Genomic DNA, 54,681 nt, shown 5'->3' with positions numbered 1-54,681 from the left:
CCGCGGTCGTAGGTGAGGATGTCGGCGTCGTGCACGGCAACGACGCGGGCGCGGTCGCCGGCGAGCAGCGCGCCGAAGCAGAGCCAGAGGTTGCGGCCCTTGCCGGGCTCGCCGGGTGCAAGGCCGCCGGCCTGGAGCCGGGCGATGAGTTTTTTCAGCCGAGGGCCGTCGTTCCAGAGGATACGGACGGGAATCTCGAAATCACGGAAGGCGCGGCGGGCCTGGCGGAAGCCGGCGGCGTCCGCGCCGTCGAGGCCGACGACGATCTCGGCGAGGTAGGGGACTTCGCGCAGGTGGCGGAGGATGTTCTCCAATGCCGGGGTGCCGATCTCGCGGACGTGGCAGGGCAGGGCGAGCGCGATGGGCCGCTCGGCGGAGAAGGCGGTGAGCTCGCGCTCGAGCCGCGCGACATCCGGCTCGCCGAGGCGGTGGAGCGTGGCGACGGAGCCGGTCTGGAAGAAGTCGGACATGCGCTCGCCATGGGATACGGCTTTGCCTGCGGAAGCTCAATCCGCAAGGATCACCGCCGATGAATCCCGCCTTCCGCCGCATCGGCTTCGTATCCACGCGCTTCGCGGGCACGGATGGCGTGAGTTTCGAGGCGGGCAAATGGGCGCGGATGTTCGCGGAGCGCGGCGCGGAGTGCTTCTGGTCCGCGGGCCAGCTCGAGACGCCGCCGGCCATCAGCCATCTCGCGCCGGAGGCGTTTTTCAATCACCCCGCGGTGCTGGAAATTCAGGCCGAGCTCTTCGGAGTGACGACGCGGACCCCGGAAACGACGCGTCGCGTCGAGGAAATGCGCGGCCGCCTCGCGGCGGAGCTTCGCGCGTTCGTCGAGCGATTCGGAGTCGATCTGCTCGTCATTCAGAACGCGCTCGCGATTCCGATGCACGTGCCGCTCGGCCTCGCGATCGCCGACCTGATCGCGGAGACCGGCCTGCCGACGATCGCGCACCATCACGATTTTCATTGGGAACGCGAGCGGTTCGCGGTGAATGCCTGCGCGGACTGGCTCGATGAGGCGTTTCCCGCGCGCCTGCCCGGCATGGCGCACGTGGTCATTAATTCGCGGCAACGCGATGCGTTCGCCGAGCGGTTCGGAATCGCTGCGACGATCGTGCCCAACGTGCTCGATTTCGACGTGCCGCTACCGGAGCCGGATGACTACGCGCGGGGCTTTCGCGCGGATATCGGAGTCGCCGCCGACGAGACGCTGGTGCTGCAGCCCACGCGGATCATTGCGCGCAAGGGCATCGAGCACAGCATCGAGCTGGTGCGGCGACTGGCGGATCGCCGCGCCGTGCTCGTGCTCACCCATCCGGCCGGCGACGAAGGACTGGAGGCGCTGCGCGAGGTCGAGGCGGGCATCGCCGCCGCGGGCATTCGGGCGATTTTCCTCTCGGGGCGGATCGGGCAGACGCGCGGAGTGGCTGCGGATGGTCGCCGGATCTACACGCTGGCCGACGTCTACCCGCACGCGGATTTCGTGACGTATCCGTCGTCGTGGGAGGGCTTCGGCAATGCGCTGCTCGAGGCGGTGTATTTCGGCCGTCCGGTGCTGGTGAACCGCTATCCGGTCTATGACAGCGACATTGCACCGACCGGGCTGAAGGCCATTGAAATGGAGGGAAAGATCACTGACGAGGTCGTGGCGCGCGTGCGGCAGGTGCTCGATAGTCCGTCGCTACAGGCGGCGTGGGCGTGGGAAAATTTCGAGATCGGGCACCGGCATTTCTCGACGGAAATCGCTCGCAGCCGGCTGGGGAGCATCATCGCGGAGCTTCGGGCGCGCCTTGCCACTCTCGCAGCGGATCACTAGCTTCCGCCTTTTCCCGGAATGCTGGAAGTCTGCCGCCGTCTTGCTCTTGGTCTCGCGCTCATTCTGGGCGCGGCGGCCTTGCTGCTTGTCTCTGATCTCGGATCGAGAAAAAGCGCCGCAAAGAAAGCTCAGGACCGCGATCGACCGGTGAAGATCTCGCTCACGCAGCCTGCCTCGCAGGCCGTGCTCGACGATGCGGTGCGCGGGGTGGTCGATGCGCTGGGCGACCGCGGGTTCGTGGATGGACAGACGATGCAGTTGAAGAAGTCCAACGCCGAAGGCGACACCGCCACGGGCGCCGCGATTGCCCGCGACATGGCGAATGGCGACGCCGACCTGCTGATCACGGTCAGCACGCTGGCGCTGCAATCGGTGGCGAATGCCAACAAGACCACGCAAAAGCGGCATGTCTTCGGCGTGGTGAGTGATCCGTGGGCGGCGGGCGTGGGACTTTCCCGCGAGAACCCGCTCGATCATCCCGCCTGGATGGCCGGCTTCGGCACGATGCAACCGGTCGAGCCGGCCTTCAAGATCGCCCGCGCGATGAAGCCCGATCTCAAGCGGGTCGGCGTGGTGTGGAATGCGGCGGAGGCCAATTCCGAAGCGCAGATCGAAATCGCGCGCAAGGTGTGCGCCAGTCTCGGCATCGAGCTCATGGAGGCGACGATCGATTCCTCCGCCGGCGTGGGCGAGGCGGCCGCGGCGCTGGTGGCGCGCGGTGTCGAGGCGATCTTCCTGCCCGGCGACGTGATGGTGATGGTCGGCGCCGACCAGCTCATCGCCGCGGCGAACAAGAATGGCGTCGCCGTGTTCAGCGTGATCCCGCCGAATGCGCGCAAGGGGGCGCTGTTCGACATTGGCGCCGATTATTACGAGGTCGGCCGGCACGCGGGCGAGCTCGCGGCGGACGTCCTCGACGGCCTCGATCCGGCGAAGGTCGAGATCGTCAATTATCTGCCCGAGTCCGTGATCATCAACGAGCAGGCGCTCGCCGAACTCGCAAAGAACGGCTGGAGGCTGCCCGAAAGCGTGCGCCAGCGGGCCAAGCTCATCATCGCGCCCGACGGAAAAGAGCGGCCCGGCCTGGCGGCCAAAGCCGTCGCCGAACCGGCGCCGAAGCTGCGCCGCGATCATCCGTGGAAGCTTTACGCGATCATGTATACCGAGTCGCCCCCGGCCGAAGAGGCTGTTGCCGGATTGCGCGAGGGCATGGCGAAATGGCCGCTCGTCGAGGGTCGCGACTACACGTTCAAGCTGCTCAATGCCCAGGGCGACGTGGGCACGCTCAACAGCCTCGTCGATGCCGCGCTCACCGATGGTGCTGACATCATCATTCCCATCTCGACGCCGTCGCTCCAGGCGGCCATCCGCAAGGTGAAGGATCGCCCGGTGATTTTTACGCTCATCGCGAATCCCGTCATCGTCGGCGCTGGAAAATCCTTCGACGATCACCTCCCGAATGTCACCGGCGTGTCCGTGCTCGCGCCCACCGACGAGATGCTCGACTTGCTGCGCAAGCACTTCCCGCAATACCGCCGCCTCGGCACGCTCTTCTGCCCCGCCGAGGCGAACTCCGTCGATCTCAAGGATACCTTCGTCGCGCATGCGCGCGACCGGGGCTTCGAGGTCGAGACCGTGGCCGTGAGCACGCCCACCGAGCTGCCCGACGCCGCGATGTCGCTGGCAGGGAGGCCCATCGACGCGATCGTCCAGATTTCCGACAACATCACCAGCGCGGGCTTTACCGCCATCGCGCGCGCGGCGAACCAGACGCAAAAGCCGCTCTTCTCGCTCAACAGCACCACCACCGAGCTTGGTGCGCCGGTGTCCTTCGGCCGCGATTATCACGAGTGCGGCTTGCAGACCGCGAAGATGGTCCTGCGCGTGATGGACGGCGAGAGTCCCGCGAAAATCCCGTTCCTGCTCTCGCCGCACGTGGTCAAAAAAGCCAGCCTGCCGAATGCCGCGAAGAACGGCCTCGTGCTCCCGCAGGGCTACCTCGACGAAATGGAAACCGTGATCCGCCCCTAGTGATGGAAATTCACCGCGCTCACGAAAACGATTCGCTCGTGCTCACGCTCAACGGCCGCCTCGATGCGGCCTGGGCCGAGCCCGTGCAGGCCGCGCTGGAGTCGGCGATTCGCGGCGGCGAGCATAGCATCGTGATGGATTTCGCCGGCGTCGATTACATCAGCTCCGCGGGGCTGCGCGTCGTCATTTCCGGCTACAAGCAGTTGCTCGCAATCAAGGGAGCCTTCTCCCTGCGCAACGCCCAGCCCGGCGTGGCCAAGGTCATCGAATTGTCGGGTCTCGGCGTGCTGCTTGCCGCGCCGGCGCCGGTTGTCGGTGCGGCCAGGGAGGTGCGCAGTTTCGAGAGCGCGTCGGCAAAATGGCAAAGCCATGGATCGGCGGTGCCGGTGCGGCTTCGTGCCATTGGCGAGGGCGCGTTCGATGTTTCCGGCGGGGAGAAGATCGACTTTGTCCGCCCGCGCTTCGGTCTCGGCGTGGGCGCCCTGGCGGAGACGCGGGAGAAAGCGATGGCAAACCTCGGTGAAATGCTCTGCATGGCCGGTTGCGTGGCGCATCTGCCCACCAATGGCGCGCTTCGGCCCGACTTCCTGCTCGCCGAGCAGGCGTATGTGCCGTCGGGCTGGCTGGCGAGCGGGCTCGTAGCCGAGGGCGATCCGGGCTTGCTGCTGCGCTTCGAGGTGCGGCCGGAATGCCGCGGCGTGCCGTTGGCGGAAGTCTGCGCCGCGATGCTGGAAAACTCCGGCGCGCCGGCCGCGGCCTTCGTGCTGGCGGCGGAAGTCGCGGGACTCGTGGGCGCAGCGCTGCGGCAGCCGCCGTCGGGATTGGTGCGCGATCCGTTTGGCTTCCCGGAAATCCGCGACCGCTTGAATTTCACAAGCGAACGGTCCTTCCGAGACAGCGTGTGCCTGGCCGCCGGCGTCGTGGCCCGGCCGGGCACCGAATGGGATGCTCATCTGCGTTCGGTCGATTCCGACGGCACGGTGAAGGCCCATGTGCATGCCGCCGTCTTCCCCTACCGTCCCATCCGCAAAGGCTCCATCGTTCTCGACGAGACTGTGCGGGAGATCTTCGAGGCTGGCGGACTGCAGGCCGTGCTTCACCTCCTCAACGACACCCGCGACCCCGAGGGCAGCGGCGACAGCGAATTCCTGCGCGGCGCCTGCTGGGTCGCGCCTGTTTCCGGCACGCCATGACCCTTCTCCTCGGCGCCCTCACCATCGGCCTCATCCTGTCGCTCCTTGCGATGGGCGTGATGGTGTCGTTCCGCATCTTCTCGGTGCCGGACATCACCACCGACGGCTCGATCACGCTCGGCGCCGCCGTCGCGGCCACGCTCATCGTCATGGGTTGGCCGCCGTCGCTCGCCACGCTCGCCGCACTCGTCGCAGGCTTCCTCGCCGGGTCGCTCACGGGCGTGATCAACACGAAGTTCCGCATCGACGCACTGCTCTCCGGTATCCTCGTGATGACCGCGCTCTACTCGGTAAACCTGCGCATCATGGGCAAGAGCAACGTGCCGCTCATGGCTGATCGCACGCTCGCGAGCGAAGCCGGCGCGCTCGGCGAAAAGCTGCTCGGAGTCGAGCGGGTGAATCTTTTCGGATGGGCGGTGACGGCCGCGGACCTGAGCATGCTGGCCGGTGCGCTGCTGTGCGCGGTTCTGGCGGCGCTGGCGGTTTACTTTTTCTTCCGCACCGAAATTGGCACCGCGATGCGCGCGACCGGCGACAATGCGCAGATGGTCCGCGCGCTCGGCGCGAACGTGGAGGGCTATCGCATCTTCGGCCTCGCGCTGGCGAATGGACTCATCGCCCTCTCCGGCGCGCTGCTCGCCCAATATCAGGGCTTCGCCGACGCGCAGATGGGCATCGGCATGGTGGTGTGGGGACTCGCGAGCGTGATCATCGGCGAGGCGCTGACCGGAGGCACGCGCAGCCTCGGGCTGACGCTGACCGGCGCGATCTTCGGCTCGGTGCTCTTCCGCGAACTCGTCGCAATCGCCCTGCGCGCGGGCCTGAATCCGAACGACCTCAAGCTCATCACCGCGATCTTCGTCTTCGCCGCGCTCGTGCTGCCGGGATTGATCGCAAAAATGAAGCGGAGGACGGCATGAGTTTTACAGGAGGCAACGGAGAGAAGGGAGGAAAGGCATGCATCCGCTTTTTCTGAAGGCGAATTCGTTGACCGAAGATCTCATCGGCGCAGCGATAGAGGTTCATCGATTGAAAGGGCCGGGATTGATCGAATCGATTTACGAAAAATGCATGCAGCGCGAACTCGAACTCCGCAATCGAGCGGTGCTCAGTCAGCAAGCTGTTCGGGTCGAATACAAAGGCCTCGTATTTGAAGAAGCCCTGAGATTCGATCTTCTCGTTGAAGGATGTGTGCTGCTCGAATTGAAATCCGTCGAGGCGATCGCTCCCATCCATAAGGCGCAGCTTTTAAGCTACATGAAGTTGGTCGATGTGCCGATTGGGTTGTTGATCAACTTTCGAACGGCCAAGCTGGTCGACGGTGTTCACCGCATGATGTTACCCGGAGCGAATGAATAACCTTCTCCGTTTCCTCTGTTCCCTCCTGTAAAACTGATGCTTTCCCTCAAAAACATTCGCAAAACCTTCAACGCCGGCACCGTGAACGAAGTGCGCGCTTTGCAGGGCATCGATCTCGAGGTCGAGGAGGGCTCGTTCGTGCAGCTTCTTGGGATGAACGGTTCGGGCAAGTCCACGCTGCTCAATGCCGTGGCCGGCTCGTTCTACGTCGATTCCGGTTCGCTGCGACTCGCCGGCGTCGACATCACGCGGCTGCCCGAGCATCGGCGCGCCGCGCTGATTGGCCGAGTTTTCCAGAATCCTTTCAGCGGCACCGCGCCGAATCTCTCCATCGCGGAAAACTTCGCCCTCGCCTCGCGCCGCGGGCTCGGCCGCGGGCTGGGCTGGGCGTTGAATCGCCGGCTCATGGACGAGCTGCGGGCCCGCATCGCCACGTTGCGCATGGGGCTCGAGGACCGTCTCGACAACGCCATCGGTTCGCTCTCCGGCGGGCAGCGCCAGGCGCTCACGCTCCTCATGGCGACCTGGCTCAAGCCCAAGCTGCTGCTGCTCGACGAGCACACCGCCGCGCTCGATCCGAAAAGCGCGGACCAGGTGATCCAGCTTACCGAGGAAGTCGTGGGCCGCGAAAAGCTCACGACGCTCATGGTGACGCACTCGATGCAGCAGGCCGTGAATCTCGGCGGCCGCATCGTGATGCTGCACAAAGGACAGGTCGCCCACGACATTCGCGGCGCCGACAAGCGCCGCTTGCGCCCCGAGGACCTCGTGGACCGTTTCCACGAGATCCGCGCCCGAGAACTGCTCGACGAGCGCGCGGCGGAGCTACTGCGTGCCAGTTACATCTAGGCGTATTAGCCTAGTGACTACATTTGTGGTTGACATTGACTACATATGTAGTCATTTGTGCGGCGCTATGAAGAATCCACCGAAAATCTCGGAGTCCGAGTGGAGCGTGATGGAGATTGCATGGGAGTCGGCCCCGGTGGCCGCGGCGGAGATCATCGAACGCCTCGCGCAGCGCATGAAATGGAAGCACCAGACGATCCGCACCCTGCTCGCGCGGCTGGTCAAGAAGGGCGCCCTGGCCTCGAAGCCGGACGGGAATCGCTATCTCTACCATCCGCTCGTCCGGCGCGAGCAGTGCGTCCATAGCGAGAGCGAGTCGTTTCTGAATCGCGTGTTCGGTGGAGCCGGGAAGCCGCTGCTCGTGCACTTCGCGACGAAGGCGGATCTCACAAAGGAGGAGATTCGCGAGTTGAAGCGCATCCTGAGCGAGCGGGAAGGGCAGAAATGAACGCGCTCGTCTCTTGTTTCGACTGGATCATCGAGCGCTCCTGGCAGGCGTCCCTGCTGGTGGGGCTGATCCTGCTGGTGCAGCTGGCCTTGCTCCGATGGCTGCCGGCCGTCTGGCGGCACGCGCTCTGGCTGCCTTTGCTTGCTCTGCTGGTGCTGCCGGCGCTGCCGGAAAGCCGCCTCAGCGTCTTCAACTGGTTCACGCCGGCGCCGCCTGTTTCGATCCCGGAAATTCGGGTCGGTCCCGGCCCGTTCGAGACCTTTCACCCCGAGCCGGAACCCCCGGCGAAAATGGCCGAGGAGACAGGCGTCGTGCCGGTCGCAATCCATTGGAAGGAAGCCTTCGCAGTGATCTGGGGGCTGGTCGCAGTCGTCATGCTGGCCATCCTGGTGCGGGAAAATCGCGAGTTCCGCCGCCGTTTGAAGCGGCTGCGGGAGCCGGAAGACGAACGGCTGCGCGATATGCTGGAGGAGTGCCGCGCCAGGCTGGGAATACGAGCACGGGTAAGATTGGTGCAGATGCCGGGCCAGGAAGGGCCTGCTGTCGCCGGGATGTTCTGTCCACACATGCTGCTGCCGGAGGGGTTTACGCGTGCGTTCGACGACGAAGAAATCCGCCTTATTCTTCTTCATGAGCTGGGCCACTGGGTGCGCGGAGACGTGCATCTCAATATGCTGCTGGCCGTGCTGCGCGCCGTGCATTGGTTCAATCCCGTTCTTTGGTTCGCGTTTCGCCGCATCCGCGCGGACCGGGAGCTGGCCTGCGACGAATGGGTGCTCAAACGGTCGGGCGAAACGCAGCGTGGAACTTATGGCGAGGCCCTGCTGAGGCTGTCGACCGGCTTCACGCCCAGCGGCGCCGAGGCGCTCGGAATCTTCGAGAGCCGGAGCGAGCTGCGCCGCCGTATCCAATGGATCGCCGGATTCTCGACGGGCGCGCGCCGCTGGTGGCGCATCGGGGCGATTCCCGCCGCGGTGCTCGCGGTGACGTTTCTCACGCGCGCGGTCACGCCGGATATCCGGCCCGAGCCCGGCGTCGGCAGGATCGTTGATCGGAACGGCGTGCTGCTGGCGGAGTATTGGCCTCGGGAAAACCAGCGGCCTTTGGCGAGCTACCCGCTGGGGGCTTTTGCGGCGAGCCTGCTTTGGAATCTCGATCGGGATCGCCTGCCCAAGCCAGGGGAAGTGGTGGTGTTGACGATCGATGCGCGGGCGCAGATGGCGGCGGAGGAAGCGTTGCGCAAGGTGGCGCGCGGCGCGGCAGTGATCGTCGATCCCGCGAATGGCGACATTCTCGCAATGGCGTCCGTGCCGTCATTCGATCCGAATCGATTTTTTCCGGCAATCAAGGACGAGGAATGGAAGGCTCTCGTGAACGACGAAACGGCGCCACTGCTGAATCGCGCGGTGAATGGCTACACGCCCGGCTCCGCCTACAAGACGGTGACCGCCCTGGCGGGACTGCGCGCCGGTCTGGGAGACAAGCAATTCTCCTGCGACGGGGGTGTGAGCTATGGGAATGTGTTGATGAAATGCTGGGTCTACGGCAGCGGTCATACCCACGGCACGCTGGGCATGGAGGAGGCGTTGAAAGTTTCGTGCAACCTCTACTTCTACCAATATGGAAACGCGGCGGGGATCGAAACCATGACGGACACGGCCAGGCGGCTCGGCCTTGGCCAAAAGACCGGCGTGCCGATCAGTGGTGAGAATCCCGGCGTGGTTGGCAGTCCGGAATCGCTAGCGAAAATCAACCCCAGGGACAAATGGAGTGCGGGATACACGGCCAATGTCTCCATCGGAATGGGCAACACTCTCGCGTCGCCGCTGCAGCTAGCGATGGTCGCCGCGTCCCTCGCGAACGGCGGCAAGGTTTACCTGCCCCGCCTGATCGAGCGCAGGGAAGCGATGGATCGACCCGCGAAAGTGGAGCCGGCAAAGGTTCGCAACGATCTCGTGGCTGACGCAGGCATTGCGCCGAATGACATCGAGCGAGTGCGGCGCGGCATGTGGCGGGCGGTCAATGAATCGGGAGGCACCGCCATCAAGGCACGGCTGCCCGGGATGGATGTCGCGGGCAAGACCGGCTCCGCGCAGATTTGGCGGATGGATTCCGCCGGAAATCGAGTCGCCGATATCAACGGCTGGTTTACGGGTTTCGCGACCCGGCAAAAGGACCGATACGCCATTTGCGTGATCGTGCAGGGCGCGAAATCCGGAGGCGGCTCGGCGGCTCCCCTCGCGGCCTGGATGCTTTCCCGGATGGACGCGAGCGAACCGAAATCGCTGGCCCCAGCGAAGGGCAGCTTCGAGCCGGTGGTCAGCATCGCCCCGCCATCGGAGACGAATTAAGGGCGCCCGGAGCAGGGGGCGGGAAGACCTAGCTTTCGTTTTCGGGCACGAACGTGCCGGCGTAGCCGGGCTGATAGAGGCGCAGGCCGGTGATCTCGGCGATGCGGGAGAAATGACCGTCGAGCGTGTAGAGGCGGACGTTGTCGTGCAGGGCGAGCGCGGCGATGACGACATCGAGCCAGGGCACGGTGAGCCCTTGGTCGCGCAGCTTCCAGGCAAGGGAAATGGAACGGTCCCAGTCCGCCTCCGCGCAGGCGCGGTAGGGCACCACGGAAAAATGCCGGCCGAGCCGGGCCCGCTCCTCGCTTCGGGCCCCGCCGAGCACTTCGAGCCGCACCGGAGAGCACCACTGCGCCTCGTAGGCATCCAGCAGCCCCTCGATGGCGAGCTTCACTTCGAGTTGTCCCTTGCGGCGGAACGCCTCGATCCACGCCGACGAATCCACCAGCACCATGACGCTCTATTCCGGGCGCAGCGGCGGCACGGGATTGGCGGAGTCGCCGGGCTCGGGATCGGGGTAATCGAAAGCACCCTCCCGGATCAGCCGCCCGAACTCCCGCGCCCGGGCCCGCCGCACGAACTCCGTGAGAGCCTTGGCCATGGCGGGACTTTTGTTCTTCTCCCCGGTCAAGGCCATGACCTCCTCCAACGTCGAATCGTCGATGTCCACGCTGATTCTCATTCCTCAATAATAGAGGATAAATGATTCATTTCAAATTAAAAAATGAATCATTTTGACGGATCTCGAGGAGCTTAAAGCGCTTTCAATGCCGCTTCGATCTTCTCGAAGCTCGGCAGCTCCTTCGGCGTGGGCGTCTGCTCGCTGTAGACGATCGTGCCTTCCTTGTTGATCACGAAGGCGGCGCGGGCCGAGGTGTCGCCGATGCCGGCGAGATTCGGGAAAAGCACGTCGTAGGCGTTCGTCACCGTCTTGTTGAGATCGCTGGCGAGCGGGATGGTGATGTGTTCCTTCTTTGCCCAGGCGTCCTGCGCGAACGGCGTATCCACGCTGATGCCGATGACCTTGGCGTTGAGATCCGCGTATTTGCCGAGGCCGCCGGAGACTTCGCAGAGTTCGGCGGTGCAGACGCTCGTGAAGGCGGCAGGGACGAAGAGCAGCACGACGTTCGATTCCGCGAGACTGGCGCTCAGCGAAAGATCCGCGAGGCCGTCGGGGGTCATGGTCTTGAGGGTGAAATCCGGAGCCTTGGTGCCGATAGGAAGAGCCATGGACGCGACTTCAATCGGGAATGATTGGTCTCGCAAGGCGAATCTGGTTTGCTCGCCGGCATGAAGTGGATGCCCCTCGGCCCCCGGGCCGCGCTCATCGAGTTTGCGGAGGCGGACGCCGCCGCGACCAAGGCGCGGGGTCGAGCCATCCAACGCCGGCTGGAGCAGGGCGATCCGGCTGAGTTTGCGGATTTCTCCATCGCGTTCGACAAGGTGCTCCTCGAGTTCTCGAATGGCGACGATCCGGAAGAACTCGCAAGGCGCTGGGCGCGGGAGTTCGAGGCCCTGGAGCCGTTGCCTGCGCGGGAGGCGCGCCGGCACGAGATCCCCGTGCGCTACGACGGCGAGGACCTGGCCGAGCTGGCTGCGCGGTGCGAACTGAGCGTGGAGGAGGTCGTCGAGCGGCATGCAACGCCGGTTTACGATGTCGCGCTGCTCGGGTTTGCGCCCGGGTTTCCCTATCTGGACGGACTCGATCCCCGGTTGCACACGCCACGCCGCGCAAATCCCCGGCCGCGCGTGCCTGTGGGATCGGTGGCGATCGGCGGCAGTCACACCGGCATCTACAGCATCGAAAGCCCGGGCGGCTGGCACCTGATCGGGCGCACCGACGTGCGGCTGTTCGACCCCGCGCGGCGCGAGCCGGACGACGAGGCGATGTTTCTGCTGCGGGCCGGCGACCAGGTGAAATTCGTGCCGGTCGACTGAGCCATGGAGGTGCTGGAGATCATCAAAACGGGCCTCGGCGCGAGTCTGCAGGATCTCGGCCGGCGCGGCTGGAAACGCTTCGGCGTGCCGCCCAGTGGCGTGATGGACCCTCACGCGGCCGCATGGGCGAACCGCCTCGTCGGCAATCCGGAAAGCGCTCCGGTGCTGGAGCTGCTGATGCAGGGCGCGGAGTTTCATGTGCTGAAGACGCGGCGATTTGCCGTCGCTGGAGCGGAGGCGGGCGCGGTGGTGCCGGCGTGGTGCGCGCGCACGCTGGAGGCTGGCGAGCGGCTGGCTTTTCCCCGGAATCAATCCGGCCTCTGGACGTATCTCGCGGTCGAGGGCGGCTTTGCCGGCGAATGCCTGCTCGGCAGCGTGAGCGCGTATCCGCGAGGTGGGATCGGACGGGACCTGATGTCCGGCGACCGGCTCGGGGCGAACGGCGAGGCTACCGGTGCAAGGATCGGCGACGCGTGGGTGTATTGGAGCGAGCGGCGGAATTATGCCGACCCACCGCCGATGCGCGTGTGGCCCGGGCCGCAGTGGGAAGGGTTCGACGGCATGGAGCGGGCCGGATTTTTCAGCGCGGACTGGGAGGTCTCGAACCGCAGCGACCGCGTGGGTTACCGGCTGGAAGGCGCGCGGATGAATGCTCCGGCCGGCGAACTGCGCAGCGAGCCGGTGCTTGTCGGCTCGATCCAGGTGCCTCCGAATGGCCAGCCGATCGTGACGATGCGCGACGGACCGACCGTGGGCGGCTATCCGAAAATCGGCATCGTCGACGGAGAGTCGCTTTCCTGGCTGGCACAATGCCGGCCGGGCGTGCGATTCCGCATGGTATGCGCGCAATGACGTTGAATGCCGATCTCGGAGAGGACGAGTCGATGGCCCGCACCCGGGCGCTGCTGGGGCTCGTGGACCTTGCGAATATCGCCTGTGGTGGCCATGCCGGCACGGCGGCCTCGATGTATCTCGTGATCGAGCGAGCGCGGGCGGAGGGCGTGAAGGTTGGTGCTCACCCCGGTCTCGCCGGGGAGTTTGGCCGCGGAGAGGCGGATGTGACGCCCGAGGCGCTGGCGCTGCTGCTCGTGCAGCAGGTGGGCGGGTTTGCCGCGATGTGCCGGACGGCCGGCGCGAAATTGCACCACGTGAAGCTCCACGGTGCGCTGTATCACGCGGTGGAGAGGTCTTCCACGCTGGCGCAGGTCTACGTGGAGACCATCGGAGGAATTTTTCCACGGACGGCGATTGTCGCGCAAGCCGGTGGGCGGGTGGTCGCCACTGCGCGAACGGCGGGAGTGCGCGCCCTGGCGGAGGTGTTCGCCGAGCGCGGCTATCGGCCGGATGGGTCGCTCGTTCCGCGGGGCGAACCTGGCGATCTGATTCTCGATCCGCGCGAGGTTGCGAGTCGCGTGCCGGGATTGCGGGGCGATACGATCTGCGTGCACGCGGACTCGCCCAACGCCCTCAGGATTGCGCGGGCGGTGCGACGGGTAATCGATGGGGATCGCAGCCGGCCTCGCGCAGGGCGCGCAGGCTGAGGGCCGCGTCGCGCTTGGCGAGCCGGCGCCCGGAGGCGTCGCGCACGAGCGGACAATGGAAGAAGGCCGGCGGCGTTGCGCCGAGGGCTCGGTAAATCAGCATCTGACGGGCGGTGGAGGTAAGGAGGTCTTCGCCGCGGACGACTTCGGTGATTCCCATCGCGATGTCATCGGCGACCACGGCGAGTTCGTAGGCGGGCACATCGTCGCGGCGCCAGATCACGAAATCGCCGAAATCGCGGCCGGCGACGCGCTCGGTGGGGCCGCACCGGCCATCGACGAAGGCCATCGTCTCGCCATCCGGCACGCGGAAGCGCCAGTTCGTGCCAGCGGGGTGTTCCCAGGCCAGCGCGTCGGCGGCGGGACGGCGCCATTCGGTCGGAAAGATCGGTTCTTCTTCGTGAGGAGCGGTGGCCGCCTGCTCGACGTCGCGACGGGAATGCGGGGAGGGATAGATGAACCCGCCGTCGCGCAGCTGTCGCCATGCCTCGAGGAAGACCTCCCGGCGTTGACTCTGAAAAATCGGACCTTCGTCGCAGGAGAGGCCGAGCCACGCGAGGTCCTCGAGACAGGCGGCGGTGAATTCCGGCCGGCAGCGGGGAGGGTCCAGATCCTCCACGCGCAGGATGAGGTGTCCGCCAGCGGCGCGAGCCCGGTCGTGGGCGAGGCGGAACGTTCCGGCGTGGCCCGCGTGCAGCAGGCCGGTCGGGGTGGGGGCGATGCGGCCGCGGTAATTACTCATTTGTCATGAGACGCAATTTGCAAAATCACGAAAACCCCTCCAATCTCCGGGGTTCCGATGCCAGATTCCGATCCCGAGCCCCGCTGTGTCAGCGTCGTGATTCCGCTTTTCAACGAGGCTGCCACGCTGCCCCGGGTGGTCGGTGCGGTGCTGAGGCAGCCCTGCGTGGCGCAGGTCGTGATCGTGGACGATTGCTCGACCGATGCCTCGCACGCGGCGGCGCAGGCCCTCGCGGCGGAGGACTCCCGCATCACGGTGCTGCGGCATGAACGCAATGCCGGCAAGGGCGCCGCCGTGCGCTCCGGCCTGGCCAAAGCGGAGGCGGACATCGTGCTGATCCAGGATGCCGACCTGGAATACGATCCCGCGGATTATCCGCGCCTGATCCGGCCGATTCTCGACGATCACGCGGACGTGGTGTTCGGCTCGCGCTTCATCGGCTCCGAGGCGCATCGCGTGCTCTATTTCTGGCATTCGCTGGGGAACAATGTGCTCACGCTGTTCTCGAACATGGTGACGAACCTGAATCTTACCGACATGGAGTGCTGCTACAAAGTGTTTCGCCGGCCGGTGATCGATCGATTCACGATCGAGGAGAACCGCTTTGGTCTCGAGCCGGAGATTACGGCCAAGGTCGCCCGCCTCGGCGTGCGCATCTACGAGGTAAGCGTGAGCTACCGGGGCCGCACCTACGCCGAGGGCAAGAAAATCGGCTGGAAGGACGGCGTGCGCGCGCTCGTGGCGATCGTGAAATACGGGTTCGCGAGCCCTTCGCGATGAGCGCGATCTCCCGGTTCTGGCAACGGCATCCGCTCCTGCGGGACGCCCTGCTATGGGCCATTCCGGCGCTGCTTTTCGGCGCCGCGCTCCGACTCATCCTGCTTCATTACTCGCCCTACGCCTATTGGGGCAGCGATTCGCGGAGCTATTTCGGCTTCACGAATGGCGCGCTCACCGAGGGGTATTTCAGTCTCAACGAGAAGCGGCGATACCTCTACCCGCTCTTTCTGTTGCCGATCACGATCCTTCCCGGCTCGGCGCTGCGCGCGGTTGCGTGGATCCAGGCTGGCCTGGGCCTCGCGACGGTCGTGGCCTTCGCGTATTTCGTGCGGCGCATCTTCGCGGGGTGGAAGGTGCTGCTCGTGCCGCTCACCGTGCTCTACGCCGGCCTGCCGGTCTTCCTGTGGTATGAGCACGAGCTCATCGCCGACACGATCTACTTCGATTGCGTGGTGTGGGCGATGGCGGGCTGGGCGGCGTGGGTGAGCCAGGCAGACCTCGCGCGAGCGCGGCGGCTGTGGTGGGCGTTCTTCGTGCCGCTCGCGATCATGGTGCTCACGAAGCCGTCGGTGAAATTCTTCTGGCCCGGCATCGCGATCGCGCTGGTGATCGTGGCGGCGTGGCGCGTGCTGCGCTGGCGGGAATGGGTCGCGCTCGCGGCACTGTTTTTCGCGGGCCTGACGGTGGGCGACGACGACCAGAGCGCGTGGCTGCTTTACACGACGGTCTTCCCGCTCACGCAGGTCGACACGCCGAAGCACGCCGAATACAAGGCGCAGATTCGCGACCTTGTGCTCGAAAAGCGAGCGCGGCTCGATTTTTACAACGACGAGGACGATCAGGTGCACGACTTCCTCCGCGAGCCGGAGAATCATCCCGAGCGGCCGCTCTGGAAGGCGCTCGCGAAGGACGATGCCGCGCTGAACCGCCTCTACCACGACCTCGCTTTCGAGGCGATCCGCGCCCGGCCGGATTTGTTTCTCTACATCGGGCTGAAGCGGCTGGCGGGCTCGGCGAACATGGATGACTTCAAGGACGACCGGTTCGACGCCACGTATTTCGGCGATCGTTTCACCGAGCAGCTGGCCCGCGCGCGCAATCCCCAGAGCATGGTGAAACTCGCGTTCGGCCTGCCCAAGGACGCTCCATTGCCGGACGCCGCGACCTTCCGCAGCTGGATCTCGCCGCATCCGGACTCGGCTGCCGCGGGCTGGCTGAAGAACTACGTGCGCACTTACAGCGCCGGCGGAGAATTGATCACCCGGCCGGAGGCGTCGGGCTGGTCGCTCGCGCAATGCCGGCTGACTCCGGTGGGCTGGCTGACCGTGGTCGGCGGTCTGCTCGCGCTTTTCCCGCCCTATCTGCGGCCGCTCGGCGGCTGGGTCGTGCTGATGAGCGGCGCCTTGCTCGCGACCTACCTCGTAGGCATCGAGCACACGCGGTATTTCGCGCCGGCCTGGCCGCTCGTGCTGCTCGCCCTTGGCGTGGTGCTCGACTGGCCGATCCGATTGTTCCATAAAGTCCGCACGGCGAACTGACGCCGTGACGTGATGGAGGTTGTGGTGCGTTCTTTCCGGGCTCGCTTGCTGGCGACGACGCTCGCCATTGCGGCGGCGGTTGCCGGCGATCCGGCCCGGGCGATCATCAGCTCGCCCTACGACAGCAGCAGCGGCTTCACGGCCCCGCAGGTCATCAATGACCTCGTTGGCGCGAACATCTTCTACGACGCCGGCTATCTCGGGACGCACGTCGTCATCGCCAATGTCGAGGCTGGCCACGTCTGGAGTGGTCACGATGTCTTCGACCGCTCGTTCTTTGGCCTGCCGAACGCGCCTTCGGTGCTCGTTAACGCGGCGCGGGATCCCGTCACGGCCCCCGATCTCGGCGACATCGACTACCACGCAACGATGGTCGGCAACGTCCTCGCCGGCACGGCGGATGATGGCGCCGGCAACCTCTCGCTCTTCGGCGCGGGCATCGCGCCGCTGGCGACGCTGTGGTCCGGCGCGATCGCGACGTCCTTCGACCACACTCCGGAAAATATCGGCTCCTTCGAGATTTCGGACGAATCGTTTCTCACGCCCTATCGCGCGTTTTTCGAGGGCTCGGTCGGTGGGAAGGCCGATGTCATCAACAGCAGCTGGGGCTTCGCGGACCCCGCCGCCACGTCGAAGGAGAATCGCATCCTCGACGCGCTCTCGGCGGCGAATCCCACGGTGACCTTCGTGCGAGCTGCGGGCAACGAAGGGCCGACCGTCGCGCCGGGCACGGGCTTCAACGGAATCACCGTCGGTTCGCTCGGCGGCGCCGCGGACGCCGTGCCCTTCCGGCGGCCGTCGGATTTCTCCTCCGGCGCCGCGGCGGATTTTTACAATCCCGCGACCGGGGTTACGCTCACCGGCGTGCGCGCGGCCGTCTCGATCGCCGCGCCGGGCGAGGATTTCGCGCTCGCGGCCTACCTCGGGAAGACGGGCTCGCTCGCGGAATACTGGGACACCGCAAATCCGGCGACGGATCTGTTTTTCGTGGAGGCATCCGGCACGAGTTTCGCCTCCCCGGTGGTGGCCGGCGGGGTGGCCCTGCTCAAGGACGTCTCCTACGGCGGCGTCTATCTTGTCGGCCAGTCCGAGGCGCGCGATACACGGGTGATCAAGTCCGTCCTGATGGCGGCCGCAGCCGAAACGGTCGGCTGGGATAACGGCCTGCACGAGGTCGACGGCGAGCTGATCACGACGCAATCGCTCGATGCCAAGGTCGGTGCCGGGGCGATGGATCTCGCGAACGCGGCTGCGATCTACGTGGGCGGAACAACCGACGTCGCCGGGCTCGGCGGCGGCGTGATCGCCCTCGAGGGCTGGGACATCGGCGCCGTGGCAAAGGGCGGCGCGAACTCCTACCTCTTCGACCTGGCGTTCGACGAGCCGGTCGTCCTGACCGTGTCGCTCAACTGGTTCGTGAACGAGACTTTCGACGCTCTCAACCTGATCCCGCTCTCCGGAAGTTTTGCGAATCTCGACCTGAGCGTGTGGACCGTGGTCGACGGCGCGTTCGTCGAGCCTGTGGCGAGTTCGGAGAGTCTTTACAACAACTCGGAATTCCTGCGCTTCGGCCTTGGCGTCGGCACCTATGGGCTGCGGGTGACTTTCGACGACGTCATTTACGATTTGCCCGGCACGCTCACGAGCGAGACTTACGGACTGGCCTGGACGGTGACCGCGGTGCCCGAGCCTGGCGAATGGGGCGCGGCGCTGGGTGCCGTGCTGCTGGTGATCGTGCTTGCGCGACGGAGACGGCTTTCCAACCGCCGCCGCGCCAGCTAGCGTCGCGGCCATGTGGTTCGTCTACGCATTGTCGGCTGCGGTGATCTGGGGAATCAGCTACGCGGCGAGCGGTCGCGCCATCGAGCGCGGAGTTTCTCCCATCGTCTTCTTCACGCTCTACGCGGTGGTCGGCGCGCTGATGGGATTCGGCGCGCTCGCGGCCTCGGGCAGGCTCGCCACGTTTCCGGACGAGATCCGCGGCATCGGCAAGGACTGGGTGTGGCTCGTCATTGCGGTGATCACCTCCGGCGTTGGCGCGCTCCTCATCTACATGGCGATCGGCGAGAAAAACGCGACGGTCGCCTCGCTGATCGAGATTTCGTATCCGCTCTTCGTTGCATTCTTCGCGTGGCTCTTCTTCCGCGAGACGCAGTTCAATGCCGCCACCGTCCTTGGCGCGGTGCTGATTATTTCCGGAGTCGGCGTGGTCTTTCTCGGAAATCGGCATTGATGCGCGTCCTCGTCCTGTTGGGCTGCTGGCTGCTGTTTGCGGGCGCCGCGTTGGCGGAGTTCGTGCCCGATCCCGCGCGTCGCATGGTGGACCTGCCGCCGGATCGCCACGGTCCCGTGCCCGTGCTGGTCGACTACTTCCTGCTCGACGTCACTTCCGTGAACGGCGCGGAAGAGACATTCGGCGCCTCGCTGTATTTCGACGTGAAATGGCGCGACTCCCGCATGGCCTTCGATGCGAAGGCGTTTGGCGCCGACCGCGCGCTCTACACCGGCGCAAAGGCCCAGGAGCAGCTTGCGGAGATGTGGACGCCCGCCGTCACCGTCTCGAACCTCTCGGGCGATCCGCAGATCGAGGCGGAATCCCTCACGATCTACGCCGACGGCCAGGTCGAATACGAGGTGCGCCTCACCGCGAACTTCAGCTCGCCGATGGAACTCAGCCGGTTCCCGTTCGACCGCCAGCGGCTCTCGGTGAAACTCGAGAGTTTCCTCTGGAATGCCAGCGAAGTGCAGCTCGTGGCCGTCGAGAATCCGCGGCACGTGAACGAGAAACTGGAAATCAGCGGCTGGCTGCTCGACCACTCTTCGCCCGTGACCTCCCGCGTCGCCGAGGAGCGCTATGTCACGGGCGACAACTACTCGCGCTTCACCTCGACGATCCTCGTGCAGCGCAACCCATGGTTCTACATCTGGGGGATCATCTTTCCGCTCGGCCTGGTCACATTTTTCGCCCTCACCTGTTTTTTCTGGGATCAGGAAACGCTCACCGAGCGGGTCGCCCAGGTGCTCACCTGCCTGCTGACAGTCACGGCGCAAAGTCTCGCGGTGAACGACGACCTCCCGAAGATTTCGTATTTCACCCGCATCGATTACGCGTTCCTGCTCACGTATGTCGTGCTGCTGATCGTCGCGGTGGAAAGCATCTTCGCCAAATATCTCAACGAACGCAGCCATTCGCTGGCAGACCAGATCGACTACCGCTCCGCCTGGATCGTGAGCGTGGCCTACATGGTCGGAATGGCGGTCGTTTTCTGGGTGCCGTAGTGAAAACTGACGCCGCGATGAGCGGAATTCATCATTGGACGGTGAATGTTTCGCGGTTTCGGGAAACGAGGGCTTGCCATGAGGCGGGGGGTCCCATTTTCTCGTTCACAGCAATCACAGACCCATGAGCATTGATATCGAATCCCTTTCGCTGGCCTGCCGCGACGCCCGCGGTCTCGCCCTTGACGCCGTTACCGCCTGCAAGTCGGGCCACCTTGGTCTTCCGCTCGGCGCCACGGAAATCGGCGCCGCGCTCTATGGCTACGCGCTCTCCGTCAATCCCGAGGATCCGAACTGGATCAACCGCGATCGCTTCATCCTCTCGGCCGGCCACGGATCGATGTTCCTCTACAGCTGGCTGCACCTTTCCGGCTTCGACCTCAGCCTCGATGATCTGAAGAACTTCCGTCAGCTCCACAGCAAGACGCCCGGTCACCCCGAACACTTCGAGACCCCCGGTGTCGAAGCGACCACTGGTCCGCTCGGCCAGGGCGTGTCGAACGCCGTCGGCTACGCGATGTCCGGCAAGATGGCCGCGGCGAAGTTCAACACCGCCGAGCACAGCATTTTCGATAACCACATCGTCTGCCTCGCGGGCGACGGTTGCCTCCAGGAAGGTGTGGCGATGGAGGCCTCGGCCCTCGCCGGCCACCTCGGCCTCGATAACCTGATCCTTTTCTACGACGCCAACAACGTCACCCTCGACGCGATGGGCCCCGTTTCTCAGAGCGAGGACGCCGCTGCGCGCTACGCGGCGATCGGCTGGGAAGTCCACCAGATCGACGGCAACAACCTCGCCGAGGTCATTTCGACCTTCGAGAAGGCGAAAGCCTCCACGAGCGGCAAGCCGCAATTCATCATCGCGAAGACGATGATCGGCAAGGGCATTCCCGAGGTGGAAGGCACGAACAAGGCGCACGGCGAGGCCGGCGTGAAGTTTGCCGACAGCGCCCGCGCCGGACTCGGCCTGCCCGCTGAGAAATTCTACGTCGATCCGAAGACGACCGCCTATTTCGCCGCGCACAAGGAGACGCTCAAGGCCGCCTATGCCGAGTGGCAGAAGAAATTCGCCGCGTGGGAAGCCGGCAACGCCGATCTCGCCAAAGAGCTCTCCGACGCCAAGGCCTGCAAGGTGCCCGATCTCCTTGCCGCGATTCCGGAATTCAAGCCCGACGAATCCATCGCTACCCGCAAGGCTGGCAGCGTCGTGCTGCAGTCCGTCGCGAAGGCCATGCCGCTCGTCATCAGCGGCAGCGCCGACCTCCACGGCTCCACGCTCAACTACATCGAGGGCGGCGGCAACTTCGACCGCCAGAACCACGAGGGCCGCAACATCCACTTCGGCATTCGCGAGCACGCCATGTGCGGCATCATGAACGGCTTCGCCTACGACGGCATCTTCCGTCCGTCCGGCGCGACGTTCCTCGTCTTCAGCGATTATGGCCGCCCGTCGATCCGTCTCGCCGCGCTCTCCAAGCTGCCCTGCGTCTACATCTTCACGCACGATTCCGTCGGTGTGGGTGAGGACGGCCCGACCCACGAGCCCGTGGAAACCGTCGCCGCCCTGCGCGCCATCCCCGGCCTCGACGTCATCCGTCCCGCGGATCCCGAGGAAACCGCCGGCGCGTTCGCCGCGGCCTTCGAGAAGACCACCGGGCCGACGATGCTCGTCCTCAGCCGCCAGAATCTGCCCACGCTCACGGAAATTCCCGTCGCGACCCGTCGCGAAGGCGTCTTCAAGGGCGGCTATATCGCTCGCAAGGAAACCGCCGCGCTGGAGACGATCCTCCTCGCCAGCGGCAGCGAGCTGCAGCACGCGCTGAAGGCCGCCGATGAGCTCGGCGCCGGCACGCGCGTCGTCTCGATCCCCTGCTTCGAGCGTTTCGATGCCCAGGACGCTGCCTACAAGGAGGAAGTCCTGCCCTCGACCTGCCGCAAGCGCGTGAGCATCGAGGCGGGCATTTCCACGCCCTGGTTCAAGTATGTCGGCCTCGACGGCAAGACGGTCGCGATCGACCGTTTCGGCCTCAGTGCGCCGGGTGCCACCGTGTTCAAGGAACTCGGTATGACACCGGAGACCGTTGTCGCGGCGGCAAAGTCGCTGTAAGAAAGACTCACGCCAGGACTCGACGGGCGCGGGGAAATTCCTTCTCCGCGCTTCGTCGTCTCCGCGTGAAAGCCCATGTCACTCACGAAGTTCGATCCCGACGTCATCCACCGCAAGGCGGACGAGTTTGAAACTGCCCCGTTGGTGGAGATTCTCCGGTGGGGGTGGGAGACCTACGGCGAGAAGGCGGCGATCGGCACGAGTTTTCAGGGTGCGGGCATCGTCGTGATGCACACCGCCTACGAGAACGGCTTCCGCTTCCCGATCTTCACGATCGATACCGGCCTGCTGTTTCCCGAGACCCTGGAGCTCAAGGCCAAACTCGAGGCGCGCCTCGGCGTGCAGATCGAGTCGCTCCATCCCGAGCAGACCGTCGACGAGCAGGCTGCCGAGCACGGCCCGGAGCTCTGGAACCGCTATCCCGACCTCTGCTGCACCATGCGGAAGGTCATTCCGCTGCAGAACAAGCTGAAGTCGCTCGACGTCTGGATCACCGGCCTGCGCCGACAGCAGTCCGAGACGCGGACGAAGACCAGGATCGCCGAGCTCTACAAGTTCGACGTGTTGCACGATCAGCACATCCTGAAGCTGAACCCGATGGCGACATGGACCCGCGACGAGGTGCAGGCCTACCTGCGCGAGCACGATCTCCCCATCAACGTCCTGCAATCCCGCGGCTATCGCAGCATCGGCTGCATGCCCTGCACGCGGCCGGTCGGCGAGCAGGATAGCGAGCGCGCGGGGCGCTGGACCGGCTTCGACAAGGCGGAGTGCGGCATCCACACCTTCCTCGGCGACAACATCTAGCTGCGAAAGCCTCAGCAGGGCGGCTGCAGGCTGTGCGGATGCTGGCGAAAGCCAAAGCGTTCGAGCAAGGGGCTGTGTTCTCCGCGAAGGAAAGCCAGGAGCTGATCCCGCGCATCAAGGGCGTCCACGCCGTTTGTCTGGAGCTGATTGAGCAGGCCTTCGAACATCGCGCGGCGACGCAGGCCTCCGTCCGTGGTATCGCGGCGGTCGCAGCAGAAGGTCGCCATCGTCGAGCCGCACACGCAGTTCCGCATCATCGCGACGCTTTGCTCCGAGGCGCCGACGTCGTAACCCATCAGGCCGGTGCCGGTCATTACGGGCAGCGTTTGGTCCACAAAGGACTCCAGCACGGGATAGACTTTCCGGCAGCGCGGGCACGTCTTCGGAAACTCGTTCTGGAGTAATGCCAGCAAGCCTTCGTAGACCGAGGAGTCGAAGGAGGGATCCATGGCACCAGAGAATTCTGATAAGGGAGTCTAAGGAGGTATGCCCCGTCGGCAAGCCGGAATGAACTCTGAACGGCGGGATTGGCAGAAGCGGAAATTCCGGCAAGAATCGCCGTATCCATGAGTGCCCCCTCGCGCGTTGCGATCCAGTCCCAGCGGATGGAGATGGTCGGGCGTCTTTCCAGTTCAGTCATTCACGACCTGAATAATCTTCTCACCGTCATCCAGCTGAATTCCGCACTGATCGAGGGCGGGGGGCTCGACGAGGCGGAGATCATGGGCCGCGCCACGCAGATCGGCCAGGCCTGCCGGCAATCCTCGCAACTCACCCGCAAGGTCCTCGATCTCGCCCGGCGCCGCTCGGTGGAGGATCGTCCCGTAAACGTCAATGCCCTCGTGAATGATCTGGCGCGGTTGTTCGAGGCCTTCGTCGCGAAGAAGGCGACGGTGCGCGTGAACGTGGCCGAGGCGCCGCTGTGGGTGTGGGGGAGTGCGAGTGACGTCGAGCAGATGCTCATGAATCTGGTGCTCAACGCGATCGACGCCATGCCCGAAGGCGGCGTCATTACGATCGGCTGCCAGCCCGCGGCCGGCAACGGCGCCGCGATGGTCGAGATTACCGTGCGGGACGAAGGCTGCGGCATTCCCGTCGCCCTCCGCCAGCGCGTCCTCGAGCCGTTTTTCACCACGCGCGAAAACGAAGGGGGCACCGGCATGGGGCTCTACATCGTCGACCAGATCGTGCAGCGCATGCGCGGCTCGCTCGGGTTCGAGGCTGCGCCCGGGGCCGGCACGATCGTGCGCATTTGTCTTCCTGCCTGCGCGGAAGAGGAAACCCCGGCGCAGGTCAACGGCACCGCTCCCGTGCCGCGGGAGACCCGCACCATTCTCCTCGTCGAAGATGACGAAAGCATTCGCAACCTCACCCGATTCATTCTCACTCGCGCCGGCTACGTCGTGGATGCCGCGGAGACCGGGGAGGAGGCCATCGAACTTTGGTCGCAGCGACGGCGGGAGATCGACCTCGTGCTTTCCGATCTCGTGCTGCCGGGAATCTCCGGTCGCGATGTCGTCATGACCGTGCTCGCCCAGCGGCCCGAGGTGGCGGTTCTTTACATGAGTGGGTTCGCCACGGCATGGGACGACGAATCACTCTTCAACGAGGCGCACTTCATCGCGAAGCCGTTCCATCCCGACGCGCTGCTCGCGAAGGTCGCCGCCGTGCTCGCCGAGCGACAAATCGCCTGATTCAGTTCCCTTCGGCCGGGCTGCCTTTCTGAACGATTCGCTTGGCTTCGTTAAGGGCCTGGCGCAGTTCCTGGATGCCGAGCGGCTTCTCCAGCACGCGAAGAACCTTGAGCCTGGTGGCCTCGGTGCGGTCTACGAGATCGGGCCAGCCGGTGAAAAGGACGATCACGGTGTCGAGACCCTGGGCGCGAAGCTGGGCGGCGATCGTCAGGCCGTTCAGGCGGGAACTCGGCGCCCCGTTCACCGCGAAATCCAGCAGCAGGACATCCACCTTTTCTTCGCGGATGATCTCGTCGAGGCGGTCGGGAGAAACCGTGTGAATGGCCTGCCATCCGCTTTGCTGCGCAATGCGGCTGATGATCTCCCCGACGGGACTCTGGTCGTCGACGACAAGCAATTTCATAGGTGATAAGCGGTGCGCTCGGGGGCGGCCCGCGAGAATGTCGGAACGTAGAAGGAAATCCGCGCATCCGGCAAGAGCGCAGGCTCGCATTCGGGCCATTCGGCGATGGAATTTCGCTTTTTTTTCGCGCGCCGTATAGGTTTGTCCCCGCATGCCCGATTTAGCGCTCGTTGTCGTCCTGGCCGTCCTCGTTCTGGCCCTCGCCATTGCGGCGATCCTGCTGGCCATGCGGTTGGCGGAATCGGGACGCGAACGGGTGCGACTGGAAGCGCAGCTCGAGGCCGAACGCGCCGCCACCGCGGAGAAGCTCGCGCTCGTGGACGCCTCCCGGCAGCGGCTTTCCGAGGAATTCAAGGCGCTCTCGCTCGCCGCGCTGCAGGAGAACAACCAGCGTTTCATCGAGCTGGCGCGCGGCGATTTCGAGCACAAGCGCGAGGCGGTCGATGGCCTTGTGAAGCCGATGCGCGAGCAGCTCGAAAAATTCGACGTCGCCGTGCGGGCGCTCGAGAAGGAGCGCGTGGATGCGTATTCCGCGCTGCGCCAGCAGGTCGGCACGCTCGCCGAGACGCAGGTCCGCCTGCAGACCGAGACGTCGAACCTCGTCCGCGCCCTGCATGCGCCGGCCACGCGCGGCCGCTGGGGCGAAATTTCGCTCCGCCGCGTTGTCGAGCTCGTCGGCATGCAGGAACACTGCGACTTCACCCAGCAAACCAGCGTGGAAACCGACGGAGGCCGGCTTCGTCCCGACCTCATCGTGAACCTGCCCGGCGGCAAGACCGTGGTCGTCGATTCCAAGGTCGCGCTCGAGGCCTACCTGAACGCGCTCGAGGTCACCGACGACGCCGCGCGCGCCCTTCAGCTCAAGAGCCACGCCCGCCAGGTGCGTAATCACATCGAGGCCCTCGCCGGGAAGAACTACTGGGCGCAGTTCGAGAATTCGCCCGAGATCGTCGTGATGTTCATGCCTCTGGAGACGGCGTTCTCCACCGCGATCGAGAAAGACCCGGCCCTGCTGGAATGGGCCGTCGAGCGCCGCGTGATCCCGGCCTCGCCGATGACGCTGATCGCACTGCTGCAGGCCGTGCATTACGGCTGGAAGCAGGAGCGGATGAACGAAAACGCCCGCCGCATCAGCGACGTCGGCCGTGATTTGCACGACCGCATCGCCACCTACGCCGAGCATTTTGCGAAGATCGGCCGCGGCTTGAACTCCGCCACTTCCGCCTACAACACTGCCGTCGGCAGCCTCGAGCGCATGGTTCTTTCCAAGGCCCGCGAGCTCAAGAAGCTTGGCGCCGCGTCGGGCGGCAGCGAGGTGGAAACGCCGCCGGAACTCGATCTCGCCCCGCGCCGGCTGATCGGCGAGCCCGAATGAAGGCCGGGCTGGCGCTCGTGGCGCTCGCTCTCGGTCTCGGCGGGCTTTCCGCGGCGGACTGGCGGCCGGCGCTACCCGGCTGGCGCTACGAATTCCCGCGCGACCACGGCAACCACCCCGCTTTCAAGACCGAGTGGTGGTATTTCACGGGCAACCTCCATGCCACGGATGGCCGCAAGGCCCGCGACTTCGGCTACCAGCTCACGTTCTTCCGGCAGGGCGTGATTCCTCCCGCCGAGCGCCGGGAGGGCGGCTCGCGCTTTCTCACGAACGACCTGAAGTTTTCGCACTTCGCGGTGTCCGATCTCACCAGCGGCCGCTTCCTTTTTGGGCAGATCCTGCGGCGAGGGGCATTTGCCGAGGCGGGATTCGACGCCGGGAAGCGCCTGGCGTGGATCGAAGGCTGCTCGCTCGAGTTGCGACCGGACGGGACCTTTCACCTCGTCGGGCGCGATGCGGAGAAGACCATCGATCTGACGCTTCGGACAGTGAAGCCGCCGACGATTCATGGCGTGGACGGCGTGAGCCAGAAGGCCGACGGCGTCGGGCGCGCTTCCCACTACTATTCGCTCACCCGCCTGGAAACGAGCGGCACGATCACGCTTGGATCGGGTGAGCGCATTCCCGTGGCGGGCCTGAGCTGGTTCGACCACGAATGGGCCAGTAATCAGCTCGCCGCGAATCAGGTCGGCTGGGACTGGCTTAGCCTGCAATTCGATAACGGCGCGGAGCTGATGCTTTTCCAGCTTCGGTTGAAGGGCGGAGGACGCGATCCGTGGTCCGGCGGGAGCTGGATTTCCCCCGACGGCACCGTCACGCGAATCGCGGACGGAGATTTTTCGCTGGAGCCGCTCGCGACGTGGAAGAGCCCGGCGACGGGCGCGGTTTATCCGACGCGGTGGCGGGTGCGGGTGCCGCGGCAGGGCCTCGATATCGAGGTGCGAGCGCAAATGGACGACCAGGAGCTGCGATTGAGTCCGGTCGCATATTGGGAAGGCGCCGTGCGGGCCACGGGCACGCATTCCGGCCGCGGATATCTCGAGATGACGGGCTATGCTGGCGCGGTGGTCGGGCTGCAGGCCGGCGAATGACGCGCTAGCCGCGGGCGATGGCGGCCTCGTTCAGCACGCCGACGAACGGGAGGTTGCGGTAGTGCTCGTTGTAATCGAGGCCGTAGCCGACGACGAATTCGTTCGGAATGTCGAAGGCGACGTAATCCGCATCCACCTCGCGGGCGCGGGTGACGCTCTTGCGCAGGAGGACGCAGGTGCGAAGGCTCAGCGCGCCGCCGCTGCCGAGCTTTTCCATGATGGCGTGGAGCGTGTGCCCGCTGTCGAGGATGTCGTCGAGCACCAGGACGTGGCGGTTCCGGAAATCCGCGACGCTGTTCTGGCGGAAGTTCACCGTGCCGGTCGTCCTGGTGCCGTGGTAGCTCGAGACACCGAGGCACTCGACCTGGAGCGGCAGCGGAATGCGACGCAGGAGGTCGGCCATGAAGACGAAACTGCCGTTGAGGATGGCAATGACGGTGAGATCCTTGTCGCGATAATCGGTCGTGATCTCATGGGCGAGTTCGTCGAGGCGGCTGAGAATCGTCGATTCGTGGAAGAGAACTTTCCGGATGTCGTCGAGCATGGGGCCGTGAAAATAGGCGGACAGTCGCCGCGGTGGAAGCGTGAATCGCCGCCCGCCGGCCGCCGCAAACCGCGCGCGAAGTCAGCCCTTCTTCTTTTTCTTGCCGCTGAACTGGACGTGCCACGATTGCGGGCCGGGGCCGGGGTCGAACGTGGCGAGGGCGTCGAGCCGGGCGGCCTTGGCCGTGAACTTCAGGGTGCCCGTGACGGTCGCGGTGACGGAGCCGTCCGAGAGCACAAGGGTCGCGGAGAAGGTGAGCTTGCCTTTCTTGAGGGAATACTTGCCCGCGCCCGAGGCCGTGTAGCCCGCGTAGGTCGCCGCGGTGGCCTCGAGCTTGCCCTTGCCGTCGAAGGCGAGGGTGATGTCGAGAGGCGTGGCGTCGTTGAAGATCGGGTCGACGACCACGGTCGAGAGCGTGATCTTCGCCTTTGGATTGGTTTTGCGGGCCGTCAGCTTCAGCGTCCCGGCACCGGTGGAGACCGAGCCGCCGCCGAAGTCGATGGAAGTGCTGCCAGGGAAACTTCCCACGAAGGGATACAGGGGATTGTTGGCGGCCTGGACGATGGCCGAGCCGCAGACGCCCATCCAAAGAAACGCTCCAAGAAGCATCGCCTTCATGGGATGAGACGAACCAAAAAACGGGACGGAGACAAGCCCGCAGTTTGGCCAGGCTTCAGGGCTCCTCGAACTTGCCCACGGCCACGAGGCCGTTCGGCGTGATGCGGAAGACCTCCGTGCTCACGGGGTAGGGGGAGAGTTCGTAATCGCGGCGCACGAGGTCGGCCGTCTGGTCGAACTTGCTGGCCAGTGCGGGGTAGACATAGATGCGATAGCGGTTCGGGATCGCCACGAGGAGGTCGGGGCCCAGAACGTCGGCAAAGGTCCGGGCGAAATCCGGGGCGAGCACGACGCTGGAAACGGTGGGCGTTTCGGCCGTGAGGCGCGCGTAGAGCGCGACGCCGTGACTGTCGCGCACGTATTCGGGCGTGAGTTTCGCGAGCTCGGCGCTGGCGTTGGCGAGCGCGATGCGGCGGACGGATTCCAGGTCGACGTTCAGCCGCCCGGCCTCCGCCTTCGTGAGATACCGCACGTCGTCGCCCTGGATGAGGGCGGGGGTGAGCACGGTGGCCTTCGACTTCTCGATCGGCGTCGCGAAGTCGGGCCGCATGAAGGCCGGCTCGGGCAGGAGGTGCCAGGTGGTGGCGGGCGCCGGGGTCGGCTCCGTCTGCGCCGCGACGGGGGCGACGATGACACACAACAGCGCCCCGGCGAGGCGGCGAAGTTTGTGTTTCCTCTGGGGTCTGCTACTCGTGTGCCGTCGAAGAATGATCACGTTTTTGGAAGGAAAATTGGAGGAGGCGTTGCCCACGCAGATTGTCGTTAACGTGCGGGGCGTTGGCTACCAGGTTTTGATTCCGCTCTCGAGTTTCGACCGGTTGCCGGCGCCCGGCACGGAGATTCGCATTCTCACGCATCTCGTCATTCGCGAGGACGAGCACCTGCTCATCGGCTTTTGGACCAGGACGGAGCGCGACCTCTACCGCCTGCTCGTTCATCACGTCACGGGCGTCGGCCCGAAACTCGCGCTCTCCGTGCTGAGCGGCATGAGCGTGGACGCCTTCAAGGCCGCCGTGGTGGCGGGAGATGTCGCGGCGATCTCGAAGATCAGCGGCGTGGGCAAAAAGACCGCCGAACGGGTCGTGCTCGAGCTCAAGGACAGGCTGGGCGTCGCCGCCGAGTGGGAAGCCTCGAGCGCGAAGAATGCCCCGACGGTGGCCGAGACCGCGATGCACGACGCCGTGCTCGCCCTCATCACGCTCGGCTACAAACAGGTCGAGGCGCACAAGGCGGTGAAACTCGCGGTCGAGAGCGAGGGCGCCACGGCGGCGAGTGACGCACTGGTCCGCGGGGCGCTGAAGATCCTCACACGATGAGCCTCGACCGTGCGCGTCGGATTCGGGCCGCGCTGCCGGCCGGCGGCCTGTTTGCCGAGAAGGCGTGGCGCGTTTCGCCGCAGGCATTCCCGATCTCGCGAAAATTTGCGGCCGAGCTCGACCAGCTCGGATACCGCCTCCACCAGTTTCTCAAGGCCTGCAATCAGCTCTACCGGCTGAGTTCCGAAGGAAGGCAGCCGGCGTGGATTGCCGATGTGCTCGACCGGGGCAAGCCCGCGGAACTCGTGGAAGCTGCGCGTGACCGGATGTTTCGCGACGAAATTCCGGCTGTGATTCGTCCCGATCTCGTTCTGACCGACGACGGGTTCACCATCGCGGAGCTCGACAGCGTGCCCGGCGGCATCGGCCTCACCGCCTGGCTCGGCCGCGAATACGCCGCGCTCGGTGAAGACATCCTTGGCGGCGCGGATGGCATGCTCGACGGCTTCGCGGCGATTGTTCCCGGTGGGGACATCGTGGTTTCCGAGGAGGCCGCGACTTATCGGCCGGAGATGGAATGGGTCGCCGCGCGCCTTAATGAACGCGGCGCCGGGAAGACGTGGCGCGTCGTCGACGATGCGCCGCGCGAGGACTGGCAGCCGACGGTCTATCGATTCTTCGAGCTGTTCGATCTCGCGAACGTTCGAAACTCCGCGCAGTTGCTCGAGAGGGCGCGCACCGGGGCGTTGCGGGTGACGCCGCCGTTCAAGCCCCAGCTCGAGGAGAAGCTCTGGTTCGCGTTGTTCTGGCTGCGTCCGCTCGAGGATTTCTGGCGGCGCGAGCTGGGTGAGAAGACGCTCGTCGCGCTGCGGAAGGTCATTCCCTACACGTGGCTGCTGGATCCCGCCCCGCTGCCGCCGCATGCCGTGCTGCCGCGCCTCGAGGTGCAAAGCTGGGACGAGGTGGCCGCGTTCAGTCAGAAGCAGCGCGAATTGATTCTCAAGGTCAGCGGCTTCGACGAAACTGCGTGGGGCTCACGCGGCGTGGTCGTCGCTCAGGACGTGCCGCAGAACGAGTGGCGCGACGCGCTTCACGATGCGCTGGCCGGCTACGACCGCCGGCCGCACCTGCTCCAGCAATTCCACAGGGGGCGCGTCCTCGAGCACCCCTGGCTCGACGAGGAGAGCGGCGCGCTCGTCACCATGAAAGGCCGCGTGCGCCTCTGCCCGTATTATTTTCCCGGCGAGGGTCGCGTGAAAACGGCCGGCGCACTGGCCACGATCTGCCCGCAGGACAAGAAGCTCCTCCATGGCATGAGCGACGCCATTCTCGTGCCGACGGCCGTCGAGCCGGATTGAAATCCCTCGCGTTACGCCGGGGAATTTTCTACGAAAACGTCTCGTGCGCTTCCTGCCCCTTCTCTTTCCCGTCCTGCTTGGTCTTGCCGGTTGCGCCGGTGGCCCGGCTTACGAAGACCCGCTCCCTCGCGCCACCTACCAGAAGGTCAACGTCACCTCGTATATGGGTGCCGGCGGCAATGGCCTCACCGCGTGCGGCAGTCGCTATCTGGTCGGCGCCGTCTCCAGTGCGGCGGCGGATTGGGCCCGCTGGCCGGCCGGCACGCAGTTCCGCGTGCTCGCGACGGGCGACATCTACACCGTGGACGACTACACCGACGACATCGTCGGGCAGAACCTCCTTTTGCTCTACAAGCCCGCCGCGCCGAACTCCGCCACCCGCCAGGTCACGATCGAAATTCTGCGCTGGGGCAGCCCCTCCGAAAGCGCCGCGCTCTTGCGGACGCAAAAATCGAGCACCGCGAAGAAAATTCTCTCCGAGCTGCTGGCGCGCTATCCCGAGCGGCGATGATCCGTCGCGGGCTGGCGTTGCTGTTCGTCCTGGCGGCTTCGCTGCAGGCGGCGCCGATCGAGCATCATCTCGTCGACGGGGCGACGATCCAGCCGCCGTTGCTGCCTGAGATTCGCTACGCCACCCGCTATAATTTTACCGGCGAAGTGCTCTACCCGGCGGCGAAGTTCTTCGTCCATCGCGACACCGCCGCCGCCCTTGCCGCGGTGCAGGCCGATCTCGCGAAAGAGGGCCTCGGCCTCGAGATCTACGACGGCTACCGGCCGCTCTCCGTGCAGCAGAAAATGTGGGATCTTGTCCACGACGAGCGATACGTCTCGAATCCCGCCGTAAACCGCGGCCGGCACACGCGCGGCACCGCCGTCGACGTCACGCTGGTCGACAAAATGGGCAACGCGCTCGATATGCCCAGCTCGTTCGACGACTTCACCGAGGCCGCGCACCGCAATTCTCCGGCGATGACTCCCCTCCAGCGCGCCAACATGCGGAAGCTCGAGGACGTGATGACGCACCACGGATTCGAGCCCTATCCCTTCGAGTGGTGGCACTTCGATTTGAAGAATTGGAAGACATATCCCGTGCTCGACATTTCTTTCGACGCGCTCGGCCGCGGCGAAGCCACCACCGAGCCGGTGCCCTAGCCGCCTAGCGCCGCCGATTCCAGGCTTCCGCGCCGTAGCGAGTGCTCACCAGTCCCTCGAAAATGGTTTCCCAGCCGGCGGGAGGTCGCCAGAGTTCCACCGCGTCGGAAAAAGCCGCTGCCGCATTCGCGAAATCTGCGTCCCGAAGGCTGCCCTGGTAGAGAAACCCCTCCCGCGAGCGTCGCTGGGCGCCGCCCAGAATCTTATGTCCGCCGCGCATCACATCGTGGAGCGCGGGGCTCGCAAAGCACGCCGGTCCGCACGTGCACTCCGCCTCGGTGGCGAGCCGAACTTCCGCGTCGTCGAGTCCCGCGCGGATGGCTTCGTGGATGCGGCGATACGCTTCTGCCGGCGCGAGGCGGGCGAAGGGATGCGTGGCCGGCACCGCGAGCGCAATCGTGAGGTCGGCGCCGTGTTCGACGAATCCGCCTCCCGTGCATCGACGAGTGATGGGGCGATCACCCGCGAAGGCCTGTGCATCCTCCCAATGTTGAGGGTAGCCGATGGTCACCTCGGGCTGTTGCCAGCGGTAGAGCCGCATGGTGGGCTCCTCCGCGAGCCGCAGCATCACTTCGTCCAGCGCCATTTGCCCGGCCCCGCGGGCCGCCGGAGCGACGTGCCAGATCGCGAGTCTTTCGAAGAGTTTGGGCGGTTCGTCGGGCACGCGCGGACGATCCGGATTTTTCGGGGGCATGTTCAAGTTGATTTGCACGAACGGGGTCCCTAGGATCGGACACCCCATGGCAAAACCGGCGCTCGGAAAAGGATTAGGAGCTCTCATCAATACGAGAGTTGCGGCGCCTGTGCCGGCCGAGGCCGATGGCGAGCGCATCCAGTCCATCCCTCTCGCGGATATTTTTCCGAGCCCGCACCAGCCGCGCACGGAGTTCCGCGCCGACCAGCTCAACGAGCTCGTGGAATCCATTCGCGAGCGCGGCATCATCCAGCCTCTCATCGTTCGCAAGTCCGGCGAGCGCTATGAACTGATCGCCGGCGAGCGTCGCTGGCGGGCCTCGCAGCTTGTTGGTCTCGTCGAGGCGCCGGTCATCATTCGCAAGGCGAGCGATCAGGAAGTCCTCGAGCTCGCCCTCATCGAGAACCTTCAGCGCGAAGACCTCAACCCGATCGAAGAAGCCGCCGCCTACTCGCGGCTGGCCCACGAATTCGGCCTCACCCAGGAGGAAATCTCGCGCCGCGTCGGTAAGAGCCGCGCCTCCGTGGCGAACTCCATGCGTCTGCTCGATCTCGATCCCGACGTGCAGACGATGGTTCGCCAGAGCCGGATCTCGGTCGGCCACGCGAAGGTCCTTCTTTCCCTGAAATCGAAGGAGGAGCAGCGTCTCCTTGCCGACGTCATCATCCGGCAGTCCGCCTCGGTGCGCACCGCGGAGAAGCTTGCGGCGACGCATCTTTCGAAAACGCAGGGCACGTCCGGGAAGAAGCGGGCAAAAACGGCCGAGGCCACCGCGCCCGCCGTTCTGCATTTACAGAATTTATTACAGCACCGTCTCGCGACGCGCGTCGTAATCCATCATGCCGATAAGCAGGGCAGCATCACGATCGAGTATTATGGAAACGACGACCTTCACCGCATCCTCGAGGAACTCGGGGTCCGCCCCGACTGATCGCCGGCCATTTTCCGCGCCGGCGCGAACGGGCATTCTGCGGCGCGTCGTCCGTTTTTTCGATTCCGACTATTTCCCTGAAGGCGCCGAGAAGGTCCGCGAGCGGCCGGAGCGCTTCGAGTGGCGCCGCGCCGTTCCCTTCATCATTCTCCACGTCGGTTGTCTCGGCGTGATCTGGACCGGCTGGAGCTGGACGGCCGTGGGCGTGGCGGCCGCGCTGTATTTCGTGCGCATGTTCGCCGTCACCGGTCTCTACCATCGCTATTTCTGCCACCGGGCGTTCAAGACCTCGCGGCCCGCGCAATTTCTCTTCGCGTTGCTCGGCCTCACGGCCATCCAGCGCGGCCCGCTGTGGTGGGCGGCCGTTCATCGGCACCATCACCAGCATTCCGACGACGAGCACGACGTGCATTCTCCGGGCTGGAAGGGCTTTGCCTGGTCGCACATCGGCTGGCTCACCAGCAGTCGGAATTTTCCCACCGACTACCGCCGCGTGCAGGATCTCGCCCGCTATCCCGAGCTCGTCTTTCTCAACCGCTTTGACCTGATCGGCCCGCTCCTCCTCTTCGCCGCTCTCTTTGCTGCGGGATCGGTCCTCGGCGCCTTCGCGCCGGAACTCGGAACGAACGCCTGGCAGCTCGTCGTCTGGGGCTTCTTCATCAGCACCGTGCTGCTCTTCCACGGCACCTGCATGGTGAATTCGTTTGCCCACGTCTTCGGAACGCAGCGCTACGAAACCGGCGACGAGAGCCGGAATAGCCTCATCCTGGCCCTCATTACGCTTGGCGAAGGCTGGCACAACAATCATCACCGCCACCAGGCCACCGCGCGGCAGGGCTTCTACTGGTGGGAGATCGACATCAGCTACTACCTGCTGCGGGGACTTGCCTCGCTCGGCCTCGTCTGGGACCTGCGCCCGGTGCCGAAGGACGCCTACGTCGAAGCCAACCACCTCCGGTCGTAACACCGTGGAACGGATTGCGATCATCGGGACTGGCATCGCCGGTCTCGGCTGCGCGTGGAACCTCCGCGAGCAGGCCCGCCTCACGCTCTTCGAACAGGCGGCTCGCCCCGGCGGCCACACGAACACGGTCGTCGCCGACGAGGACGGTCGCGAGGTGCCGATCGACACCGGCTTCATCGTCTTCAACCGCGTCACCTACCCGAATCTCTGCCGACTCTTCGAGGAACTGGGCGTCGCCACGCAGCCCAGCGAGATGTCGTTCAGCGTTCAGCATCTGCCGGACGATCTCGAATACAACGGCATGGGGCTGCGCAAGGTCTTCGCCCAGAAGCGCAATCTTCTCCGTCCTCGCTTTCATCGGCTGCTCGGCGAGATCACGCGTTTCTTTCAGGTCGCGAATGCTTCGCTCGACGATCCGGCCGTGCGCGACCTCAGCGTGCGCCAGTTTGCGGAACAGCACGGCTTTGGCCGCGACCTGCTGGAACACTATCTCGTGCCGATGAGCGCCGCGATCTGGTCTTCGCAGCCCGAAGGCGTGCTCGATTTTCCGGCCGCGATGCTCCTCCGCTTCTTCCACAACCACGGCTTCCTCGGCGTGAAGACGCACCATCCGTGGTTCACGGTCAGCCGCGGCGCGCGCAGCTACGTGCGGCGCATTCTCGAAAAGTTCACCGATGTCCGGCTGGGCTCGCCGGTGGTTTCGGTCGAGGAGTCGCCAGCCGGAGCCACGATTCGCACTGCGGACGACGCCGCGGCGGATTTTGACCGCGTGATCATCGCCGCGCACGGCGATCAGGCGCTCCGGATGCTCGCCCGCCCGGATGCCGAACAGCAAAGGCTCCTCGGCGCTTTCGCCTACCAGCCTAACCTCGCGACGCTGCACACGGATGCCTCGCTGATGCCGCGCCGCCGCATCGCCTGGGCCTCGTGGAACTACCGGATCGACGCGCAGGAGCGCCCGTCGCTGCACTACTGGATGAACGCGTTGCAGAACGTGTCCCCGCGCCGCGACTACTTCGTCTCGCTAAATTCGCGCGACCTCGTCGATCCCGCGAAGATCATCTACGAGACCGAATACGAGCACCCGATCTTCACGCTCGAGGCTTTGCGCGCGCAGGCGGAGCTGCCCAGCCTCAACCGCCGTTCGCCGACACAGCGCGTCTATTTTTGCGGCAGCTATTTCCACTACGGCTTTCACGAGGATGCCTACTGGTCCGCGCTCGAGGCCTGCGCTGCCGTGCGCGAACATCTCGCCGCCGCATGAACTCCGCGATCTACGAATGCTCGGTAATGCACCGCCGTCTCTCGCCGAAGCGGCACGAGTTCGTCTATCGCATTTTCCTCATGTGGCTCGATCTCGACGAGCTGGAGCGGATCGAGCGGGAGATTCCGCTCTTCGCCGTCAACGAGCCCGGCCTCTACAGCCTGCACGATGCCGATCACTTTTCACTCGGCCGCTCGAGCATCCGGGAGAACGTCGTGGAGTTCCTGCGCCGGGAGGGCGAGACGCGCGAGCCCGCCGCCGTGCGGGTGCTCACGCTGCCGCGCGTCTTCGGCTACACCTTCAATCCCATCTCGGTCTTCTTTTTCTACGACGCCGCGGGCGAACCCTACACGTCCGTCGTCGAGGTCGAGAACACCTTCCACGAGCGCAAGCCGTTCCTCGTCCCGCGCAAGGAAGTAGGGTTCCATCGTCGCGCGACGAAGCATTTCTACGTCTCGCCGTTTTCCGATCTCGATCTCGCCTTCGACTTCCGTTTCGACGCCCCGGGCGAGCATCTGCGCATCTTCATCGACGACTACCGCGGCGAAGAACGCGAGCTCATCAGCACGCTCACCGGCACCCGCGTGCCGCTCACCGCGGCAAATCTGGCGCGTTTCACGGTCAAGTATCCGCTCATCACGCTCAAGGTGATCGGCGCGATCCACTGGGAGGCGCTGCGCCTGTGGCTGAAGCGCGTGCCGTTTCATCGAAAAGAAGTGAACCGCGAGCAGCAACGTGACGTATTCAATCCCCACCGATCCCTGCGATGAAATCCTACCGCAAAGAACTCTGGTTCGACGTCCGGCAACGGCGTGAGTTTTTCAACATCACCGGCGAGGTCGAGCGCTGCCTTGCCGAGAGCGGCGTTCGCGAAGGTCTCTGCCTCGTGAACGCCATGCACATCAGCGCTAGCGTGTTCATCAATGACGACGAGCGCGGCCTGCATGCCGACCTCGAGAAATGGCTCGAGGCGCTGGCGCCGGAAAAGCCGCACGCCCAATACCTTCACAATCGCACCGGCGAAGACAACGCGGATGCGCATCTCAAGCGCACGATCATGGGCCGCGAGGTGGTCGTCGCCATCACCGCCGGCCGGCTGGACTTCGGGCCGTGGGAACAGATTTTCTATGGGGAATTCGACGGCCTTCGCCGCAAGCGCGTGCTCGTGAAGATCATTGGCGAGTGAAGACCGTCTTCCGCAATCTCGTGCTGAATTCGCTGCGACCGCTGCAAGGCGGATCGCTCGAGCTGGTGCTACCTGATGGCTGCGCGCAGTGGTTTGGCGGCCTCGACAAGCGCCAGCCGGCCCGCATCGAGATTCACGACGAGGCGTTCTTCCAGCGCTGCGTGCTCTTCGGGCCGATCGGCTTTGCCGAGGCCTACCTCGACGGCCAGTGGGAAACGCCCGACCTCACCCGCGTGATCGCCTTTTTCATTCGCAATGCCGAGGACTCCGGCGCGATGCAGACCGAGGGCGGTGCGAAGGCCGCGTTCTTGAATCTTCTGAACGCCGCGAACCGCGTCCGCCACCTGCTGCGGCCGAATAGCGAGGCGAAGGCGCGCGAGAACATTCGTGAGCACTACGACCTCAGCAACGACTTCTTCAAGCTCTGGCTCGACCCGTCGATGACGTATTCGTCGGCCGTCTTCGATCCGCCGGCGCTTTCGCTCGAAGAAGCCCAGATCGAAAAAATCGATCGCCTGTGCCGCAAGCTTCAGCTCCGGGCCGGCGACCGCCTGCTGGAGATCGGCACGGGTTGGGGCGCGTTCTCCATTCACGCCGCTCGGAAATACGGCTGCCGCGTGACGACGATCACCATTTCCGAGGCCCAGCTCGCCGAGGCGCAGACGCGCATCGCCGCGGCGGGTCTTGCCGACCGGATCGACGTGCGGCTGGAGGATTATCGCCGGCTCTCCGGGCGCTTCGACAAGATCGTGTCCGTGGAAATGATCGAGGCCGTCGGCGATCGCTACCTCGACGAATATTTCGACTGCTGCCAGCGCCTGCTCGAGCTGCACGGGCTCTTCGCGCTGCAAATGATCACCTGTCCGGATCGCCAGTTTCGCATCCTTCGCGACGGCGTCGATTTCATCCAGAAGCACATCTTTCCCGGTTCGCTGCTCGTCTCGCAGGCCCGCGTGACGCAGGCCCTCAATCGCACCGGCACGCTCAACCTCTTCGACTGGGAGGATCTCGGCCCGCATTACGCGAAGACGCTCGCGCTCTGGGCGGAGCGTTTCGAGGCCCGGCGCGAGGAGGTTCGCGCGCTTGGCTTCGACGAGTGGTTCCTGCGCAAGTGGCGCTACTACCTGCGCTATTGCGAGGCGGCGTTCGCGACGCGACACATCTCGGTCGTGCAGGCGGTTTACTCTCGCCCGGACAATTCCGGCATCCGTTCCGACGTGTATGATCTCTTTTCGTAATTAACCGTTTCTCGAAGACGCAAAACGCATGACAGACGCATTCTGGTTCCTTCTCACGACGGGCGCGGCCGTGGCCATGACGATGATGGTCGCGGTCTGGTTCCTCGCCCGATGGTTCAACAATGCCGGCATCGTCGATGTCGCGTGGGCGCTGGGCTTTGCGGTGCTGGCCGGCATCTATTTTCTCATCGGTGAGGGCGATCCCACGCGCCGTTTGCTGATCTGCGGCATGGCGGGACTGTGGGGCGCGCGCCTGGGAATCTATCTCTGGATTCGGGTTTCGCGGCATCATCCGGAGGAGGACGGCCGCTACGCCACGCTGCGTGAGCAATACCCGCGGAACACGTGGCTGATGTTCTTTGGCTTCTTTCAGCTGCAGGCCGTCCTGCTCGCGGTGCTCAGCGCGCCTTTTGCCATGGCGGCTTCGAATCCGAACGCGGGAATCTCCACCTGGGAATGGGCGGGCGTGGCGCTGTGGCTGGTCGCGATGCTCGGCGAGGCGCTGGCCGACTGGCAGCTCCATGAGTTCCGCTCCGTGCCGGAAAACAAGGGCCGGACGTGCCGCATCGGTCTCTGGCGCGCCTCACGCCATCCGAATTACTTCTTCGAATGGTTGATCTGGGTCGCGTATTTCGTCTTCGCGCTCGGCTCGCCCGACGGGTGGATGACCTTCTTCTGCCCGGCGCTGATGCTGTTCTTCCTCTTCAAGGTCACGGGAATCCCGGCCACCGAGGCGCAGGCGGTGAAGTCGCGCGGGGACGAGTATCGCGAATACCAGCGCACCACGAGCGTGTTCGTGCCGTGGTTCCCCAAAAAATCATGATCAATCTCGACACACTCCTGGCGAGGGACCTCCTGCCCGACGCCGCGATCCGCCTTGGCATCCGCAACCTGCTCGGGCGAAAACTTCGGGAGGAAAATCGCGGCGACGTCGAGAGTCAGCGGCGCGCGTTGCAGGACTTCGTGCATGATTTGAAGGCCAGCCCGATCGCCATCAAGACCGCCGCGGCGAACGAGCAGCATTACGAGGTGCCGACGGAGTTTTTCCAGCTCTGTCTCGGGCCGCGGCTGAAATACAGCTCCGGATACTGGCCGCGCGAGGACACGACGTTCGCGGAATCCGAGGAGGCGATGCTGGCGCTCACGTGCGAGCGCGCGGAGCTGAGCGACGACCTCGACATCCTCGAGCTCGGCTGCGGCTGGGGCAGTCTCACGCTCTGGATGGCGGAGAAATATCCGACGGCGCGCATCACCGCCGTGTCGAACTCCGCGACGCAGCGTGCCCACATCGAGGCGGCATGCCGCGCAAGAGGCTTTGCGAACGTCACCGTGATCACGTGCGACATGAACGATCTCGCCCTCGATGCGGAGCAGTTCGATCGCGCGGTGAGCGTCGAGATGTTCGAGCACATGAAGAATTACCAGGCGTTGCTTGCGAAGATCGCGTTGTGGCTGCGGCCGGGAGGCAGGCTGTTCGTCCACATCTTCACCCATCGCGAGTATGCCTACCATTTCGTGGGCAAGGATCCGTCGGACTGGATCACGCGTTACTTCTTCGAGGGCGGCACGATGCCGTCGGATGACCTGTTGCTCTATTTTCAGGACGATCTTCGCATCGAGGAGCATTGGCGCGTAAGCGGCACGCATTACCAGCGCACCGCCGAGGCCTGGCTGGCAAACATGGATGCCAACGACGCCCGGATTCGCCCGCTGCTCGAACAGACTTACGGCCCGGAGCAGGCGGCAAAGTGGCGCGCGTATTGGCGGGTGTTTTATCTCTCCTGCGCGGAGCTGTGGGGCTACCGCAACGGGCAGGAATGGATCGTTTCGCATTACCGCTTCCGCAAATGAGGCGCTTCGTCTGGCTGCTCCTGCTTTTGCCGGCCCTGCTTCGGGCGGAGAACGTCGCGGACCTGATCCGGCAGGGGGACGCCCTTGACGCGAAGAATAGGAATGCCGAGGCGCTCGTGATTTTCCTCGAGGCCGAGGCAGCGAAGCCGAACGACGCCCTCATCCTCCGGTGCATTGCGAAGCAGTATTCGCAGCAGATGGTCAGCGAATCCACGTCACCCAGGAATCGCGAACTGGGGGCGAAGGCGCTCGACTATGCGAAGCGCGCCGAAGCGGCGGATCCGGGCAACGCCGAGGGGCACCTCTCGCTGGCAATTGTCTACGGCAAGGTCGCGATGATGGAGTCCCCGCGCACGAAGGTCGCCTATTCGCGCCTCATCAAGGAGGAGGCCGAGAAGGCCATCCAGCTCGATCCGTCGCAGGATTACGCGTGGCATGTGCTTGGGCGCTGGAATTACGAACTCGCGAACTTCAACGCCGCGCTGCGATTTCTCGCGCAGGCCATCTACGGGAAATTTCCCGAGGCCTCGAACGAACGGGCGGCGGAGTGTTTCCGGCGCGCCATTTCTCTCCGGCCCCAACGGGTGATTCATCATATCGAACTAGGCCGCACCTACGCGGCGCTGGGCCGGAAGGAAGAAGCTCGCGCGGAACTCGAAAAAGGCCTTAGCCTTCCTTCCCGCGAGAAAGATGACGACGAAACCAAGGCACGGGGGAGAAAGGCGCTGGCGGCGCTTTAGCGCACGGCCATGAAGCGCGTGCTCGTCCTGACCGCGAGCTTCGGCGAAGGGCACAACACCGCCGCTCGCTCGATTCGCGAGGCCCTCGAGGCCACCGGCGAGGCCGAGGTGCGCGTGGGCGATCTCTACGAAGACGCCGTGCCGCTGATGAACTCCACCGTTAAGGTGGGCTATTCCTTCGCGATCAATCGCGCACCGTGGATCTGGAGGCTGATTTTTCTCGGCCTCGATCGGCCCGGTTGGATGGAAAAAACGATGTGGGCGGCCCGCGCCCTGCGCGACGAGCTGGACCAGGCGATCGCCGATTTCCGGCCCGACATCATCGTCTCGACGTATCCGCTCTACGGTTATCTTTTCCGCGACATCCAGAAGCGCCGGCTCGGCGTGCACATGCCCATCGTGACGGTGATCACGGACTCCGTGGGCGTGAACTCCGCCTGGCATCGTTGCCTCTCCGACGCGTTTGTCGTCGCGGACGAGGAGACCGCCGATCTGTTGCGCGGTCGCGGAATCCCCGAGAAAATCGTGCATGCGCTCGGATTTCCGGTTTCGCGTTTCTTCGCGACCGGTGCGCCCGTCGCGGCGACCGATGGACCGCCGTGGAAGCTGCTTTTCATGCCCTCCACGCAGCTCAATCTCACGCTGCGCCAGATCCAGACGCTCGGCAAACTTCCCAATGTGGAGCTCACCGTCGTCACGGGGAAGCACGTGCGCCTGTTCGAGGCCCTGAAATCCGCCGGGCTCGGCAACGACAGGAAATGCCGCCTGATCGGCTGGACCGACGCCATGCCGCGCCTGCTCTGCGAGCATCACGCCTTCATCGGCAAGGCCGGCGGCGCGATCGTGCAGGAGGCCATCGCGGCGCAATGTCCGTTCCTCGTCAGCCATCTCGTGCCCGGTCAGGAGGAGGGCAATATTGCGATGCTCCTGCGCCGGGGCGTGGGCGAGCCGGCTTTCGGCAAGCCCGAGCGGCTGGCCGCGGTTGTCGAGGGCGCGTTTGCGGATAACGCCCGCATCTGGCGAGGCTGGAAGGCGAATCTCGCGCAGGTCAGCCGCGCCGATGCGTCGGATCGGATCGCCCGGTTCGTCCTCGATTTCCCCGGGGCATGACCACGCTGCGCCGCTACGCGGAGATTTACGCCATCATGCTGCGGAACTCGGTGATCCGCGAAATGAACTTCAAGGCGAACTTCCTGCTGTGGCTCGCCGTCGAGTTGCTGTGGTTCTTCGGGCAGATCATTTTTATCGAGGTCATCTTTGGTTACACCGAGAACATCGGCGGCTGGACGAAATGGGAGATGGTCCTGCTGATCGGCACGCACCAGGTCGTGGCGCAGATTTTCCAGGCGTTCTTCTACATGAACCTGTCGAACATCCCGGAACTCGTTCGCACGGGGAAAATGGATTTTCTGCTGATGCTGCCGGTCGACGCGCAGTTTGCCGTGTCGGTGAAGCAATTCGGCCTCGATAGCCTCGTGAATACGCTGGTCGGCATCGCCTTTGTGCTGACGGCGGTGTGGAAACTCGGCGTGAGCATTTCCGCCGCGCAGGTCGCGCTGTATCTCGCCTGCGTGATGTGCGGCGTGGCGGTGCACTACGCCGTGATGCTCGGGCTGGCCTCGGTGAGTTTTTGGGTCGTGCGCGCGGACGGCCTCATCCACGGTTACTACAACCTTTTCAATCTCGGCCGCTATCCCGACGTGATCTACCGGGGGATGTTCAAGTTCGTGTTCACCTGGGTGCTGCCGATCGTGCTCGTAACGAACGTGCCGGCACGGGTGCTGGCGCGTTTCGGCGAGACGCCGGGGCCGGCGATCGGGCAGCTGGCGGCGGTCACGCTCGGCCTGTTGCTCGTCACGCGACTGATCTGGCAGGCCGCCGTGCGCCGCTACGGCAGCGCGAGTTCGTAGAGAAACCGCGGGAGACCTTACGGCGCGGTGAGAATGTTCCGCGCGGGCTGGCCGGGAATCTCGAACGTGCCGCCGGCGAGGATCGCGCCATTGGCCAGCACCGCGAGGCTGCGAATCGTGCCGGCGCCGGAATTGGCGGCGGTCACGGGAGCGTCGAGCGTGCTGTCGGCATTGAACCGGGCGAGGTTCTGGCGCGGGGTCGAGCCGACCTGCGAGAATTTGCCGCCGATGAGGATCTTGCCATCGGGCTGGACGGCGATGGCGTAGACCGAGCCGTTCGGGCTCTGACCTTCGGCGAACTTCGGATCGATGGTGCCGTTCGCGAGGTATCGGACGAAATTCTGGAGCGGCAGGCCCTGCGCGCTCGTGAAATAGCCGCCCACGAGGAGATTGCCGCTGCCGTCGACCGCGAGGGCGTAGACGGCGCCATTTACGCCGTCGGTGGATGCGGCGAGGAAGCTGGGATCGAGCGTGCCGTCGGCCTTGATGCGGGCGAGGTTGGCGCGGGGCTGGCCGTTCACCGTGGTGAAGCGGCCGCCGACGATGGCGCTGCCGTCCGCCATGGCCACGATCGCGTAGACGGAGCCGTCGATGCCTTCACCGCTGAAGACCGACTGCGCGGGGCTGCCGACCTTCTTCGATTTCTTTTCGAGGCCGGCCTGCTCGGCCAGCTTGCTGGCGCTTTCGTCCGGGGAGGCGGCGTTCAGGCCCTGCTGTTTGGCAAGGGAGGAGGCGCTTTCCTCGGGATCCTGGCTCGGATCGGCGAGGCCGTTCTGGTTCGCGAGGGACTGGGCGCTCTGGTCGGTATCCTGGCTGGCGCCATCCGCGACGCCATTCTCTTGCGCGAGCGCTTCGGCGCTTTGGTCCTGATTGCCGGAGTCGGGACCAAGGTCCTGGTCGGCAAGTTGACTGGCGCTTTCCTCCGCGAGCGTCCGGGGGACCAGGGGGACGGTGAAGAAAAGCGTGGCGAGAAGAATGCCTGCGGGGATGCGCTTCATGCGCGCTACTCCAGCGGCGCACGGGTGCGAAATCAAGCGCCGAAGCGCGGGCTAGACCGGTTCGATGTAGTCGAGATCCTTGCCGTGCGTTTCTTCGAGGCCGGCAAGGGCCCACGCGGCGATGCCGATACAGACCACGCCGACCACGAGAGCGGCGGGGATCATTCCCAGCGGCCCCTTCAGCGCGGCGAAACTCCAGGTGATCGGCAGAAGCGAGCCGCGCACGAAATTCGGCACCGTGGTGGCCACCGTCGAGCGGATGTTCGTGCCGAATTGCTCCGCGGCGATCGTCACGAACAGCGCCCAGTAGCCGATGCCGACGCCGATCACGAAAATGATGAGGTAGAACATCGCGGCGCTCACCCCGTGCGAGAACAGATATGCGATCACCGCGGCGAGGGTGAGCGCGAGAAACGCGGCGACGATCTTCTTTCGGGAGCGGAAGAACTGGCTGAGAGCGCCGCTGAAGAAATCACCGAACGTGAGACCGAGATAAACGCTGGAGACGGCGTAGCCGGCCGCAACGTCGCCGGAGACGCCGAGCTGCCTGGCGAATTCCGGCGAGAACGTGACGAGCACGCCCACGACGAACCAGCTCGGCAGGCCGATCAGGATACAGCGCAGGTATTTCAGGAAGCGGGGGCCATTCGTGAACAGTGAGAAGAAATCGCCCCGCCGCACGCCGACGGATTGCTGCTTCAATTCGCGGAACATGCCGGATTCCGCCACGGTCACGCGCAGAAGCAGCAGGAGCAACCCGAGACCGCCGCCGAGGAAGTAGGCCATGCGCCAGTCCATGTGCTGCGCGACCCAGCCGCCCACGACGGCCCCGCTCACGCCCACGGTGGCGACGATCGTGGTGCCCCAGGCGCGAGCCTCCTTCGAGAGAATTTCCGAGACGAGCGTGATGCTGCCGCCGAGCTCGCCCGCGAGGCCAAAGCCCGCAATGAAGCGCAGCACTTCGTATTGCCAGAGGTTCGTCACGAACCCGTTCAGGATGTTGGCGAGCGAGTAGAGAATGATGGAGCCGAAGAGCAGCGAGACGCGGCCCCGGCGATCACCAAGGATGCCGAAGAAGATGCCGCCGATCAGCATGCCGAGCATCTGCACATTCGCGAGCCGGATGCCTAGGTCGACGAGCTCCTGGCCGGAAAAGCCGAGAGCGGTAAGGCTCGGCTTGCGCACGCTGAGGAAGAGCGTGAGGTCGTAGATATCGACGAAGTAGCCGAGGGCGCCGACGATGACGGCCGGTTGGAGGATTTCGCGCAGGCGGGATTTCACCCGCAGGGACATACACGGGATGCGCGCGTCCTTGCAATTCCCCCGGCGCTTGCGGATAGTCTCCGTCCGCGCACCGGTAGCTCAATTGGATAGAGCGCTGCCCTCCGAAGGCAGAGGTTGTGGGTTCGATCCCCGCCCGGTGCAGTTCTCTTTTTTCTCTAATCGTCGGAGGAGAGATACAGCAGGTCGAGCGCCTGAAGGGTCGTCTTGTCGAGGCGGCCGGTGCGCTTGAAGCGGTTGGCGGCCTGGTAATCGACGAGCGCCTGCGTGAGCGCGGCGTTGGGCATGCCGTTCACCGGACCGCGATAAAAGCGCAGCACTCGCAGATTTTCCTGCGCCTTCTTGACGGTGCGGACCTGGAACTCCGGCGGGGAATTCAGATAGGGACCGCCCACGAAAATGTCGGCCAGGGCCTTGCCGGGATCGACGACCTCGGGCGTGGGAGCGGGCGCGGATTTGATGCCGAGCGCGTTGAGCGTGGCGGGGTTCAATTCCCCGGTCACCCGCAGTTCCTGCGCGACCTGAAACCGCCGCACCGCCGCGGCGGTCTGGCTGCCCCATGAACCATCGACCGGGCCATTGTAGTAGCCCAGCTTGCCGAGCTTCGTCTGCACGGCGGCGGTGAGCTGGTCGGCGTAGGCCGCACCGGAAATCAGGACGAGCGCGAGGACGGCGAGAAGGGCTTTCATGGCTGGCCGAAATTCTAGACGCGGAACCCCCGATACGCCACGGGGGATTTTTCAGACGTTGAAGCGGAATTCCATCACGTCGCCGTCGGCCACGACGTATTCCTTGCCTTCGATGCGCAGGCGGCCGGCCTCGCGGGCCCTGGCCTGGCTGCCGAACTTCTTGAGCTCCTCGAAGGCGACGGTTTCCGCAGCGATGAAGCCGCGCTCGAAGTCGCTGTGGATCACGCCGGCGGCGGCGGGCGCCTTGTCGCCTTCGTGGATCGTCCAGGCGCGCGATTCCTTCGGCCCGGTCGTGAAATACGTGCGCAGGCCGAGCAGATGGTAGGCCGCGCGAATGAGAAGGCCGACGCCGGAGTCGTCCACGCCGAGGCCGGCGAGAAATTCCTTCGCCTCCTCGGGCGGAAGTTCGGCGAGCTCGCTCTCGATCTGGGCGCTGATGACGACGACTTCGCAGCCGAGGTGCTCGGTCGCGTATTTCTTCACCGCGGCGACGTGCTGGGCGGCGGGTTTGTCGCCGGAGAGGTCGGCGAGATCGTCTTCGCGGACGTTGCAGGCGAAGAGCGTGGGCTTCGCGCTGAGCAGGAAGAACTCGCGGAGGAGTTTCTTTTCCTCGTCGCTCAGCTCGACGGTGAGCGCGGGTTTTCCGCCGTCGAGATGCGGCAGGATTTTTTCGATGAGGGCGAGCTCGGCCTTGGCGGTCTTGTCGCCGGCGCGGGCGCCCTTCGTCTGGCGTTCGGCGCGTTTCTTGAGCGAGGCGATGTCGGCGAGGATGAGTTCGGTGTTGATGACCTCGATGTCGCGCACGGGATCGACAGAGCCGGAGACGTGATGAATGTCCTCGTCCTCGAAGCAGCGGACGACCTGCACGACCGCGTCCACCTCGCGGATGTGCGAGAGGAACTGGTTGCCGAGGCCTTCGCCCTCGCTCGCGCCGCGCACGAGGCCGGCGATGTCGACGAACTCGATGGCTGCGGGCAGCGTCTTCTCGGATTTGCTGAGCTTCGCGAGCTCGTCGAGGCGGGCGTCGGGCACGCTCACGATGCCGACGTTCGGCTCGATGGTGCAGAAGGGAAAATTGGCCGCGGCGGCTTTGCGCGTGCGGGTCAGGGCGTTGAAGAGGGTCGATTTGCCAACGTTCGGCAGACCCACGATTCCGGCTTTGAGCATAGGGGGCGGACGTTAAAGGACTTTGACAGAAATTACAGAACTAACGGATGTTCGCGCCATGGAACTCGCGGGAATCGTCGCCTTTCTGGATCGGGAACTCCGCACGGACGAGATCAAGGATTACCCCGGTGCGCACAACGGCCTGCAGCTCGCGAATGCGGGCGAGGTCACCCGCGTGGCCTGCGCGGTGGACGCCTGCGAGGCGGTGATCGACCAGGCGGTCGAGGCCGGCGCCGATCTGCTGATCGTGCACCACGGTTTTCTCTGGGGCGGCGCCCAGCGGATCGACGGCGCGCTCTACCGCAAGCTGCATCGGGCCATCACGGCCGGCTTGGCCATTTACAGCTCCCACCTGCCACTCGATCTCCATCCGAAACTCGGCAACAACGCGCTGCTCGCGAAAGCCCTCGGGATCAGGCGCACGACGCCGTTCCTTGAAATCGGCGTGCAGGCCGCGGTGAACCAGCCGTTGGTAGAGCTCATCGACCGAATCGAGGCTATCGTGCAGTCCCCGGTGCATGTCGCTCCGGGCGGACCGGACCGCGTGCGGCGGCTGGGCATCTGCTCCGGCGGCGCCGGCGGCGAGATCGCAAAGGCGGCTGCGGCCGGTGTGGACACCTTCCTCACTGGCGAGGGCCCGCATTGGAGCTTCACTGCGGCGGAGGAACTGGGCGTGAATCTGATCTACGCCGGGCATTACGCGACGGAGACTTTCGGCGTAAAGGCGCTCGGCGCGGCGCTCGAGCGAAAGTTCGATCTGCCGTGGGAGTTCCTCGACCACCCGAGCGGGCTGTAACTCGAGGCGAGCGTGATCACTCGGGATTTTTTCGAGCGGGCGCCGCTGGTCTGCGCCCGGCAGTTGATCGGCGCGGAGCTGATTTGGGGCGAGTGCTCGGGGATCATCGTGGAAACCGAAGCCTACGACACCGTGGGCGACGCGGCGTCCCACACGTTTTTCCGGCCGAGTTCGCGGGCCTTCGTCGAGCGGCACGGGCCGGGCACGGCCTACGTGTATTTGAACTACGGCATGCATTGGATGCTCAACGTGCTGGTGAAAGGGCCCCGTCGCCAGGGGTTCGTCCTCTTTCGCGCGCTGGAGCCGGTGAAGGGGATCGCCGCGATGGCCGGGCGCCGGGGCCTCGATGATGGCCGTCGGTTGTGTGCCGGGCCGGGGCGACTCACGCAGGCGCTCGGGATCGATGGGGCGTGGCATGGTCGCGATCTGTGCACGGATCCGGACCATGCGTTTCAGCCGCGGCTCGGGCGTCCGAAACTGGTGGCCGATGGCAGGATCGGTATCTCGGTGGCGGCGGAATTGCCGTGGCGCTTCACGCTCGCGGGCAGTCGCTACGTGAGCGTGCGTCCGCGGAACGCGCCGACGGACAAAAAAAGACCGGAATGATTTACGAGAAATCACTCCGGCCTGATTCAGGTGGCGGGATGTCTTACTTGGACATGCCCACGCTGGCCGGAGCCGGAGCCGGCTTCGACGCACAGGCGCCGAGGCTGAGCGAGGCGGCTGCGAAAACGGCGAACGCCGCGATCTTGACGAATTTCATGAAATATTTCCCCCCTTTCTTCGCAAATTGCTGGCCCTGTTAAACCGATTGCCGAAAGCGAGACAATACATTTTCCAAAAATGCGCGTCCGGGCGCAAAAAAGGCCGGAATGATCTCAAAACCATCCCGGCCTGAATGATGTGCAATGGCGAATTACTTCGACATGCCCATCGTGGACGGCATCGGAGCCGGAGCGGGCTTCGAAGCACAGGCACCGAGGCTGAGCGAAGCGGCCGCGAAGACGGTGAAGGCCGCGATCTTGACGAATTTCATGAAATATTTCCCCTCCTTTCCTTGCTGGAAGCTGGCGTTGATTAACGCTCCATCCCCACCGGGCGACAATGAAATTCGGGCCCGCCGCGACACCAATCAGGCGAGAATGTGCACCGGCGTCCCGGGGCGCACCCGGCCGTAGAGGTCGATCACGTCGGCGTTCCGCATCCGCACGCATCCGTGGCTCGCGGGCGTGCCGATCAGTGCCTCCTGGTTCGTCCCGTGGATGTAGACGTAGCGGTCGCGCGTGTTCGCATTCTGCGGCTCGAGTCCGCTGAGCCAGAGGATGCGGGAAAGGATGCCGTCCTCGTCGTCATCCGTGGCGGAAAAAATCCCGACCGGCTGTCGCCCTTTGAACGCCGTCCACGCCGGCGCATCGCCGCCGATCATCTCTCCGATGACGAATTGGCCCGTGGGCGTCCGGTAGCTTCCCGGCTCGGAGCCGAGCCCGTATTTCGAGGTTGAGACGGGATAGGTTGCCACGATGGTTTCGTCCTCGAGCAGGTCGAGCCGTTGCTCCGGCACGCTCACCCGAATGGAAAATGCCGATTGGCCCGAAGCGGAATCTGCGATAGACATAACCCTCTTTATTTTATGAGCAGGCAGTATCATGTGGCGATCGTCGGGGCAACCGGCGCGGTGGGAGTGGAAATGCTCGACGTGCTCGCGCGTCGCAAATTCCCCGTCGGCAAGCTCACCCTGCTCGCTTCGCCCCGTTCCGCGGGCAAAACCCTGCCATTCCGCGGCGAAGACGTCCCCGTGCAAGCGCTCGGGCCCGATTCGTTTGCCGGCGTCGACATCGCGCTCTTCAGCGCGGGCGGCGGCATCTCGAAGGAATATGCCCCGATCGCCGTGAAGGCCGGGGCCGTGGTGGTCGACAATTCGTCCGCCTTCCGCATGGACGACAATGTTCCGCTCGTCGTGCCCGAGATCAACGGCGCCGACGTGAAGCATCACGAGGGGATTATCGCGAATCCGAACTGCACGACCGCCATCACGCTCATGGCGCTCTACCCGCTGCATCAGAAGTTCCGGGTGAAGCGCGTCTTCGCGTCCAGCTACCAGGCCGTGTCCGGCGCCGGTGCCCAGGCCGTGGAAGAACTGCGCCAGCAGGTGAACGATATCGCCGCCGGCGTCGCGACGAAGCCCGAGGTTTTCTCCCATCAGATCGCCTTCAACGTCATCCCGCAGGTCGACTCGTTCCTCGACTCCGGCTACACGAAGGAAGAGATGAAGATGCAGAACGAAGGCCGGCGCATCATGCACCTGCCGATGTTCCGCGCCTCGGTGACCTGCGTGCGCGTGCCGGTTTACCGGGCGCATTCCGTGGCGGTGAGCGCCGAGTTCGAGCGTCCCGCCAGCGTAGCCGCCGCGCGCAAGGCCATCGACGCATTTCCCGGCATCCGGGTCGTCGACGTGCCAGCGGATCGCAAGTATCCCGTGCCGCTCGAAGTCGCCGGCAAGGACGACTGCGAAGTCGGTCGCCTGCGCCTCGATTGCGCGATGGAAAACGGCCTGACCTTCTGGGTCTGCGGCGACCAGCTCCTCAAAGGCGCCGCGCTCAACGCCGTGCAGATTGCGGAGCTGATTTGACGCCCGCTCAGGCAGGGAGCGAGGAGGCTCTCCGTGTGATAATCTTTGTTCGGAAGTAAATCGGCGTAATTTCTGAAAAAATTTGGGAATAACGTGCCCTTGTGAAGGGCTATGGCATTTCAGGCACGGTGGCTGCTGAGAGTGGCTCGCAACAGACGATGGCATAATTGTCGCAATTTGAATGTTCCTCGGGCTGCCGACGGACCGTGTTTATTCAAATGGCAAAAGTGCTGCCCTTGTTTCCATTCCCAATGAAAAATCCGCTGCCCACTTCCAAATCGCTTGTTCGTAAGCCATTCGTTTCGCTCCTTTCCATGGGAGCGCTGTGTTTTTCCGTCATGAGTGGCGCTTCTGCGGCCCCATTGCTTTCGGAATATTTTGATTATGCGGATGGCGATCTTTTAACGGTTTCGGGAGGAGCATGGGTTCTCAATAGCGGCAGCACGCCTTTGAATGTATCGTCTGGTAGGGCAATCACGACTTTTGCGAATTCGCAAGATGATGCACGGGCGTTTACTCCGGTTAGTAGCGGATCTTTGTATTATGGCCTCACAGCCACGGTTACTGCTGCCCCCAGCGCGAACGGAAGTTATTTCGCCACACTTTGGGACGGTGAAACGGGGGCCGCGAATGACTATTTCGGTCGCTTGCAAATCGCCCAAGGTTCCACCTCTACGAAATTCAAGTTAGGAATCATCAACGACAGTGGAAACGCGGTCGTTTATTCCGGTGCGGAGTTTGATTTGAACACGACAGTTCGAATTGTCGTGAAATTCGATTTTACGACGATGACCTCCACGTTGTGGATTAATCCAACTGGTGAAGGCAGTTCGTCAGTGACCGATTCGGTAGCGGCTGTTTTTTCAACCACTGTCGATGGCGAGACCTCGGTTCCTGGAGGCATAACGACAATGGGAAATATCCTGCTACGACAAGCGAGTGGGATCGGCACGACGGCAATCGACGGTCTGGTTGTTTCTACCAGCTTTGCTGACGTGAGTGCGGTTCCGGAGCCGGGAATGATTGCGTTGGCTGCTTTGGGAATCGGTGCGCTTTTTCTGAACTCCCGTCGTCGTCGGGTTTAGGAAAATTCTTTTGCAAAACCCCGGCGGGAATGATTCTCGTCGGGGTTTTACGTTTTTGAGATGAACCGGTTACCTACAATCCTTCGCAAAAAGGGGTTGTCGCTCTCTGTTGTTGGGCTAGTTTGGCGGCTCGTATGCGTCGCCAACTGATTGTTTCGCTTATCGGGGCCCGTTTGATTGGCTTTTGGGCTGCGGGCCTGATGGCGGTGGTTTTGCCGGCCTTTGGGCAGGCTGGGGCGAGCTATGACGTCGTGGCGTTTACCGGGCAGCCGGCGCCCGGTGGTGGGCAGTATTCGAATTTTGGGCTGCCGAAGCTCGGCGCGGATGGCACGGTGGCGTTCATCGACGGGATCGATGCCGAGTTCGGGACGCCTCGCGTGGTGGCCAGCTTCTTTGGAAAACCCCGACTGGTCGCCCAGGCGGGACAAGCTGCGCCGGAATCGGGCATGACTTACGACAGCTTCAGTGCGGTGTCGGTGGCCTTCGACGGGCGGGTGGCGTTCAATGGAACGACGACCGGACGCGGATTTTCCGTGGGGATTTTCGGGGAAAATGTCTCGCTGGCATTGCCGACGTCGTTCGTGGATTTTGGCCCGGCCGCGTTTCGCGCGGGGAATCTCGTGGCGATCAAGGGGGAACAGGCAACAGGTGCAGAGAGCTTCGCCGAAGTGCTTGGCTTGGTGAATGGCCAGGGAGCGACCACTCCGCTGGTCGAGGGACAGACGCTGCCCGGGCGCTCGGGAAACGTGCTGGTGCGGCGGATTTTTCAGGGCTCCGAGGGTGGCGCCGATGCCTACGATTCTCTTGCAGGGACGACGGTGGACGCGAACGAATCCGGCAATGTCGCATTGAAGGTGCTGACGACGCCCGGCCCGTCGCCCACGCCCTTCACGGTTCAGAATCTTTACGCGGGAGCGCCGAGTGCCCTGAAACGCGTGGCCACGGAGGGTGAACCGGCTCCCGCGATGCCGGGCGCTTATTTGAACGATCTCTCGCCCCATCCCTCGATCGCGTCGGACGGACACGTCGCCTTCAGCGCGACGATCTACGACAATAGCGAGAGTTCCTCGACGGCCGTTTTTGCGGGTTTTCCCGGGGCGTTGCAGCCCATCGTTCGGGGCGGCGACGCCGTGCCTACTACCAATGGGGTGACGTTTCACGACGTATTTGGGCCGGCGGTGGTCAACGAAACCGGCGACGTGATCTTCAAGGCGGTGATCCTTTATCCGAATGGCGGGACACGAGAGGGAATCTGGATCCAGCGTCGCTCGGGCGGTCCGGTCCTGATCGCGGCGAACGGCGTGTCTCTGCCGACGCCTTCCGGGAATCAGGTAGCCACGTCCGTGGATTTTGCCGGTCCCGGGACGTTCAATGACCTCCATCAATTTGTCTTCCGCGCGTCTTTTGCGAGCGGCGAGGGCATCTATCTCGCGGATACCCGTGCGGTGATCCCATGGGTGCGCGTCTCGTATCCCCGCAAGCCGCGGGATCGGGTCACGAAGGAGAATTCGATCACCATCCGCGGCACGGCCGAGGACGACACGGGAATCGCGAAGGTGGAATATACCGTCCAGCGCGACGCGAAGAGCCGCGGAAAGACTCGGAAGAAGGGCAAGAAAGTCACATTCCACAAGCTGGCGAAGGGCGACAAATTCTGGCGCTTCGAGGTGCCGCTCGTGATGGGGATCAATCGGATCTCCGTCACGGCGACCGATAAGCTCGGAAACGTCTCCGAGCCGCTCGTGCTGCGAATTCTTCGCTACTGATCGGCGTGCTCAGCCGGCGAGGGCGGCGAGAATTTCTCCGGCGAGTCGCGGGCTGATGCCGGGGAGCTCGGCAAGGGCCTCGGGAGTGGCGCGTTTGAGCCGGGCGACGCTGCCAAATCTGGCAAGGAGCGCCTTTTTGCGCGCCTCGCTCACGCCGGGAATGTCGTCGAGGCGGCTTTCGCTGATGCGGCGCTTGAGCAGCAGGCTGTGGTAGCCATTCGCGAAGCGGTGCGCCTCGTCGCGGATGCGCTGGAGGAGCTTGAGGGCGCCGCTTTCCGCGGGCAGCCGGATCGGCATGGCCTGGCCGGGGCGGTAAATCTCCTCAAATTCCTTGGCGAGTCCAATGATTGGCACCGCGGAGAGCCCGAGGCGCTGGAGTTCCGTGCACGCACTGCTCAGCTGGCCCTTGCCACCGTCGACGATAATGAGATCGGGAAAGCCCGGAAATTTTGGATTTTGGATTTTGGATTTTGGATTCTCGGTGGCTCGGAGCGCGGCGTCGTAAGGGCCTTCCTGGTTGAACTCGGCGTCCTCCCCGGCGGCGGTCGCGGCTTCCCGCAGAATGCGTGCGTAGCGGCGCCGGACGACTTCCGCCATGCTTGCGAAATCGTTCTGGCCCCTCACGCCGGCGATGCGAAACCGGCGGTAATTCGCGCGATCCGGAACGCCGGCGCGGAAGCGCACCATCGAGGCGACGATGTGCGTGGCGCTGATGTTCGAGATGTCGAAGCATTCCATGATGCGCGGCGGTCGCTCGAGGCCGAGGGCATCCTTGAGCGCGAGGAGGTCGCTTTGCGGGTCGATTGCACTGGGCAGCGCCTTGTGCACGTAGCGCGTCATCGGCCGGCGGGTGGTGCGCAGGTCGTCGAGCAGGTTGCGAAGCTGGGCGGCCTTTTCGAAATCGAGTTTCTCGGCGGCGGCTTTCATCTCGGCTTCGACCTGCTCGATCATCTGCGTCGACTGGCCCTCGAGAAACTCGCAGGCCGCGTCCACGCGACGCCGGTAGTCCTCCTGCGTCGCCCGGCCGATGCAGGGCGCGGAGCAGTTCTTGATGATGTCGTTGCTGCAATGGCGGTAGTCGCCCTCATCCGGCACGCGCGGCGCACAGGTGCGCAGGCCGAAGCGCTTGCGAATGGCATTGAGCGTGGTGCGCAGGGCGCCGCTGTGGGCGAACGGGCCGAAGTAACGCGCGCCGTCGTCCTTTTTCAGCCGCGTGAGG

Annotated in this window: 58 protein-coding genes and 1 tRNA gene (2 of these 59 only partly in view); 42 read left to right on the top strand and 17 right to left on the bottom strand. The window is 64.6% G+C overall.

Features of this window, described 5'->3' with window-relative positions:
• Nucleotides 1–470: the 5' end (the start) of a hypothetical protein gene (locus VIM61_15880; GenBank protein ID HEY8901892.1), read on the bottom strand. It extends 739 nt beyond the left edge of the window; the window shows 470 of its 1,209 coding nt (coding positions 1–470); it begins with the start codon at nucleotides 468–470; its stop codon lies beyond the left edge, outside the window.
• Nucleotides 471–529: 59 nt separating this feature from the next.
• Between VIM61_15880 and VIM61_15875 the strand changes: the two genes are divergently transcribed.
• From VIM61_15875 to VIM61_15840, 8 genes are all read left to right on the top strand, one after another.
• Nucleotides 530–1,819 carry a glycosyltransferase family 4 protein gene (locus VIM61_15875; protein ID HEY8901891.1) on the top strand — a complete coding sequence of 430 codons (1,290 nt, stop codon included), beginning with the start codon at nucleotides 530–532 and terminating at the stop codon, nucleotides 1,817–1,819.
• Nucleotides 1,820–1,837: 18 nt separating this feature from the next.
• Nucleotides 1,838–3,850 carry an ABC transporter substrate-binding protein gene (locus tag VIM61_15870; protein ID HEY8901890.1) on the top strand — a complete coding sequence of 671 codons (2,013 nt, stop codon included), beginning with the start codon at nucleotides 1,838–1,840 and terminating at the stop codon, nucleotides 3,848–3,850.
• A gap of 2 nt (nucleotides 3,851–3,852) precedes the next feature.
• Nucleotides 3,853–5,043, top strand: coding sequence for an STAS domain-containing protein (locus VIM61_15865; GenBank protein HEY8901889.1), 1,191 nt, complete (start codon nucleotides 3,853–3,855; stop codon nucleotides 5,041–5,043).
• The gene (locus VIM61_15860) at nucleotides 5,040–5,963 is read left to right on the top strand and encodes a hypothetical protein (GenBank protein ID HEY8901888.1); all 924 of its coding nucleotides are present in this window, start codon (nucleotides 5,040–5,042) and stop codon (nucleotides 5,961–5,963) included. The genes VIM61_15865 and VIM61_15860 overlap by 4 nt, the downstream gene beginning before the upstream one ends.
• A 67-nt stretch (nucleotides 5,964–6,030) precedes the next feature.
• Nucleotides 6,031–6,402 carry a GxxExxY protein gene (locus VIM61_15855; GenBank protein HEY8901887.1) on the top strand — a complete coding sequence of 124 codons (372 nt, stop codon included), beginning with the start codon at nucleotides 6,031–6,033 and terminating at the stop codon, nucleotides 6,400–6,402.
• A 36-nt stretch (nucleotides 6,403–6,438) separates the two neighbouring features.
• Nucleotides 6,439–7,251 carry an ATP-binding cassette domain-containing protein gene (locus VIM61_15850; GenBank protein HEY8901886.1) on the top strand — a complete coding sequence of 271 codons (813 nt, stop codon included), beginning with the start codon at nucleotides 6,439–6,441 and terminating at the stop codon, nucleotides 7,249–7,251.
• Nucleotides 7,252–7,318: 67 nt separating this feature from the next.
• Nucleotides 7,319–7,699, top strand: coding sequence for a BlaI/MecI/CopY family transcriptional regulator (locus VIM61_15845; GenBank protein HEY8901885.1), 381 nt, complete (start codon nucleotides 7,319–7,321; stop codon nucleotides 7,697–7,699).
• Nucleotides 7,696–10,050 carry a penicillin-binding transpeptidase domain-containing protein gene (locus VIM61_15840; GenBank protein HEY8901884.1) on the top strand — a complete coding sequence of 785 codons (2,355 nt, stop codon included), beginning with the start codon at nucleotides 7,696–7,698 and terminating at the stop codon, nucleotides 10,048–10,050. The genes VIM61_15845 and VIM61_15840 overlap by 4 nt, the downstream gene beginning before the upstream one ends.
• 28 nt (nucleotides 10,051–10,078) lie before the next feature.
• On the opposite strand, the gene VIM61_15835 is transcribed toward VIM61_15840, so the two are convergent.
• The 3 genes from VIM61_15835 to VIM61_15825 all read right to left on the bottom strand — a co-directional run bounded on the left by VIM61_15835 (nucleotide 10,079) and on the right by VIM61_15825 (nucleotide 11,280).
• On the bottom strand, nucleotides 10,079–10,504 hold the full coding sequence (locus VIM61_15835) for a PIN domain-containing protein (GenBank protein HEY8901883.1): 426 nt from the start codon (nucleotides 10,502–10,504) through the stop codon (nucleotides 10,079–10,081).
• A gap of 6 nt (nucleotides 10,505–10,510) precedes the next feature.
• A complete protein-coding gene (locus tag VIM61_15830; protein ID HEY8901882.1) occupies nucleotides 10,511–10,732 on the bottom strand; it encodes a type II toxin-antitoxin system VapB family antitoxin in 222 nt (73 codons plus the stop codon).
• Nucleotides 10,733–10,803: 71 nt separating this feature from the next.
• Nucleotides 10,804–11,280: a redoxin domain-containing protein gene (locus tag VIM61_15825; protein ID HEY8901881.1), complete on the bottom strand. Its 477-nt coding sequence runs from the start codon at nucleotides 11,278–11,280 to the stop codon at nucleotides 10,804–10,806.
• 60 nt (nucleotides 11,281–11,340) lie between these two features.
• Here VIM61_15825 and pxpB point away from each other — a divergent pair, with 60 nt between their 5' ends.
• Genes pxpB through VIM61_15810 form a run of 3 tightly spaced genes read left to right on the top strand, consistent with a single transcriptional unit; the run spans nucleotide 11,341 to nucleotide 13,529 of the window.
• On the top strand, nucleotides 11,341–11,988 hold the full coding sequence (gene pxpB / locus VIM61_15820; protein ID HEY8901880.1) for a 5-oxoprolinase subunit PxpB: 648 nt from the start codon (nucleotides 11,341–11,343) through the stop codon (nucleotides 11,986–11,988).
• A 3-nt stretch (nucleotides 11,989–11,991) separates the two neighbouring features.
• The gene (locus tag VIM61_15815; protein ID HEY8901879.1) at nucleotides 11,992–12,840 is read left to right on the top strand and encodes a biotin-dependent carboxyltransferase family protein; all 849 of its coding nucleotides are present in this window, start codon (nucleotides 11,992–11,994) and stop codon (nucleotides 12,838–12,840) included.
• On the top strand, nucleotides 12,828–13,529 hold the full coding sequence (locus VIM61_15810) for a 5-oxoprolinase subunit PxpA (GenBank protein ID HEY8901878.1): 702 nt from the start codon (nucleotides 12,828–12,830) through the stop codon (nucleotides 13,527–13,529). The genes VIM61_15815 and VIM61_15810 overlap by 13 nt, the downstream gene beginning before the upstream one ends.
• Here the strand turns inward: VIM61_15810 and VIM61_15805 are convergent.
• Nucleotides 13,456–14,271, bottom strand: a complete 816-nt coding sequence (locus VIM61_15805; GenBank protein HEY8901877.1) for a glutamate--tRNA ligase family protein — start codon at nucleotides 14,269–14,271, stop codon at nucleotides 13,456–13,458. The genes VIM61_15810 and VIM61_15805 overlap by 74 nt on opposite strands.
• A gap of 57 nt (nucleotides 14,272–14,328) precedes the next feature.
• Between VIM61_15805 and VIM61_15800 the strand changes: the two genes are divergently transcribed.
• The 7 genes from VIM61_15800 (at nucleotide 14,329) to VIM61_15770 (ending at nucleotide 22,782) form a co-directional block, all read left to right on the top strand.
• On the top strand, nucleotides 14,329–15,051 hold the full coding sequence (locus VIM61_15800; GenBank protein HEY8901876.1) for a glycosyltransferase family 2 protein: 723 nt from the start codon (nucleotides 14,329–14,331) through the stop codon (nucleotides 15,049–15,051).
• Nucleotides 15,048–16,589 carry a hypothetical protein gene (locus VIM61_15795; GenBank protein HEY8901875.1) on the top strand — a complete coding sequence of 514 codons (1,542 nt, stop codon included), beginning with the start codon at nucleotides 15,048–15,050 and terminating at the stop codon, nucleotides 16,587–16,589. Before VIM61_15800 ends, VIM61_15795 begins: the two co-directional genes overlap by 4 nt.
• Before the next feature lie 21 nt (nucleotides 16,590–16,610).
• A complete protein-coding gene (locus tag VIM61_15790; GenBank protein HEY8901874.1) occupies nucleotides 16,611–18,371 on the top strand; it encodes a S8 family serine peptidase in 1,761 nt (586 codons plus the stop codon).
• Between the two features lie 10 nt (nucleotides 18,372–18,381).
• Nucleotides 18,382–18,822, top strand: a complete 441-nt coding sequence (locus tag VIM61_15785) for an EamA family transporter (protein HEY8901873.1) — start codon at nucleotides 18,382–18,384, stop codon at nucleotides 18,820–18,822.
• Nucleotides 18,822–19,868, top strand: a complete 1,047-nt coding sequence (locus VIM61_15780) for a hypothetical protein (GenBank protein HEY8901872.1) — start codon at nucleotides 18,822–18,824, stop codon at nucleotides 19,866–19,868. Before VIM61_15785 ends, VIM61_15780 begins: the two co-directional genes overlap by 1 nt.
• Before the next feature lie 124 nt (nucleotides 19,869–19,992).
• On the top strand, nucleotides 19,993–21,975 hold the full coding sequence (gene tkt / locus VIM61_15775; GenBank protein ID HEY8901871.1) for a transketolase: 1,983 nt from the start codon (nucleotides 19,993–19,995) through the stop codon (nucleotides 21,973–21,975).
• 75 nt (nucleotides 21,976–22,050) lie between these two features.
• Nucleotides 22,051–22,782 carry a phosphoadenylyl-sulfate reductase gene (locus VIM61_15770; GenBank protein HEY8901870.1) on the top strand — a complete coding sequence of 244 codons (732 nt, stop codon included), beginning with the start codon at nucleotides 22,051–22,053 and terminating at the stop codon, nucleotides 22,780–22,782.
• Nucleotides 22,783–22,793: 11 nt separating this feature from the next.
• On the opposite strand, the gene VIM61_15765 is transcribed toward VIM61_15770, so the two are convergent.
• The gene (locus VIM61_15765) at nucleotides 22,794–23,231 is read right to left on the bottom strand and encodes a hypothetical protein (protein ID HEY8901869.1); all 438 of its coding nucleotides are present in this window, start codon (nucleotides 23,229–23,231) and stop codon (nucleotides 22,794–22,796) included.
• 117 nt (nucleotides 23,232–23,348) lie between these two features.
• Here VIM61_15765 and VIM61_15760 point away from each other — a divergent pair, with 117 nt between their 5' ends.
• Complete coding sequence (locus VIM61_15760; GenBank protein HEY8901868.1) at nucleotides 23,349–24,476, top strand: ATP-binding protein; 1,128 nt, start codon at nucleotides 23,349–23,351, stop codon at nucleotides 24,474–24,476.
• A 1-nt stretch (nucleotide 24,477) separates the two neighbouring features.
• Here VIM61_15760 and VIM61_15755 read toward each other — a convergent pair whose 3' ends face one another.
• Nucleotides 24,478–24,879, bottom strand: coding sequence for a response regulator (locus tag VIM61_15755; GenBank protein HEY8901867.1), 402 nt, complete (start codon nucleotides 24,877–24,879; stop codon nucleotides 24,478–24,480).
• A gap of 151 nt (nucleotides 24,880–25,030) precedes the next feature.
• On the opposite strand from VIM61_15755, the gene VIM61_15750 reads away from it, so the two are divergent.
• Both VIM61_15750 and VIM61_15745 read left to right on the top strand, forming a co-directional pair.
• Nucleotides 25,031–26,254, top strand: coding sequence for a DNA recombination protein RmuC (locus VIM61_15750; protein ID HEY8901866.1), 1,224 nt, complete (start codon nucleotides 25,031–25,033; stop codon nucleotides 26,252–26,254).
• On the top strand, nucleotides 26,251–27,345 hold the full coding sequence (locus VIM61_15745; protein ID HEY8901865.1) for a lipocalin family protein: 1,095 nt from the start codon (nucleotides 26,251–26,253) through the stop codon (nucleotides 27,343–27,345). Before VIM61_15750 ends, VIM61_15745 begins: the two co-directional genes overlap by 4 nt.
• 4 nt (nucleotides 27,346–27,349) lie before the next feature.
• Here the strand turns inward: VIM61_15745 and hpt are convergent, their stop codons facing one another.
• The 3 genes from hpt to VIM61_15730 form a co-directional block, all read right to left on the bottom strand.
• Nucleotides 27,350–27,889: a hypoxanthine phosphoribosyltransferase gene (gene hpt / locus VIM61_15740; GenBank protein ID HEY8901864.1), complete on the bottom strand. Its 540-nt coding sequence runs from the start codon at nucleotides 27,887–27,889 to the stop codon at nucleotides 27,350–27,352.
• An 81-nt stretch (nucleotides 27,890–27,970) separates the two neighbouring features.
• A complete protein-coding gene (locus VIM61_15735) occupies nucleotides 27,971–28,507 on the bottom strand; it encodes a hypothetical protein (GenBank protein HEY8901863.1) in 537 nt (178 codons plus the stop codon).
• A gap of 55 nt (nucleotides 28,508–28,562) precedes the next feature.
• The gene (locus tag VIM61_15730) at nucleotides 28,563–29,222 is read right to left on the bottom strand and encodes a hypothetical protein (GenBank protein HEY8901862.1); all 660 of its coding nucleotides are present in this window, start codon (nucleotides 29,220–29,222) and stop codon (nucleotides 28,563–28,565) included.
• A 28-nt stretch (nucleotides 29,223–29,250) separates the two neighbouring features.
• On the opposite strand from VIM61_15730, the gene ruvA reads away from it, so the two are divergent.
• From ruvA to VIM61_15710, 4 genes are read left to right on the top strand one after another with little or no spacing between them, the layout of a single operon-like run.
• Nucleotides 29,251–29,823: a Holliday junction branch migration protein RuvA gene (ruvA, locus tag VIM61_15725; GenBank protein ID HEY8901861.1), complete on the top strand. Its 573-nt coding sequence runs from the start codon at nucleotides 29,251–29,253 to the stop codon at nucleotides 29,821–29,823.
• Nucleotides 29,820–31,121: a hypothetical protein gene (locus VIM61_15720; GenBank protein ID HEY8901860.1), complete on the top strand. Its 1,302-nt coding sequence runs from the start codon at nucleotides 29,820–29,822 to the stop codon at nucleotides 31,119–31,121. Before ruvA ends, VIM61_15720 begins: the two co-directional genes overlap by 4 nt.
• 43 nt (nucleotides 31,122–31,164) lie before the next feature.
• A complete protein-coding gene (locus VIM61_15715; protein ID HEY8901859.1) occupies nucleotides 31,165–31,632 on the top strand; it encodes a hypothetical protein in 468 nt (155 codons plus the stop codon).
• Complete coding sequence (locus VIM61_15710; protein HEY8901858.1) at nucleotides 31,629–32,273, top strand: M15 family metallopeptidase; 645 nt, start codon at nucleotides 31,629–31,631, stop codon at nucleotides 32,271–32,273. The genes VIM61_15715 and VIM61_15710 overlap by 4 nt, the downstream gene beginning before the upstream one ends.
• Nucleotides 32,274–32,277: 4 nt before the next feature.
• On the opposite strand, the gene VIM61_15705 is transcribed toward VIM61_15710, so the two are convergent.
• Nucleotides 32,278–32,967: a hypothetical protein gene (locus VIM61_15705; protein ID HEY8901857.1), complete on the bottom strand. Its 690-nt coding sequence runs from the start codon at nucleotides 32,965–32,967 to the stop codon at nucleotides 32,278–32,280.
• A gap of 109 nt (nucleotides 32,968–33,076) precedes the next feature.
• On the opposite strand from VIM61_15705, the gene VIM61_15700 reads away from it, so the two are divergent.
• From VIM61_15700 to VIM61_15650, 11 genes are read left to right on the top strand one after another with little or no spacing between them, the layout of a single operon-like run.
• Complete coding sequence (locus VIM61_15700) at nucleotides 33,077–33,898, top strand: ParB/RepB/Spo0J family partition protein (GenBank protein HEY8901856.1); 822 nt, start codon at nucleotides 33,077–33,079, stop codon at nucleotides 33,896–33,898.
• Nucleotides 33,843–34,862, top strand: coding sequence for an acyl-CoA desaturase (locus VIM61_15695; GenBank protein HEY8901855.1), 1,020 nt, complete (start codon nucleotides 33,843–33,845; stop codon nucleotides 34,860–34,862). Before VIM61_15700 ends, VIM61_15695 begins: the two co-directional genes overlap by 56 nt.
• Before the next feature lie 4 nt (nucleotides 34,863–34,866).
• Nucleotides 34,867–36,126 (top strand): FAD-dependent oxidoreductase, encoded by a 1,260-nt coding sequence (locus VIM61_15690; protein HEY8901854.1) that lies wholly within the window; start codon nucleotides 34,867–34,869, stop codon nucleotides 36,124–36,126.
• Nucleotides 36,123–36,896: a DUF1365 domain-containing protein gene (locus VIM61_15685; protein HEY8901853.1), complete on the top strand. Its 774-nt coding sequence runs from the start codon at nucleotides 36,123–36,125 to the stop codon at nucleotides 36,894–36,896. Before VIM61_15690 ends, VIM61_15685 begins: the two co-directional genes overlap by 4 nt.
• Nucleotides 36,893–37,312 (top strand): secondary thiamine-phosphate synthase enzyme YjbQ, encoded by a 420-nt coding sequence (locus VIM61_15680; protein ID HEY8901852.1) that lies wholly within the window; start codon nucleotides 36,893–36,895, stop codon nucleotides 37,310–37,312. The genes VIM61_15685 and VIM61_15680 overlap by 4 nt, the downstream gene beginning before the upstream one ends.
• Complete coding sequence (locus tag VIM61_15675) at nucleotides 37,309–38,550, top strand: cyclopropane-fatty-acyl-phospholipid synthase family protein (GenBank protein HEY8901851.1); 1,242 nt, start codon at nucleotides 37,309–37,311, stop codon at nucleotides 38,548–38,550. Before VIM61_15680 ends, VIM61_15675 begins: the two co-directional genes overlap by 4 nt.
• 28 nt (nucleotides 38,551–38,578) lie before the next feature.
• Nucleotides 38,579–39,373: a DUF1295 domain-containing protein gene (locus tag VIM61_15670; protein HEY8901850.1), complete on the top strand. Its 795-nt coding sequence runs from the start codon at nucleotides 38,579–38,581 to the stop codon at nucleotides 39,371–39,373.
• The gene (locus tag VIM61_15665) at nucleotides 39,370–40,401 is read left to right on the top strand and encodes a cyclopropane-fatty-acyl-phospholipid synthase family protein (GenBank protein ID HEY8901849.1); all 1,032 of its coding nucleotides are present in this window, start codon (nucleotides 39,370–39,372) and stop codon (nucleotides 40,399–40,401) included. The genes VIM61_15670 and VIM61_15665 overlap by 4 nt, the downstream gene beginning before the upstream one ends.
• A complete protein-coding gene (locus VIM61_15660) occupies nucleotides 40,398–41,141 on the top strand; it encodes a hypothetical protein (GenBank protein HEY8901848.1) in 744 nt (247 codons plus the stop codon). The genes VIM61_15665 and VIM61_15660 overlap by 4 nt, the downstream gene beginning before the upstream one ends.
• Nucleotides 41,142–41,150: 9 nt before the next feature.
• Nucleotides 41,151–42,251, top strand: coding sequence for a hypothetical protein (locus VIM61_15655; protein HEY8901847.1), 1,101 nt, complete (start codon nucleotides 41,151–41,153; stop codon nucleotides 42,249–42,251).
• On the top strand, nucleotides 42,248–43,051 hold the full coding sequence (locus VIM61_15650) for an ABC-2 family transporter protein (GenBank protein HEY8901846.1): 804 nt from the start codon (nucleotides 42,248–42,250) through the stop codon (nucleotides 43,049–43,051). The genes VIM61_15655 and VIM61_15650 overlap by 4 nt, the downstream gene beginning before the upstream one ends.
• 17 nt (nucleotides 43,052–43,068) lie before the next feature.
• Here the strand turns inward: VIM61_15650 and VIM61_15645 are convergent, their stop codons facing one another.
• Nucleotides 43,069–44,049, bottom strand: coding sequence for a delta-60 repeat domain-containing protein (locus tag VIM61_15645; GenBank protein ID HEY8901845.1), 981 nt, complete (start codon nucleotides 44,047–44,049; stop codon nucleotides 43,069–43,071).
• Nucleotides 44,050–44,100: 51 nt separating this feature from the next.
• Nucleotides 44,101–45,342, bottom strand: a complete 1,242-nt coding sequence (locus tag VIM61_15640; protein ID HEY8901844.1) for an MFS transporter — start codon at nucleotides 45,340–45,342, stop codon at nucleotides 44,101–44,103.
• 58 nt (nucleotides 45,343–45,400) lie between these two features.
• Here VIM61_15640 and VIM61_15635 point away from each other — a divergent pair.
• A tRNA-Arg gene (locus VIM61_15635) sits at nucleotides 45,401–45,474 on the top strand.
• Between the two features lie 14 nt (nucleotides 45,475–45,488).
• Here VIM61_15635 and VIM61_15630 read toward each other — a convergent pair.
• On the bottom strand, nucleotides 45,489–46,019 hold the full coding sequence (locus VIM61_15630; protein ID HEY8901843.1) for a peptidoglycan-binding domain-containing protein: 531 nt from the start codon (nucleotides 46,017–46,019) through the stop codon (nucleotides 45,489–45,491).
• 51 nt (nucleotides 46,020–46,070) lie between these two features.
• A complete protein-coding gene (gene ychF / locus VIM61_15625) occupies nucleotides 46,071–47,186 on the bottom strand; it encodes a redox-regulated ATPase YchF (protein HEY8901842.1) in 1,116 nt (371 codons plus the stop codon).
• A gap of 58 nt (nucleotides 47,187–47,244) precedes the next feature.
• On the opposite strand from ychF, the gene VIM61_15620 reads away from it, so the two are divergent.
• On the top strand, nucleotides 47,245–47,982 hold the full coding sequence (locus VIM61_15620) for a Nif3-like dinuclear metal center hexameric protein (GenBank protein ID HEY8901841.1): 738 nt from the start codon (nucleotides 47,245–47,247) through the stop codon (nucleotides 47,980–47,982).
• A 12-nt stretch (nucleotides 47,983–47,994) separates the two neighbouring features.
• The gene (locus VIM61_15615; GenBank protein ID HEY8901840.1) at nucleotides 47,995–48,588 is read left to right on the top strand and encodes a DNA-3-methyladenine glycosylase; all 594 of its coding nucleotides are present in this window, start codon (nucleotides 47,995–47,997) and stop codon (nucleotides 48,586–48,588) included.
• A 526-nt stretch (nucleotides 48,589–49,114) separates the two neighbouring features.
• Here the strand turns inward: VIM61_15615 and VIM61_15610 are convergent.
• Nucleotides 49,115–49,597, bottom strand: coding sequence for a L,D-transpeptidase (locus VIM61_15610; protein HEY8901839.1), 483 nt, complete (start codon nucleotides 49,595–49,597; stop codon nucleotides 49,115–49,117).
• Nucleotides 49,598–49,612: 15 nt separating this feature from the next.
• Between VIM61_15610 and VIM61_15605 the strand changes: the two genes are divergently transcribed.
• From VIM61_15605 to VIM61_15595, 3 genes are all read left to right on the top strand, one after another.
• Nucleotides 49,613–50,611, top strand: a complete 999-nt coding sequence (locus VIM61_15605) for an aspartate-semialdehyde dehydrogenase (protein ID HEY8901838.1) — start codon at nucleotides 49,613–49,615, stop codon at nucleotides 50,609–50,611.
• 218 nt (nucleotides 50,612–50,829) lie between these two features.
• A complete protein-coding gene (locus tag VIM61_15600) occupies nucleotides 50,830–51,696 on the top strand; it encodes a PEP-CTERM sorting domain-containing protein (protein HEY8901837.1) in 867 nt (288 codons plus the stop codon).
• Nucleotides 51,697–51,896: 200 nt separating this feature from the next.
• Nucleotides 51,897–53,462, top strand: a complete 1,566-nt coding sequence (locus VIM61_15595; GenBank protein ID HEY8901836.1) for a choice-of-anchor tandem repeat NxxGxxAF-containing protein — start codon at nucleotides 51,897–51,899, stop codon at nucleotides 53,460–53,462.
• A gap of 9 nt (nucleotides 53,463–53,471) precedes the next feature.
• On the opposite strand, the gene VIM61_15590 is transcribed toward VIM61_15595, so the two are convergent.
• On the bottom strand, nucleotides 53,472–54,681 hold the 3' portion of the coding sequence (locus VIM61_15590; GenBank protein ID HEY8901835.1) for an excinuclease ABC subunit UvrC. The gene runs 362 nt beyond the window's last position; 1,210 of the gene's 1,572 nt are visible here — the last part of the coding sequence; its start codon lies beyond the right edge, outside the window; the stop codon is at nucleotides 53,472–53,474.

This window comes from Chthoniobacterales bacterium (assembly GCA_036569045.1).
GTDB lineage: Bacteria > Verrucomicrobiota > Verrucomicrobiia > Chthoniobacterales > JAATET01 > JAATET01.
Note: the sequence above shows the minus strand (reverse complement) of the source record. Positions and strands in the feature narration are given on the sequence as shown.

Excerpts from the sequence above, each read along its gene's own strand:
- VIM61_15600 (HEY8901837.1), top strand. The coding sequence starts at position 50,830 with ATGGCAAAAGTGCTGCCCTTGTTTCCATTCCCAATGAAAAATCCGCTG.
- VIM61_15845 (HEY8901885.1), top strand. The coding sequence starts at position 7,319 with ATGAAGAATCCACCGAAAATCTCGGAGTCCGAGTGGAGCGTGATGGAG.
- VIM61_15735 (HEY8901863.1), bottom strand. The coding sequence starts at position 28,507 with ATGAAGGCGATGCTTCTTGGAGCGTTTCTTTGGATGGGCGTCTGCGGC.
- VIM61_15640 (HEY8901844.1), bottom strand. The coding sequence starts at position 45,342 with ATGTCCCTGCGGGTGAAATCCCGCCTGCGCGAAATCCTCCAACCGGCC.
- VIM61_15875 (HEY8901891.1), top strand. The coding sequence starts at position 530 with ATGAATCCCGCCTTCCGCCGCATCGGCTTCGTATCCACGCGCTTCGCG.
- VIM61_15720 (HEY8901860.1), top strand. The coding sequence starts at position 29,820 with ATGAGCCTCGACCGTGCGCGTCGGATTCGGGCCGCGCTGCCGGCCGGC.
- VIM61_15670 (HEY8901850.1), top strand. The coding sequence starts at position 38,579 with ATGACAGACGCATTCTGGTTCCTTCTCACGACGGGCGCGGCCGTGGCC.
- VIM61_15650 (HEY8901846.1), top strand. The coding sequence starts at position 42,248 with ATGACCACGCTGCGCCGCTACGCGGAGATTTACGCCATCATGCTGCGG.
- VIM61_15795 (HEY8901875.1), top strand. The coding sequence starts at position 15,048 with ATGAGCGCGATCTCCCGGTTCTGGCAACGGCATCCGCTCCTGCGGGAC.
- VIM61_15830 (HEY8901882.1), bottom strand. The coding sequence starts at position 10,732 with ATGAGAATCAGCGTGGACATCGACGATTCGACGTTGGAGGAGGTCATG.
- VIM61_15610 (HEY8901839.1), bottom strand. The coding sequence starts at position 49,597 with ATGTCTATCGCAGATTCCGCTTCGGGCCAATCGGCATTTTCCATTCGG.
- hpt (HEY8901864.1), bottom strand. The coding sequence starts at position 27,889 with ATGCTCGACGACATCCGGAAAGTTCTCTTCCACGAATCGACGATTCTC.
- VIM61_15645 (HEY8901845.1), bottom strand. The coding sequence starts at position 44,049 with ATGAAGCGCATCCCCGCAGGCATTCTTCTCGCCACGCTTTTCTTCACC.
- VIM61_15665 (HEY8901849.1), top strand. The coding sequence starts at position 39,370 with ATGATCAATCTCGACACACTCCTGGCGAGGGACCTCCTGCCCGACGCC.
- ychF (HEY8901842.1), bottom strand. The coding sequence starts at position 47,186 with ATGCTCAAAGCCGGAATCGTGGGTCTGCCGAACGTTGGCAAATCGACC.
- VIM61_15840 (HEY8901884.1), top strand. The coding sequence starts at position 7,696 with ATGAACGCGCTCGTCTCTTGTTTCGACTGGATCATCGAGCGCTCCTGG.
- VIM61_15815 (HEY8901879.1), top strand. The coding sequence starts at position 11,992 with ATGGAGGTGCTGGAGATCATCAAAACGGGCCTCGGCGCGAGTCTGCAG.
- VIM61_15680 (HEY8901852.1), top strand. The coding sequence starts at position 36,893 with ATGAAATCCTACCGCAAAGAACTCTGGTTCGACGTCCGGCAACGGCGT.
- VIM61_15655 (HEY8901847.1), top strand. The coding sequence starts at position 41,151 with ATGAAGCGCGTGCTCGTCCTGACCGCGAGCTTCGGCGAAGGGCACAAC.
- VIM61_15630 (HEY8901843.1), bottom strand. The coding sequence starts at position 46,019 with ATGAAAGCCCTTCTCGCCGTCCTCGCGCTCGTCCTGATTTCCGGTGCG.
- VIM61_15620 (HEY8901841.1), top strand. The coding sequence starts at position 47,245 with ATGGAACTCGCGGGAATCGTCGCCTTTCTGGATCGGGAACTCCGCACG.
- VIM61_15865 (HEY8901889.1), top strand. The coding sequence starts at position 3,853 with ATGGAAATTCACCGCGCTCACGAAAACGATTCGCTCGTGCTCACGCTC.
- VIM61_15755 (HEY8901867.1), bottom strand. The coding sequence starts at position 24,879 with ATGAAATTGCTTGTCGTCGACGACCAGAGTCCCGTCGGGGAGATCATC.
- VIM61_15780 (HEY8901872.1), top strand. The coding sequence starts at position 18,822 with ATGCGCGTCCTCGTCCTGTTGGGCTGCTGGCTGCTGTTTGCGGGCGCC.
- VIM61_15760 (HEY8901868.1), top strand. The coding sequence starts at position 23,349 with ATGAGTGCCCCCTCGCGCGTTGCGATCCAGTCCCAGCGGATGGAGATG.
- VIM61_15810 (HEY8901878.1), top strand. The coding sequence starts at position 12,828 with ATGCGCGCAATGACGTTGAATGCCGATCTCGGAGAGGACGAGTCGATG.
- VIM61_15750 (HEY8901866.1), top strand. The coding sequence starts at position 25,031 with ATGCCCGATTTAGCGCTCGTTGTCGTCCTGGCCGTCCTCGTTCTGGCC.
- VIM61_15765 (HEY8901869.1), bottom strand. The coding sequence starts at position 23,231 with ATGGATCCCTCCTTCGACTCCTCGGTCTACGAAGGCTTGCTGGCATTA.
- pxpB (HEY8901880.1), top strand. The coding sequence starts at position 11,341 with ATGAAGTGGATGCCCCTCGGCCCCCGGGCCGCGCTCATCGAGTTTGCG.
- VIM61_15695 (HEY8901855.1), top strand. The coding sequence starts at position 33,843 with ATGGAAACGACGACCTTCACCGCATCCTCGAGGAACTCGGGGTCCGCC.
- VIM61_15835 (HEY8901883.1), bottom strand. The coding sequence starts at position 10,504 with ATGGTGCTGGTGGATTCGTCGGCGTGGATCGAGGCGTTCCGCCGCAAG.
- VIM61_15860 (HEY8901888.1), top strand. The coding sequence starts at position 5,040 with ATGACCCTTCTCCTCGGCGCCCTCACCATCGGCCTCATCCTGTCGCTC.
- VIM61_15710 (HEY8901858.1), top strand. The coding sequence starts at position 31,629 with ATGATCCGTCGCGGGCTGGCGTTGCTGTTCGTCCTGGCGGCTTCGCTG.
- VIM61_15825 (HEY8901881.1), bottom strand. The coding sequence starts at position 11,280 with ATGGCTCTTCCTATCGGCACCAAGGCTCCGGATTTCACCCTCAAGACC.
- tkt (HEY8901871.1), top strand. The coding sequence starts at position 19,993 with ATGAGCATTGATATCGAATCCCTTTCGCTGGCCTGCCGCGACGCCCGC.
- VIM61_15705 (HEY8901857.1), bottom strand. The coding sequence starts at position 32,967 with ATGCCCCCGAAAAATCCGGATCGTCCGCGCGTGCCCGACGAACCGCCC.
- VIM61_15805 (HEY8901877.1), bottom strand. The coding sequence starts at position 14,271 with ATGAGTAATTACCGCGGCCGCATCGCCCCCACCCCGACCGGCCTGCTG.
- VIM61_15745 (HEY8901865.1), top strand. The coding sequence starts at position 26,251 with ATGAAGGCCGGGCTGGCGCTCGTGGCGCTCGCTCTCGGTCTCGGCGGG.
- VIM61_15605 (HEY8901838.1), top strand. The coding sequence starts at position 49,613 with ATGAGCAGGCAGTATCATGTGGCGATCGTCGGGGCAACCGGCGCGGTG.
- VIM61_15595 (HEY8901836.1), top strand. The coding sequence starts at position 51,897 with ATGGCGGTGGTTTTGCCGGCCTTTGGGCAGGCTGGGGCGAGCTATGAC.
- VIM61_15870 (HEY8901890.1), top strand. The coding sequence starts at position 1,838 with ATGCTGGAAGTCTGCCGCCGTCTTGCTCTTGGTCTCGCGCTCATTCTG.
- VIM61_15850 (HEY8901886.1), top strand. The coding sequence starts at position 6,439 with ATGCTTTCCCTCAAAAACATTCGCAAAACCTTCAACGCCGGCACCGTG.
- VIM61_15660 (HEY8901848.1), top strand. The coding sequence starts at position 40,398 with ATGAGGCGCTTCGTCTGGCTGCTCCTGCTTTTGCCGGCCCTGCTTCGG.
- VIM61_15685 (HEY8901853.1), top strand. The coding sequence starts at position 36,123 with ATGAACTCCGCGATCTACGAATGCTCGGTAATGCACCGCCGTCTCTCG.
- VIM61_15800 (HEY8901876.1), top strand. The coding sequence starts at position 14,329 with ATGCCAGATTCCGATCCCGAGCCCCGCTGTGTCAGCGTCGTGATTCCG.
- VIM61_15770 (HEY8901870.1), top strand. The coding sequence starts at position 22,051 with ATGTCACTCACGAAGTTCGATCCCGACGTCATCCACCGCAAGGCGGAC.
- VIM61_15785 (HEY8901873.1), top strand. The coding sequence starts at position 18,382 with ATGTGGTTCGTCTACGCATTGTCGGCTGCGGTGATCTGGGGAATCAGC.